The sequence below is a fragment of the Prevotella melaninogenica genome (genome assembly GCF_003609775.1).
Taxonomy (GTDB): Bacteria; Bacteroidota; Bacteroidia; order Bacteroidales; family Bacteroidaceae; genus Prevotella; species Prevotella melaninogenica_A.
The window spans coordinates 519,043-576,713 of record NZ_AP018049.1; the positions used below are offsets into that span (position 1 = coordinate 519,043).

54 protein-coding genes and 1 tRNA gene (2 of these 55 only partly in view) are annotated in these 57,671 nt (G+C 40.7%); 36 read left to right on the plus strand and 19 right to left on the minus strand.

Annotated elements, in window-relative coordinates; genetic code table 11:
* Window positions 1-1,399, minus strand: partial view of an NAD(P)H-hydrate dehydratase gene (locus PMEL_RS02065; RefSeq protein WP_120173739.1) — the 5' portion only. Its footprint begins 119 nt before the window's first position; the window shows 1,399 of its 1,518 coding nt (coding positions 1-1,399); it begins with the start codon at window positions 1,397-1,399; its stop codon lies off the left edge, out of view.
* Between the two features lie 81 nt (window positions 1,400-1,480).
* Between PMEL_RS02065 and hpt the strand changes: the two genes are divergently transcribed.
* From hpt to pgeF, 4 genes are all read left to right on the plus strand, one after another.
* Window positions 1,481-2,020 (plus strand): hypoxanthine phosphoribosyltransferase, encoded by a 540-nt coding sequence (hpt, locus tag PMEL_RS02070; RefSeq protein WP_120173740.1) that lies wholly within the window; start codon window positions 1,481-1,483, stop codon window positions 2,018-2,020.
* The gene (locus tag PMEL_RS02075; RefSeq protein WP_120173741.1) at window positions 2,020-2,592 is read left to right on the plus strand and encodes an adenylate kinase; all 573 of its coding nucleotides are present in this window, start codon (window positions 2,020-2,022) and stop codon (window positions 2,590-2,592) included. The genes hpt and PMEL_RS02075 overlap by 1 nt, the downstream gene beginning before the upstream one ends.
* 160 nt (window positions 2,593-2,752) lie before the next feature.
* Window positions 2,753-3,925, plus strand: a complete 1,173-nt coding sequence (gene obgE / locus PMEL_RS02080; protein WP_120173742.1) for a GTPase ObgE — start codon at window positions 2,753-2,755, stop codon at window positions 3,923-3,925.
* Complete coding sequence (gene pgeF / locus PMEL_RS02085; RefSeq protein ID WP_120173743.1) at window positions 3,918-4,697, plus strand: peptidoglycan editing factor PgeF; 780 nt, start codon at window positions 3,918-3,920, stop codon at window positions 4,695-4,697. Before obgE ends, pgeF begins: the two co-directional genes overlap by 8 nt.
* A gap of 291 nt (window positions 4,698-4,988) precedes the next feature.
* On the opposite strand, the gene PMEL_RS02090 is transcribed toward pgeF, so the two are convergent.
* Window positions 4,989-5,174 (minus strand): hypothetical protein, encoded by a 186-nt coding sequence (locus PMEL_RS02090; RefSeq protein WP_120173744.1) that lies wholly within the window; start codon window positions 5,172-5,174, stop codon window positions 4,989-4,991.
* A gap of 11 nt (window positions 5,175-5,185) precedes the next feature.
* Window positions 5,186-6,376 (minus strand): phosphoribosylaminoimidazolecarboxamide formyltransferase, encoded by a 1,191-nt coding sequence (locus PMEL_RS02095; RefSeq protein ID WP_262697063.1) that lies wholly within the window; start codon window positions 6,374-6,376, stop codon window positions 5,186-5,188.
* Window positions 6,377-6,594: 218 nt separating this feature from the next.
* Here PMEL_RS02095 and PMEL_RS02100 point away from each other — a divergent pair, with 218 nt between their 5' ends.
* Together PMEL_RS02100 and PMEL_RS02105 are read left to right on the plus strand one after the other, a co-directional pair.
* On the plus strand, window positions 6,595-6,969 hold the full coding sequence (locus PMEL_RS02100; protein ID WP_120173746.1) for a RidA family protein: 375 nt from the start codon (window positions 6,595-6,597) through the stop codon (window positions 6,967-6,969).
* A 602-nt stretch (window positions 6,970-7,571) separates the two neighbouring features.
* Window positions 7,572-7,856 (plus strand): hypothetical protein, encoded by a 285-nt coding sequence (locus PMEL_RS02105; protein ID WP_120173747.1) that lies wholly within the window; start codon window positions 7,572-7,574, stop codon window positions 7,854-7,856.
* Between the two features lie 354 nt (window positions 7,857-8,210).
* Here the strand turns inward: PMEL_RS02105 and rplS are convergent, their stop codons facing one another.
* Window positions 8,211-8,573: a 50S ribosomal protein L19 gene (gene rplS / locus PMEL_RS02110; protein WP_120174612.1), complete on the minus strand. Its 363-nt coding sequence runs from the start codon at window positions 8,571-8,573 to the stop codon at window positions 8,211-8,213.
* A 414-nt stretch (window positions 8,574-8,987) separates the two neighbouring features.
* Window positions 8,988-11,123 (minus strand): TonB-dependent receptor, encoded by a 2,136-nt coding sequence (locus PMEL_RS02115; protein ID WP_120173748.1) that lies wholly within the window; start codon window positions 11,121-11,123, stop codon window positions 8,988-8,990.
* Window positions 11,124-11,439: 316 nt separating this feature from the next.
* Between PMEL_RS02115 and PMEL_RS02120 the strand changes: the two genes are divergently transcribed.
* Both PMEL_RS02120 and PMEL_RS02125 read left to right on the plus strand, forming a co-directional pair.
* On the plus strand, window positions 11,440-12,204 hold the full coding sequence (locus PMEL_RS02120; RefSeq protein WP_120173749.1) for a 5'-nucleotidase C-terminal domain-containing protein: 765 nt from the start codon (window positions 11,440-11,442) through the stop codon (window positions 12,202-12,204).
* Between the two features lie 20 nt (window positions 12,205-12,224).
* A complete protein-coding gene (locus tag PMEL_RS02125) occupies window positions 12,225-13,064 on the plus strand; it encodes a bifunctional metallophosphatase/5'-nucleotidase (RefSeq protein WP_120173750.1) in 840 nt (279 codons plus the stop codon).
* Between the two features lie 816 nt (window positions 13,065-13,880).
* On the opposite strand, the gene PMEL_RS02130 is transcribed toward PMEL_RS02125, so the two are convergent.
* Together PMEL_RS02130 and PMEL_RS02135 are read right to left on the minus strand one after the other, a co-directional pair.
* Complete coding sequence (locus PMEL_RS02130; protein ID WP_120173751.1) at window positions 13,881-14,213, minus strand: hypothetical protein; 333 nt, start codon at window positions 14,211-14,213, stop codon at window positions 13,881-13,883.
* Window positions 14,214-14,471: 258 nt separating this feature from the next.
* Window positions 14,472-15,218 (minus strand): porin family protein, encoded by a 747-nt coding sequence (locus PMEL_RS02135; protein ID WP_120173752.1) that lies wholly within the window; start codon window positions 15,216-15,218, stop codon window positions 14,472-14,474.
* 355 nt (window positions 15,219-15,573) lie between these two features.
* Here PMEL_RS02135 and PMEL_RS02140 point away from each other — a divergent pair, with 355 nt between their 5' ends.
* Complete coding sequence (locus PMEL_RS02140) at window positions 15,574-15,741, plus strand: DUF362 domain-containing protein (protein ID WP_004360420.1); 168 nt, start codon at window positions 15,574-15,576, stop codon at window positions 15,739-15,741.
* A gap of 462 nt (window positions 15,742-16,203) precedes the next feature.
* Here PMEL_RS02140 and PMEL_RS02145 read toward each other — a convergent pair.
* Window positions 16,204-16,277 (minus strand) — tRNA-Met (locus PMEL_RS02145).
* Between the two features lie 450 nt (window positions 16,278-16,727).
* Here PMEL_RS02145 and PMEL_RS02150 point away from each other — a divergent pair.
* The 12 genes from PMEL_RS02150 to PMEL_RS12460 all read left to right on the plus strand — a co-directional run bounded on the left by PMEL_RS02150 (window position 16,728) and on the right by PMEL_RS12460 (window position 31,034).
* The gene (locus PMEL_RS02150; protein WP_120173753.1) at window positions 16,728-17,120 is read left to right on the plus strand and encodes an START-like domain-containing protein; all 393 of its coding nucleotides are present in this window, start codon (window positions 16,728-16,730) and stop codon (window positions 17,118-17,120) included.
* 400 nt (window positions 17,121-17,520) lie between these two features.
* On the plus strand, window positions 17,521-19,443 hold the full coding sequence (locus PMEL_RS02155) for an LptF/LptG family permease (protein WP_120173754.1): 1,923 nt from the start codon (window positions 17,521-17,523) through the stop codon (window positions 19,441-19,443).
* Window positions 19,444-19,470: 27 nt separating this feature from the next.
* The gene (locus PMEL_RS02160) at window positions 19,471-20,676 is read left to right on the plus strand and encodes a bifunctional 3,4-dihydroxy-2-butanone-4-phosphate synthase/GTP cyclohydrolase II (RefSeq protein ID WP_120173755.1); all 1,206 of its coding nucleotides are present in this window, start codon (window positions 19,471-19,473) and stop codon (window positions 20,674-20,676) included.
* A 523-nt stretch (window positions 20,677-21,199) separates the two neighbouring features.
* Window positions 21,200-22,393, plus strand: coding sequence for a pyridoxal phosphate-dependent aminotransferase (locus PMEL_RS02165; protein ID WP_120173756.1), 1,194 nt, complete (start codon window positions 21,200-21,202; stop codon window positions 22,391-22,393).
* Window positions 22,394-22,621: 228 nt separating this feature from the next.
* Window positions 22,622-23,461, plus strand: coding sequence for a MotA/TolQ/ExbB proton channel family protein (locus tag PMEL_RS02170; RefSeq protein ID WP_120173757.1), 840 nt, complete (start codon window positions 22,622-22,624; stop codon window positions 23,459-23,461).
* Between the two features lie 30 nt (window positions 23,462-23,491).
* Entirely contained in the window at window positions 23,492-24,142 is a 651-nt protein-coding gene (locus PMEL_RS02175) for an ExbD/TolR family protein (protein WP_120173758.1), read from the plus strand.
* Between the two features lie 12 nt (window positions 24,143-24,154).
* Window positions 24,155-24,841: an ExbD/TolR family protein gene (locus PMEL_RS02180; protein ID WP_120173759.1), complete on the plus strand. Its 687-nt coding sequence runs from the start codon at window positions 24,155-24,157 to the stop codon at window positions 24,839-24,841.
* A 34-nt stretch (window positions 24,842-24,875) separates the two neighbouring features.
* Window positions 24,876-25,757, plus strand: a complete 882-nt coding sequence (locus PMEL_RS02185; protein WP_120173760.1) for an energy transducer TonB — start codon at window positions 24,876-24,878, stop codon at window positions 25,755-25,757.
* Window positions 25,758-25,770: 13 nt separating this feature from the next.
* Window positions 25,771-26,736 carry a PstS family phosphate ABC transporter substrate-binding protein gene (locus tag PMEL_RS02190; protein ID WP_120173761.1) on the plus strand — a complete coding sequence of 322 codons (966 nt, stop codon included), beginning with the start codon at window positions 25,771-25,773 and terminating at the stop codon, window positions 26,734-26,736.
* 197 nt (window positions 26,737-26,933) lie between these two features.
* A complete protein-coding gene (locus tag PMEL_RS02195) occupies window positions 26,934-28,349 on the plus strand; it encodes a tetratricopeptide repeat protein (protein ID WP_120173762.1) in 1,416 nt (471 codons plus the stop codon).
* Window positions 28,350-29,656: 1,307 nt separating this feature from the next.
* Window positions 29,657-30,925, plus strand: coding sequence for an MFS transporter (locus PMEL_RS02205; protein WP_120173764.1), 1,269 nt, complete (start codon window positions 29,657-29,659; stop codon window positions 30,923-30,925).
* The gene (locus PMEL_RS12460) at window positions 30,912-31,034 is read left to right on the plus strand and encodes a hypothetical protein (RefSeq protein WP_262697059.1); all 123 of its coding nucleotides are present in this window, start codon (window positions 30,912-30,914) and stop codon (window positions 31,032-31,034) included. Before PMEL_RS02205 ends, PMEL_RS12460 begins: the two co-directional genes overlap by 14 nt.
* Here PMEL_RS12460 and mutY read toward each other — a convergent pair.
* A complete protein-coding gene (mutY, locus tag PMEL_RS02210) occupies window positions 31,031-32,035 on the minus strand; it encodes an A/G-specific adenine glycosylase (protein WP_120173765.1) in 1,005 nt (334 codons plus the stop codon). The two genes, PMEL_RS12460 and mutY, sit on opposite strands and share 4 nt — an antisense overlap.
* Window positions 32,036-32,232: 197 nt before the next feature.
* Between mutY and PMEL_RS02215 the strand changes: the two genes are divergently transcribed.
* From PMEL_RS02215 to rodA, 7 genes are all read left to right on the plus strand, one after another.
* Entirely contained in the window at window positions 32,233-32,604 is a 372-nt protein-coding gene (locus tag PMEL_RS02215; RefSeq protein WP_120173766.1) for a hypothetical protein, read from the plus strand.
* 207 nt (window positions 32,605-32,811) lie between these two features.
* The gene (locus tag PMEL_RS02220; protein WP_120173767.1) at window positions 32,812-33,408 is read left to right on the plus strand and encodes an IMP cyclohydrolase; all 597 of its coding nucleotides are present in this window, start codon (window positions 32,812-32,814) and stop codon (window positions 33,406-33,408) included.
* Between the two features lie 46 nt (window positions 33,409-33,454).
* Entirely contained in the window at window positions 33,455-34,477 is a 1,023-nt protein-coding gene (locus PMEL_RS02225; protein WP_004360435.1) for a rod shape-determining protein, read from the plus strand.
* 12 nt (window positions 34,478-34,489) lie between these two features.
* Window positions 34,490-35,374 carry a rod shape-determining protein MreC gene (gene mreC, locus PMEL_RS02230; protein WP_120173768.1) on the plus strand — a complete coding sequence of 295 codons (885 nt, stop codon included), beginning with the start codon at window positions 34,490-34,492 and terminating at the stop codon, window positions 35,372-35,374.
* A gap of 116 nt (window positions 35,375-35,490) precedes the next feature.
* Window positions 35,491-35,991 (plus strand): rod shape-determining protein MreD, encoded by a 501-nt coding sequence (mreD, locus tag PMEL_RS02235; protein ID WP_120173769.1) that lies wholly within the window; start codon window positions 35,491-35,493, stop codon window positions 35,989-35,991.
* Between the two features lie 3 nt (window positions 35,992-35,994).
* Entirely contained in the window at window positions 35,995-38,361 is a 2,367-nt protein-coding gene (gene mrdA, locus PMEL_RS02240; RefSeq protein ID WP_120173770.1) for a penicillin-binding protein 2, read from the plus strand.
* Window positions 38,351-39,826 carry a rod shape-determining protein RodA gene (rodA, locus tag PMEL_RS02245; protein ID WP_120173771.1) on the plus strand — a complete coding sequence of 492 codons (1,476 nt, stop codon included), beginning with the start codon at window positions 38,351-38,353 and terminating at the stop codon, window positions 39,824-39,826. Before mrdA ends, rodA begins: the two co-directional genes overlap by 11 nt.
* Window positions 39,827-40,275: 449 nt before the next feature.
* On the opposite strand, the gene PMEL_RS02250 is transcribed toward rodA, so the two are convergent.
* The 4 genes from PMEL_RS02250 to PMEL_RS02265 all read right to left on the minus strand — a co-directional run bounded on the left by PMEL_RS02250 (window position 40,276) and on the right by PMEL_RS02265 (window position 44,444).
* Window positions 40,276-40,770 (minus strand): gliding motility lipoprotein GldH, encoded by a 495-nt coding sequence (locus PMEL_RS02250; RefSeq protein WP_120173772.1) that lies wholly within the window; start codon window positions 40,768-40,770, stop codon window positions 40,276-40,278.
* Entirely contained in the window at window positions 40,767-42,119 is a 1,353-nt protein-coding gene (gene ricT / locus PMEL_RS02255) for a stage 0 sporulation family protein (protein ID WP_120173773.1), read from the minus strand. The genes PMEL_RS02250 and ricT overlap by 4 nt, the downstream gene beginning before the upstream one ends.
* 165 nt (window positions 42,120-42,284) lie before the next feature.
* Entirely contained in the window at window positions 42,285-43,424 is a 1,140-nt protein-coding gene (locus tag PMEL_RS02260) for an ATP-binding protein (protein ID WP_120173774.1), read from the minus strand.
* A 21-nt stretch (window positions 43,425-43,445) separates the two neighbouring features.
* Entirely contained in the window at window positions 43,446-44,444 is a 999-nt protein-coding gene (locus PMEL_RS02265; RefSeq protein ID WP_120173775.1) for a methylenetetrahydrofolate reductase, read from the minus strand.
* Between the two features lie 813 nt (window positions 44,445-45,257).
* Between PMEL_RS02265 and PMEL_RS02270 the strand changes: the two genes are divergently transcribed.
* Window positions 45,258-46,535 (plus strand): glycoside hydrolase 5 family protein, encoded by a 1,278-nt coding sequence (locus tag PMEL_RS02270; protein ID WP_172586733.1) that lies wholly within the window; start codon window positions 45,258-45,260, stop codon window positions 46,533-46,535.
* Window positions 46,536-46,891: 356 nt separating this feature from the next.
* Window positions 46,892-47,854, plus strand: a complete 963-nt coding sequence (locus PMEL_RS02275; protein WP_120174613.1) for a type I phosphomannose isomerase catalytic subunit — start codon at window positions 46,892-46,894, stop codon at window positions 47,852-47,854.
* A gap of 380 nt (window positions 47,855-48,234) precedes the next feature.
* Here the strand turns inward: PMEL_RS02275 and PMEL_RS02280 are convergent, their stop codons facing one another.
* Together PMEL_RS02280 and PMEL_RS02285 are read right to left on the minus strand one after the other, a co-directional pair.
* A complete protein-coding gene (locus PMEL_RS02280) occupies window positions 48,235-49,359 on the minus strand; it encodes an AI-2E family transporter (RefSeq protein ID WP_120173777.1) in 1,125 nt (374 codons plus the stop codon).
* Between the two features lie 8 nt (window positions 49,360-49,367).
* Window positions 49,368-49,967 (minus strand): thymidine kinase, encoded by a 600-nt coding sequence (locus PMEL_RS02285; RefSeq protein WP_120173778.1) that lies wholly within the window; start codon window positions 49,965-49,967, stop codon window positions 49,368-49,370.
* A gap of 283 nt (window positions 49,968-50,250) precedes the next feature.
* Here PMEL_RS02285 and rsmI point away from each other — a divergent pair, with 283 nt between their 5' ends.
* A complete protein-coding gene (gene rsmI, locus PMEL_RS02290; protein WP_120173779.1) occupies window positions 50,251-50,967 on the plus strand; it encodes a 16S rRNA (cytidine(1402)-2'-O)-methyltransferase in 717 nt (238 codons plus the stop codon).
* A 3-nt stretch (window positions 50,968-50,970) separates the two neighbouring features.
* The gene (locus PMEL_RS02295; RefSeq protein WP_120173780.1) at window positions 50,971-51,885 is read left to right on the plus strand and encodes a hypothetical protein; all 915 of its coding nucleotides are present in this window, start codon (window positions 50,971-50,973) and stop codon (window positions 51,883-51,885) included.
* Window positions 51,886-52,117: 232 nt separating this feature from the next.
* On the opposite strand, the gene PMEL_RS02300 is transcribed toward PMEL_RS02295, so the two are convergent.
* The 4 genes from PMEL_RS02300 to PMEL_RS02315 all read right to left on the minus strand — a co-directional run bounded on the left by PMEL_RS02300 (window position 52,118) and on the right by PMEL_RS02315 (window position 54,319).
* Window positions 52,118-52,507: a YlbF family regulator gene (locus PMEL_RS02300; protein WP_120173781.1), complete on the minus strand. Its 390-nt coding sequence runs from the start codon at window positions 52,505-52,507 to the stop codon at window positions 52,118-52,120.
* Window positions 52,504-52,986: an RNA polymerase sigma factor gene (locus tag PMEL_RS02305; protein WP_120173782.1), complete on the minus strand. Its 483-nt coding sequence runs from the start codon at window positions 52,984-52,986 to the stop codon at window positions 52,504-52,506. Before PMEL_RS02305 ends, PMEL_RS02300 begins: the two co-directional genes overlap by 4 nt.
* A gap of 6 nt (window positions 52,987-52,992) precedes the next feature.
* Entirely contained in the window at window positions 52,993-53,448 is a 456-nt protein-coding gene (locus PMEL_RS02310; protein ID WP_120173783.1) for a hypothetical protein, read from the minus strand.
* A 418-nt stretch (window positions 53,449-53,866) separates the two neighbouring features.
* Complete coding sequence (locus PMEL_RS02315; protein ID WP_120173784.1) at window positions 53,867-54,319, minus strand: nucleoside deaminase; 453 nt, start codon at window positions 54,317-54,319, stop codon at window positions 53,867-53,869.
* A gap of 232 nt (window positions 54,320-54,551) precedes the next feature.
* Between PMEL_RS02315 and PMEL_RS02320 the strand changes: the two genes are divergently transcribed.
* The 4 genes from PMEL_RS02320 to PMEL_RS02335 form a co-directional block, all read left to right on the plus strand.
* Window positions 54,552-54,917, plus strand: coding sequence for a YraN family protein (locus PMEL_RS02320; protein WP_120173785.1), 366 nt, complete (start codon window positions 54,552-54,554; stop codon window positions 54,915-54,917).
* Between the two features lie 14 nt (window positions 54,918-54,931).
* On the plus strand, window positions 54,932-55,723 hold the full coding sequence (locus PMEL_RS02325) for a biotin--[acetyl-CoA-carboxylase] ligase (protein WP_120173786.1): 792 nt from the start codon (window positions 54,932-54,934) through the stop codon (window positions 55,721-55,723).
* 54 nt (window positions 55,724-55,777) lie between these two features.
* On the plus strand, window positions 55,778-56,488 hold the full coding sequence (gene pyrH, locus PMEL_RS02330) for a UMP kinase (protein WP_025837978.1): 711 nt from the start codon (window positions 55,778-55,780) through the stop codon (window positions 56,486-56,488).
* Window positions 56,489-56,715: 227 nt separating this feature from the next.
* Window positions 56,716-57,671 carry the beginning of a protein-disulfide reductase DsbD family protein gene (locus PMEL_RS02335; RefSeq protein WP_120173787.1) on the plus strand. 1,144 nt of this gene lie beyond the right edge of the window, so 956 of the gene's 2,100 nt are visible here — the first part of the coding sequence; the start codon lies at window positions 56,716-56,718; its stop codon lies off the right edge, out of view.

The following is a 57,671-nucleotide window of genomic DNA, read 5'->3' on the forward strand; positions in this document are numbered from 1 at the left end:
CTACCATACAAGCGTTCTGTTGGTTGTAGCCACGAGCAAGAAGAGCTGTGATGATACCAGTGAGTACATCACCACTACCAGCTGTTGCCATGCCACTGTTACCTGTTGAGTTAAAGATAACGTTGCCATTAGGTAGGCAGAGTGCGCTGTTGTGTCCTTTGAGTATAATGTATGCTTGTAAAGACTTTGCTAACTCACGTGTACGATGGAGGCGCTCATAGTCTGCATTAGCAGGAGAACCTGTAAGGCGGTCGAGTTCTTTTGCGTGAGGGGTCATAATAATACCCTTTGGCAGTTGTTGCATCCATGCACGATGGCTTGCAAGAATATTAAGAGCATCAGCATCCGCAACGATAGGACATTGTGCACGTCTTATCTGTGCTATCATTGCAATCGCTGTAGGCTCCTGTCTGCCTAAGCCAGGGCCAATTGCAAGTGTATCGAAATCATCCGTATCAACGGCTTCGGTAAAAGCTGTTTCCTCGTGGTCCATTTGTAGGATAGCTTCAGGAACGGATATCTGCATGATATCGTAGTTCTTCTTAGGAGTATGCACTGTTACCTTGCCCACACCGCTACGCAAACAAGCACGTGTTGCAAGTATAGCTGCCCCCGACATACCATAACTACCTGCGATGATAAGGGCGTTACCCATGTCTCCTTTGTGTGAAAAGTCATCACGATGGAGTAAACGTGAGCGAATGTCGTTTTCCTCTAAGATGTAATATTGCGCCTCAGTCTTCTGAATAAACTCCTGACTTAGACGAATATCGAGTACTTTCAGTCTGCCAATGAACTGCTGTGCATCAGCAAAAAGGAAGGACAACTTACGTTCGTGGAGAGTTAGTGTGAGTGTTGCGTGGATGATATTAGCACGTACGTTATACGTGTTGTCCTCCGCCATCAAGCCAGATGGAACATCAATACTCACAATCTTTGCAGGACTTTGATTGATATACTTCACTAAAGAGGCAAAACCACCAGCCAAAGGCTTGTTGAGCCCAGAGCCAAATAAACCATCAATAACCAATGTGTCTGCGGTCAATTCAGGTGGATCAAACTTTGCAGTGATTTCTGTAAAATCCTTTGCATGTTTGCTGTCGAGCAAACGTTGACGGTTTGTTACACAATCTTCCGATAGATGATTGGTGATATTAAAGAGGTAAGTAGTCACCTTATACCCTTCATTTAGCAGCAAACGTGCCACAGCAAGGGCATCACCACCATTGTTACCAGGTCCTGCAAAAACAACAATTGGCGTATGTATAGACCATTCCTCCATGATAGCACGGGTAATGGCTTTTGCTGCACGTTCCATTAGGTCAATCGACTTGATAGGCTCGTGTTCTATAGTGTATCTGTCCAGTTCATGAATCTGGGCACTTGTAAATATCTTCATATCGATGGCAAATTTACAAAATAAATGCGGATAGTTTGGTATTATTTTCGTAATTTTGCGCTAAATTATAAATAAAGAAGCATGAGTCGAGTAACAATTAAGGACAAAACGTTTGAGACTTCTATTCCTGAAGCCGAGATTCTGGAAAGAGTAAAGCAGGTAGCTGATCGTATAAACATGGATTTTGAAGGTAAGACTCCGCTCTTTCTTGCGGTGTTGAACGGTTCGTTTATGTATGCTTCTGACTTGATGAAGCATATCACTATTCCATGTGAGATTTCCTTTGTTAAGTTAGCTTCTTATCAAGGTGTTACCTCAACGGGAACTATCAAAGAGATTATCGGTTTGAATGAGGATATCCGTGGTAGAGAGGTTATTATTGTTGAGGATATTGTTGATACAGGTGCAACTATGAAGCGTATGCTCGAAACACTTGGTACACGTGAACCAGCAGGCTTGCATATTACAACTTTATTGTTGAAACCAGGTAAGCTGACAGTGCCTTTGGATATTGAATATGCAGCAATTGAGATTCCAAACGATTTTATTGTTGGTTATGGACTTGACTATGACCAGCAGGGTCGTAACTTGAGAGATATTTATACTTTAGTACAAGAATAATGAAGAATATTGTAATTTTCGGTGCGCCAGGTGCTGGTAAAGGTACTCAGAGCGACAAGATGATTGAGAAGTATGGCTTCGGTCATATCTCTACCGGTGATGTACTTCGTAATGAAATTAAGAATGGTACGGAACTTGGTAAGACTGCAAAAGGATACATTGACAATGGTCAGCTCATTCCAGATGAGTTGATGATTGATATTCTTGCAAGCGTATATGATAGCTTTGGCAAGGAGCACAAGGGTGTTATCTTTGATGGTTTCCCACGTACTATCCCACAAGCAGAGGCTTTGAAGAATATGTTGGCCGAGCGTGGTCACAGCGTTGCAGCTATGGTTGAACTCTTTGTCCCAGAGGATGAGTTGATGAAGCGTCTGCTTCTCCGTGGTCAGCAGAGCGGTCGTTCTGATGATAACGAGGAAACAATCAAGAAGCGCCTCAATGTTTACAACAACCAGACTTCTCCATTAATTGATTGGTATAAGGGTGAGAATATTCATCATCATGTAGAAGGTCTCGGTACTGTAGACGAAATCTTTGCACGTATAGAGTCTGTTATTGACAGTCTTTAATATATTTGTCTGATAGGTGTTGGGTGTTAAGGGATACATAGTGTATCTACTTCTTCCCATCTCCTATCAGTTTTTTGTAATTTAGACCTTGAAGAGGAAAAGGTCTATTGTTTTATATAAACTATTATTCATTCCATTCCCCTAACACCCATCACTTGCTATGGCTGATTCGAATTTTGTTGATTACGTAAAGATATATTGCCGCTCTGGTAAGGGTGGTAGAGGTTCTATGCACCTTCGTCATGTAAAGTATAACCCTAATGGTGGACCAGATGGTGGCGATGGTGGTAAAGGTGGAAGCGTTTATCTCCGTGGTAACCACAATTATTGGACACTATTGCATCTGAAGTTTCAGCGTCATATCTATGCTGAGCATGGGGGTAATGGTGGCCGTGATAAGTGTCATGGTACAGATGGTAAGGATATTTATATTGATGTTCCTTGTGGTACTGTTGCCTATGATGCCGAAACTGGTAAGTATGTCTGTGATGTTATGCATGACGGACAGACGGTTTTGCTGCTGAAAGGTGGACGTGGTGGATTGGGCAACTTCCAGTTCCGTACAGCTACGAATCAGGCTCCACGCTATGCACAACCAGGTGAGCCGATGCAGGAGATGACTGTTATTCTTGAGTTGAAGCTGTTAGCGGATGTTGGTCTTGTGGGCTTCCCAAATGCGGGTAAGTCTACTTTACTGTCTTCTCTCTCAAGTGCAAAGCCAAAGATTGCCAACTATCCTTTCACAACGATGGAACCATCGTTAGGTATTGTCAGCTATCGTGATAACCAAAGTTTCGTTATGGCTGATATTCCTGGTATTATCGAAGGAGCCAGTGAGGGTAAGGGACTCGGCTTACGTTTCCTCCGTCATATCGAGCGAAACTCTCTTCTACTTTTTATGGTACCAGGAGACACCGACGATATCAAGCGCGAATACGAGGTGTTACTAAACGAGTTGCAGCAGTTTAATCCAGAGATGCTTGACAAACATCGTGTCTTAGCAGTAACGAAAAGCGACCTTCTTGATGATGAACTCATTGAGATGCTGCGTGAAACGTTGCCAACCGATCTTCCTGTTGTCTTCATCTCAGCTGTCACCAGACAAGGACTTGATGAATTGAAGGATATCCTTTGGAAAGAACTTAATGCAGAGAGCAATGAGTTGCAAAGCATTCTTTCAGAAGATACCCTTGTCCATCGCGACAAGGATATGTCACGTTTTGCAGCTGAGTTAGCGGCTGAGGACGCTGATATTGATGATGTTGAAGAGGTGGGTATAGACGAATTGGATGAGGTAGAAGACCTCGAAGATTTTGAATATACGAATGATTAAGCCTGTTCTATATTACTTTAATCTTGCCGACGAGGTAGTCAGCTTTAGCACTACCCGTTATGGCGGAGTTAGCAAGGGAAAGCTTGCCACACTCAACATTAACCCTCATCGGGGTGATGAACCTTCTGCTGTAGCCGAGAATCTGCAGGCTGTGGCTACTGAGATAGGTGTTGAGGCTGATAAAATTATCCGTCTACATCAGATACACGAGACACATTGTCTGACCGTGACGGATGCTTTTTTTCATCTTTCAGCCGCTGAGCAGTATGAGATGGAAGAAGGGAAAGATGCTGTCGTTACCGATTGTCGTAACGTCTGTATCGGTGTTCATACGGCTGATTGTGTTCCTATTCTTTTTTATGACCCAGTTCATCATGCCATTGGTGCAGCCCATGCTGGTTGGCGTGGTACGGTGCAGCGTATCACACAGCACACACTTCGCAAGATGACAGAACTATATGGTACCGACCCAAAGGAACTCAAGGCGGTTGTAGGACCTTGTATTTCACAGAAGAACTTTGAGGTTGGTCAGGAGGTTTATGATGCTTTTTCGGCTGCAGGCTTCCCTATGGAACGCATTGCACGTATGTATGAAAAATGGCATATCGACCTTCCGCTCTGTAATCAACTTCAATTAGAAGAACTTGGTGTGCCTGCAGCTAATATCTTTCAATCAGGTATCTGCACCTATGATAATGCTTCCGACTTCTTCTCTGCACGTATTCTCAAAGAAGGATTCGGTACTATTTACACTGGTATTGCACTGAAGTAAGTTCCTAATTTGTGGTTGTTATCGAATTATTTTCACGTAAATAAATATTTCTTGTCGTGAAAATAAATATTTTCTTTCATGAAGATAAATCTTTATTTTCATGAAAATAATTCGCAGAGGACTGTGATTTCGATCGTATTTGTGTTAATAGATTTATCAAATAGGATAATTTTTCCTTTGCATTTAACCCTTCATTATTCTTGAAAAAGAAAAATAAATCAATAACAAATGCCCTCATTTGTCCGTCCCTATCAAAGTGAACTGGAGAAATGAGGGCATTCGTTGTTTTCTTTACTTGTGTCGGTTAGCACGTTGCTGACGGTATTTAGCCTTCTGCTTTGCACTGCCAGAACCGTGTGCACCAGTAATATACTTCTTTTTCTTGGCTTTGGTTTTCACCTTGCCGTCGTCGACTTTGGGCTTCGAGGCACCTCGAAACACCATGCCGCTTTCGATAATATCATCTATTTCACTCATATACAATTTTTTTAATGATGGAATAAACGCACACCGGTAAATGCCATTGCGATGTTGTATTTGTCACAAGTGTCAATAACATGGTCGTCACGAATACTTCCACCAGCCTGTGCTATATATTCTACACCACTCTTATGCGCACGCTCAATATTGTCGCCAAATGGGAAGAATGCGTCAGAACCGAGTGCAACACCCGTATTCTTGGCAATCCACTCTTTGCGTTCCTCACGTGTCAGAGGCTCTGGGCATTCTGTGAAGAACTGCTGCCATACACCATCCTGCAGTACATCTTCATACTCATCAGAGATGTAGATATTGATAGTGTTATCTCTATCAGCACGGCGAATATCCTTCTTAAATGGGAGGTTCATAACCTTTGGACACTGGCGCAACCACCATTCGTCAGCCTTACTACCTGCTAAGCGGGTGCAGTGGATGCGACTCTGCTGTCCAGCACCAATACCAATAGCCTGTCCGTCCTTGACATAACAAACAGAATTACTCTGTGTGTACTTCAAGGTAATCAACGAAATGATGAGATCACGCTTAGCATCCTCGGTGAATGTCTTGTTCTTTGTAGGCATATTCTCGAAGAGTGCTGGGTCATCAAGCTTCACCTCGTTGCGGCCCTGTTCAAATGTAATACCGAACACCTGCTTCTTCTCGATAGGAGTTGGTACATAGTTAGGGTCAATTTTAATGACATTGTATGCACCCTTACGCTTATCCTTCAGAATTTCTAAAGCCTCTGGAGTATAGTCAGGTGCGATAACACCATCACTAACTTCACGCTTAATCAGCAATGCAGTCTCCTTGTCACAGGTGTCACTGAGCGCACAGAAGTCGCCGTATGAACACATACGGTCGGCTCCACGAGCACGTGCGTATGCACTGGCAAGCGGTGTAAGCTCGAAGTCAACATCATCGACAAAGTAAATCTTCTTGAGTGTATCACTCAAAGGAAGACCTACTGCAGCACCAGCTGGGCTGACATGCTTGAACGATGCAGCTGCAGGAAGCCCCGTAGCGGCCTTCAACTCTTTAACGAGTTGCCAGCTGTTGAGTGCATCAAGAAAGTTAATGTAGCCGGGACGACCACTAAGAACTGTGATTGGGAGTTCGCCTTCCTCCATATAGATACGTGAAGGCTTTTGGTTTGGATTACATCCGTACTTAAGAGCTAATTCTTTCATATAACTTATGTGGTATATGTAACTTGGTAGTGCAAAGATAAGGAAAAATAATGGAATACGTCGTTATGCTTGTTGTTTTTAAGTAAATTAGCCGTAGAGGTTTGTTTCTTTTGAAGAAAATCTGTACTTTTACACTCGAAAAGAAAACAATCTTTGGAGCGTGAGGGCTATCCAGCGCAGGCTGAATTCCCTCTGACTCCTTTAATCCCTTTAAATTACTTAAAGATATGCAAGCATTACACACAGACAAGGCACCTGCTGCAGTAGGTCCTTACAGTCAGGCTATCGAAGCCAATGGTTTTATTTTCGCATCTGGTTCACTTCCTATTGACCCAGCTACCAATGCTTTTGTTGAGGGTGGTGTGAAGGAACAGACTCGCCAGTCACTCACTAACGCGCGCAATGTGTTGGCTTCTGCAGGTGTAGACCTGTCTCATGTTGTTAAGACAACAGTATTTCTTTCTGATATGGAGAACTTCGCTGCGATGAATGAAGTTTATGCCGAGTTCTTCAAGGAGCCTTATCCTGCTCGTTCTGCATTCGCTGTAAAGGCTTTGCCAAAGGGTGCGCTTGTTGAGATTGAGTGCATTGCAGTGAAATAAGTCGATTTGATTAGCCTAATTGCATACTCTTTCTGATGATGCTATTCGGTTGAAATGACGGAATATAAGAGTTCTTTTGTAATGGATAATGTTCTATTTCTATCCTTATAAAAGGACTCTTTTTTTATCTTGTTATTGTTTTCTCATACTTAAACAAAATGTTTAAATGTTGTTCTGTCACTGTAGGTAATAGTTCATTAGGTTTAAGAATTGGGTTGCTTCGTCTCTTCTCTATTGTTGTGCGTATGTCCCGCACGTGAGGTGTTGATGCTTAGCACGTGTCGTGCTAACGCTCCGCACATGATGTGCTAAGTACTAAACGTCACTTGATAAGCCGTTTGGATGAGGTTAGGGAGAGGTAAAGAAAATGCCATTCTATCCTCAGTAATACTTGTTTAATTCTGGGTTTGTTTATCCCAAAATGATAGAATGTTTTTTATTTCAAAGAGATTCCGCACCGCAAAGTAAGTAATTTAATCTTACACTCTTTGTTTACAAGTTTAATTAACATATTTAACGTTAAGAAAAGTCGTTGAATATTACTTAATTAGACAATCTTTTATTACTTTTGCAACACGTTAGTATATGTTGAAAAATGAGGTATGAAAAAGAAGCTTAGAACCATTATCGAGGAGCTTGGTCAAAAGGCGCATATCCGCAAAGAACTGGCTTCTGATTTGGAGAGATTGTCAAGCAGGTTAGCATTTCATCACATTCACTTGGAATCGTCATCTTTGAAGAAAGTTGTTGACTATTTCAAGGGGAAGGAAAAACCTTCTAAAAAAACATTAGATAGGCTGGCTCTGTTTGCAGGTTTCCAAAACTGGAAGGATTTAAGTGCAGCTTTGCATGGTGAAAACGATGCTGGGTTGAATTATGAAGATTAATTACTCTGTAGAGATATAGAGTAGATGGTAATCATGGAGGGGATGCTCTGAAGGGTTATCTGTGAAAGATTGTAGGGACATACGGTATGTTTATCCGCAGGAGATACCTGTCATGAGATAAGCAAAGCGTATGTCCCTACATTATTTATATGGTTCCTTGTGGTGAGAACTCTTTTTCTTAATGCGTAAGGAAACTAATAAGAAGGAGTTTTGTATAGCTCAATATTAAAAGTCTTTTCCTTCTTCTTTTATTGGCTTTACCAACAAAGAAACTCTAATGAGCCTATTAATCGGTAAATAAAAAAGCCCGAAACCAAAAGTTTCGGACTTTTATTTTCTTGGATTTCCAAGGGCTTACTTCTCAGCAGCAACGGTTCTTTTCTCCTTGATACGTGCAGCCTTACCTGTAAGATTACGGAGGTAGTAGAGTTTCGCACGACGAACCTTACCACGCTTGTTCACCTCGATAGAATCGATGTTTGGTGACTCGATTGGGAAGATACGCTCAACACCGATGGTGCCTGACATCTTACGAACAGTGAAACGCTTCTTCTCACCATGACCAGAAATCTTGATAACTACGCCACGGTAGAGCTGAATACGCTGCTTGTTACCCTCGACGATTTTGTAAGCGACAGTGATAGTGTCACCAGCCTTGAACTCTGGGAACTGTTTGCCGGTTGCAAATGCTTCTTCAGCAACTTTAATTAAATCCATTTTTCTATTAATTAAATATTGTTTGTCGTTCCAACGTAACGTAATCCATGACTCTTCCATGTTCAGCGGTTACGCCGAAAAGCGGTGCAAAGTTACTGCTTTTTTCTGAACCGACAAAGTAATTCTGTGCTTTTTATTTTGATGTGTACTATGTGTGATAATTAGATATTTGTGTGCATAAGCTTTTTATTTCTTTCGGTTTACCGCAATAAACAATTCTATATAGTGGGTAAGAGCATGGCAAAAGGAATAGGTAAGGGGAATTTATAGTTGACACTCTCAATAACAGTAAACTGCTAACATCTGGCTTATGAGAAAAGGAATAATAGGGTTGCTATAAAAACATCAGACCAGCAAGGCTCAAAGAGTCTGGCTGGTCTGTTATATGAATGTTAGTACTCGGGTGGATAAATCTTAATACTTAAAGACCGCTGTCAGGGTTATCTTGCGTCCGTCTGCATGAGCATACTCTGCATTACGTGCCATCATCATAGACGCTGGTGTATAATAGGTGTAGTTTAATAAGTTGGATACTGCTAAACTTAAGTCGCAAACCTTCATCTTTACGCCTGCAGTAAGGTTTAGTAAGTTGATGCGATTTACGATTCCTTCACCCTCGTTATATACTCCTGATGCGTTAGGGGTAAATCTGTCACGCTTACCTGTGTGCATGTATTGTAACTGAACATAGGTGTTCTTTACAGGAGCATAGTTGACATACATTCCCAACTTAGCGGCTGGAATGGAGATATTCGACATGTATGTGTCCCAATCTCCAGATGCTGATTTGAGCTTACCTTCGAACCATGAGAGATTAGCACCAGCCTTTAAGTTACTGAGGATTTGTGCATCTGCACTTAATTCAACGCCATATACCTTCTGTGGAGTACGGTTTACTATCCAGAAACCATTCTCAATCTTGAGGTCACTTCCAAGCTTAGAATAGGTGTAGAAAACAGATCCATTCAACTGCAACCAATGGTTAATGTCAGAGTAAACACCAATCTCGTAGTTGTTTGTTTTTACAGGTTCTGTTGATATCTTAGAGAGTACATCAGCCTTGGCAGCACGTAATGTACGTCCTAAATCAAAGATAGAAAAACCTTGAGAGTAGGCTACGAAGGGTTGAAAAGCAGGATATTTGTTATAAGAAATACCCACATTAAAAGACATATTATTATACTTTAGCTTTCCTCCCTTGACCTGAACCTGTGGGTCAGAAAGCTTATTGCGTAATACATCGTAGTCTGGTACGTTTACATTAATGAAGTCGTAACGTCCTCCTAATTTGAGGCTTAGGTGTTGCCAAAGTGTGGTCTTCACTTGGATAAAGGGTGCATGATTGTTACTTGTTAACCATGGTACCCAATATCTACCATCTACCAATGGTTGAGATGTCTTGTTGTAGAGATAGTCATAACCGTATGCTAAATGTGCAAAAGCATTCTCTGAGAATATAAGTCGAGTGTTAAACTGAGTGCGGAAACCAAACTTACGGTCTTTAACAGCCGACTGTCCGCTTGTTTCTTCCCATCTTGGCTTTGCTGGGTCAGCCTTACGGAAGTCAAAGATAGTATATATTCCCGAACCATAAACAGATGCTTCTAAGTCGGTATGTTTGAATATATCCTTTGATGTAAACTTGAGGTAGGCATTGTGATTGTATCTTGTTCCCTCGTCAACAGCCTGTGGGTCCTTATTACCAATTATACCAATAGAAGGACTTTGTAGGTACTTTCCACCGAAAGGAATCAATTTCGTATCTTGCAAACTACGATAGTAATTATACATCAATTCGATTCTGTTCTTTGGAGATAGGGAATAACCGAGATTAACAAGTACGTTTGTTGTATAGGTATCACCGAGTCCGTAGCGTGGAGAGATAAACTTTCCATCACCATCAATAGCACTACCTGTACGTCCGAAAGCCCCATTTACGAGATAATCAAACTGTCCCACACGACCATAAACTTGCTGGTTGATGCGATAACCTTGCCCTTTCCCGTGACGGAAGAAATTGTAAGTTGAACCTGAGATAGTCGTCTCTCCAGCTACAGACTTGTTTGTGTTATTCTTCTTAGTTATGATGTTTATCAATCCACCGATAGCTCCATTACCATAGAGAGCGGTAGAACCTTTTACTACTTCTATATGGTCGATAGCAGCGATATCGATGGTTCGGATATCACGGTCTGTTGAACGTAAAGGAGTTGATTGAGGTATACCATCAATCAGGATGAGTGCACTTCTTCCACGAAGTGATTGTGCGCGAGAGCTTGTGGTATTACTTGATAGAGCCATACCAGGCGTGAGCATGCCCAAGAGATGGGTGATGTCGGGAGCTGCCTTGCTCATTTCTGCTATTTGCTTTTGGTCAATAATCGTAACTGTTGCAGCCGCATTTTGCTTTATTTCAGGCATACGTGTGGTACTGATAGTTACTTCTTCGAGATGTAATGTGGAGTCTTTTATCTCTTCTGATTGTGCATTACAAGGTATTGTTGCCATTGTAAGCATTGCGAGAGATAGATAAATTGTTTCTTTCTTCATATAAATACAATCCTATGAGTGTTAATAAACTTCTGCAAAAGTATTTATATTCTATAGAACGTGCAATACCTAAAATGAGGTATATGTAGTTCTATGCGCTTTATTTTGAACGTATTTTTCCATGTGACAATATATCTTTAATAATGCGACAAGCATTTGATTCGTTTTTTTTTCTTACTTTTGCATTATCTTTTTGAATATTATCGACTTCCGATGTTACCTAAGCATAGTAGGGTGGTTGACGTTGGAAGTTAATCAAAGTAGGGCTATTTCCTACTCTGATAAATATTTATGAGAACTATAAAAGTCATTATATATGTATAAAAAAACGGTTTATCTGTCTGGATTAACAGCATTATTAGCGTTGACAGGATGTTCTTCTCATTATGAGTTGGCAGGCATTCAGCGTACACGTGTGCTGGTTGATAATCGATATGATGCTACTCCTGATGCAGGGGCTGCAAAGTTTATGGAACCATTTAAGCACAAGGTTGACTCGGTGATGGGACCTGTTGTGGGAGAGGTTGACCACGATATGGTGGCACACCGCCCAGAGAGCGATCTCTCTAATCTGTTGGCAGACATCATGGTGTGGGCTGCACGCGATTATAATGAGAAGGTTGACTTTGGTGTTTATAATATGGGTGGTATTCGTGCAGCACTCTCTAAGGGTAAGGTTACCTATGGGGATGTGTTAGATATTGCTCCTTTTGAAAATAAAATATGCTTTGTAACACTTTCTGGTGAGAAGGTTTTGGAACTGTTCTCACAGATGGCGCATACTGGTGGTGAGGCTGTTAGTCATGGTGTAGAACTTGTTTTTACACGTGACCATAAGTTAAAATCAGCTCGTTTGCATGGTAAGGAAATTGACCCAAAGGCAAGTTATCGTATCGCAACGCTCGATTATTTGGCACAAGGAAATGATAAAATGGAAGCTTTCAAGTCGGCAACAAGTGTTGTGTCACCACAGGAAAGCAGTAACAATACACGCTTTATCATCATGAACTATTTTAAAGAGCAGACAGCTCAAGGTAAGGTGGTTAATGCTCACACAGAAGGACGTATCCGCGTGGAATAAACAATTAAGGAGTTAGGAAAATGAAAAGAAACATATTATTGATTACTTTCTGTCTCATGGCGGTTGTCGTTTTTGGACAGAATAAGAAACTGACAATCCTCCATACTAACGATACGCATAGTCAGATTTATCCGCTCAGTCCTAATCTTGCTGATACGATGAAGGCTGATCGTGGTGGTTTTGTACGTCGTATTGCGATGCTTAAAGAGGAACGTGCGAAGAACCCTGACTTGCTGCTTTTTGATAGTGGCGACTTCTCGCAAGGCTCACCTTATTACACAATGTTTAAGGGTGATGTTGAAGTTGGGCTGATGAATCAGATGCATTATGATGCTGTTACGATTGGTAATCATGAGTTTGACTTCGGGTTGGAGAATATGGTACGCCTCTTCAAGAAGGCAAACTTCCCAATCGTTTGTGCAAATTATGACTTCAAGGGTACAGAGTTAGAGAAGTTGGTTAAGCCCTATATCATCTTGAAACGCAACGGACTGAAGATTGGTGTCTTCGGACTTGCTCCAAAATTGGATGGTTTGGTAGTGAAAGCTAACTATGGCCCAATTGTTTATAACGATCCTGTCGCTTGCGCACAGAAGATTGTAAACGAATTGAAGGCTAAGAAGTGCGACCTTATTATCTGTATCTCTCACCTTGGATGGAATATAGAAGGTGTCAGCGATGAGGAAGTTATCGCAGGAACTCGCGGCATAGACCTTGTACTCGGTGGTCACTCACATACTTACCTTAATAAATTGGAATATGTAAAAGATCTCGATGACAAAATGATTGGTGTCGATCAGAATGGCAAGCATGCTATTTATGTGGGTAAGTTAGTGCTTGATATGAAGAAGAAAAAGTAAGTCTTTTAATCGATAAGACCTATATAAATAATGTGGGCTGTATCAGTATGATTGTCAATGGCAATCTTATTGATACAGCCCATAGGTTTTTATGCTCTTTAATAGCGTACTTATAGCATACGAATATATGCTTTATATAACTACTTCTTCATACCTTTTTAAGGTTCTTCTGTTAAATGGATAGTTAGAAATAGAATAAAGGTTTTATACTTATATAGTATGATTATCCAAAAACAAATGGTCTTATAAGGGGGCAAGTTACAAGATAAAATATAGGAAAGGCAAATCAAGACAATCTCTATCTATTACCATGTCTTTTCGCTTCTTCAAACAACTTGTTCTTATTCTAATTGATATTTGTAAACTATTTTCGTGTGACTCGAAACTAAGACATGCTCTTTTGGCTTTGAAAAGAGGCCTAATTGACTTGCAATAGATGCCCTTTTGGAGTCTAAGTAACGCCCTTTTGAAGTCCAATTAAGCACCTTTTCTTGTGCGACTTCATAACTAATTGATTTACTGTTGATTGCAACCTTGCTTTTTATACGTATTTTTCTGCTTTATTTTAGGTGTTTTATACGAATTTATGTAATGATTTTTCAATGTCTTGTCTGCAATTTTTTGACCTGTTTAAATAAAAAGGTTCTCAGTGCTGGAGGATAAACAAAAAGACAACCAAGGCTGTCTTGATTGTCTTTTTGTTTAATGTATATCTTTGGCTCTTCTATTAAAGCTATACGAAGAATATCTATGTACTTGATAGAAGACCCTTTTATAGCGTCTCTTGGAAATTGTTAAATTTAGGTATAACAAACTTTATCTTATGTAAATCTGCCCAGGCTTCTTGTCACTCTTTGCTTTCTTCATATTTTCCTGATGCTTTTGAATAAGAGGCTTCAGATACTTTTTTGATTTTGTTGTAATGCTAATGATACCGCCAGTGCGTGGATAAAAGATTCTTGTCAGCGCACTATTCTTGATGACATCTACACTGATAATATCTTTTTGGTCAAGGTTATCAATACTCTGCACTTCAACTCCATCTATAAGATATACTGGTATGTTTAGACTATCTTGCTTTTCTTTTGTTTGCGCATTCATATTCAAACTTGCTATGAGTGCGATGGTTAGGATAATAAACTTCCTCATAATTTCTTTAGTTTTTGAACTTTGGTTTGTTATTCAGTAAATGTGTAAGTTTATAAGTCTAATCGAAGCGATTTTGAACTTACGCTCCAAAGTTATATAAATAAAGACATTCGGACAAGTAAAATTGATATTTTAATAAAAAACCTACGCAATTTTGAAGTTCGACTTCAAAGTTGCATAGGTTCTGTTTGTTTTCAGTAAGTTTTTTTTCGATATTTAACTTTTATGCCCAATCTGTTTATTTGGCAAATAAGGGATCTACTCGAAGTAGAAAGTAAGGGCTATCATCTTTGCTCGTGTTTCGTTAACAGAGTTTGTGTACATGAGCATATTCTTGTCTTGGAGGTTCTTTGCATGACTCTTGTCAAGACTGTTCATAAGACTGTACATGAACTTTAACTCTGGGCGTAGCTTGAAATAAGGGAGATAGAAATCGCAGCCGAGTCCCACTTCTAAGAATACTTCGCTACGTTTGAGCTTGATATAATCATTGTCTTTACCTGAGAGATTGAGCATAGGATTCAATCCTAACATCACGTATGGGCGATGATTATTAAAGCGAGGAGCGGCTGCAATGAGGTCGAAAGCGCAAGAAACGTATGCTGTTTTGAGTTCTTGCACCTGCTCGGTAGGCTCTCCTTGTGCATTAAGGTCTGTTATATTACGGAAAGTTAGATGTCGTGTGCCAAAGTACATGGCAGGAGCCATACGCAACTGAAAGGTAGAATTGAGTCGTAACTCACCCAATACACCCACAGTGAATCCAGCATCCCAACGGTCTTGGTCGGCTGAAACAATCTTCTGAACCAATCCATTGCCATCGTCAAGGTCGACCATCTGTAGTCCAACATTATTGAGCTCAAGGTCTTGTAGATGTGTACCAACGAGCACACCGAAATGGAATTCGCGCAGATCCGTGTAAGGTCGGTTCTGCACTCTTCGTTCCTGTGCTTGGCTTGTAAGTACGGAAGCCAATAGGGTGAGGGCTATTAATATTCTTTTCATAATTAATCTTCAAACGTATTTCTTCTTGTTTTATTGTCTATATGATTGAAGTTGTTGTCTATCTTTTAGGTTGTGTCATCCTTTTTAGGTAGGCGTTAATTAGAATGTTTTTATTTAGAAAGAGACAGAATGGCTTTCTGATAGTAAAGGTTTAGTTTATTTAATTATCATGTTATCAGTGTTTTATATTTGTTTTTGACCTATACTTTTTATTTTTATGTCGTCTAAATATTTGTAATTTTTACTATTATGCTTAGGAATTCAAGAAATTATTTCTACCTTTGCATCATCAAATTTAGGTATTAAGCCTATTTGTAATACAAGAACATTATTAACATTATAAATTATTTATATTATGGCTTACGTAATTGGTAATGATTGTATCGCTTGTGGTACATGTATCGACGAATGTCCAGTAGAGGCTATCTCTGAGGGTGATATCTATAAAATTGATGCAGATGCTTGTACTGAGTGTGGTACTTGTGCATCAGTTTGTCCAAGTGAGGCTATCAGCCTTCCATAAGGTTTTATAACCTGTTACTGATTAAATTCACAAGGCGAGTCGAAAGGCTCGCCTTGTAAGTTTTATGATAGTTTGTAATGGGAATTATTGGTAGGAGCTATTGCGAACGCTATGAATAGTTGCTACTTCCTGATAAGTTTTCGTAGAACAGTAGATTTTTAGTGTGGATACACATTTAGTTTGTGGAGCTGCTTGATTAATTGTTGAAATTTAATTTGCTGTCACTGCTGTCATTTGTTGTATGTGCTTAACTTGTTAGTTTACAGAGAAATAAACGAAGTGTTAAAAGTGACAGGAAAATGAAACAAAAATATTCTTGTAAGATATGTGTATGTACAATGAAGTTAAGAATAGCTATATAATAAAATCTTTTTCTGTCTACTTAAACTCATGTTGAGACGTGCATTGGGGTGTATAGAAAACAAAAAAGGTTGGTAATCATAATGATTATCAACCTTTTTGTAGCGGGACGGGGCTACGATCCCCGGACCTCCGGATTATGAATCCGACGCTCTAACCAACTGAGCTATCCCGCCGTCCATTTAACTTTCGTTCTTGAAAGCGGGTGCAAAGGTATGAAGAAAATGTCATACTCGCAAATATTAAGTCATTTTTTTAACGGATATTCAAGAAAAAGTTTTATATTTGCATTTGATAATAGGAAGGAATAGCTATATAACATGTTGTTAGCTTGTATGATAACTACATTTCATGTCTTGTGATAATGTTTGCTAATTTATCTGTCGGTTATGCTCGAAGGCAATAAAATAGGGGCTTAACTCGTTGAAAGAAGGTCTATCTGTTTGGTACAAGAAAAGAAGAATGTAGTTTTAACATGATATCAACAATGTTATTTCTAACGACTATTTGTACAACTGCTAAAAATGAACTTATATGAAAATGTCATTAAGTGAAAAGTCTTTGGAAAGTAGATAGCAGAGAAAAGAGAGTTATAAATTGAATAATATTAAACGTAATAATTGAAGATGAGTAAGAGAGTCGAACTGGAATACGAATTGAAGACACGGTCGGGTAGTGCTGTGTGGGCACTGATTAGTACGCCAATTGGTTTGATGAAATGGATGGCAGATGACGTTACAATAGAGGGTGAAGTGGCAACCTTTATTTGGGGCGACCCACTTCGTGAGCACGATACGCATACTGCAACAGTGGTAGATATGGTGAAAAACAATTACATTCGTTTTCATTGGGATTCGTCTGATAGTGATTCTTATTGGGAGATAAAGATGTTTCACAGTGAGATTGCTGGCAACTATCATCTGCTTGTAACTGATTTTGCAGAGGACGATGATGTGGAAGGGTTGGAACAACTCTGGAATCAGAATATTGATCGCCTACATCGTATAACAGGAATGTAGTTGTTTACAAATATATTGTAGTGAGAGTAGGGTGTATGATGCTATCTTAATTTAGTCGTTCATATACTCTATTTTGTTTTTCTGAGGCTTTGTAAGGTTCTTTCCATTATCATAGTAGAAGATGAAAAAACCTCTTCGTCTTTTGTTGTAATGAAGTATTGTTTCTTGATAAAATAAAAGTATGAAATCAGGAGATAATAACATAGGATTGTTGGTGTTGTTATAGGAAAGACACAGGTCAAAGAATAAAAATGCTAAAAAAGACCATTACTCTGATATTTTTATGTAATTTTGCAAAAGGTAAGTCGTAGTCTACAGATTAAAAACAATAATTCTTTGTTTTTGTTTGTAATAGCTTCGCACATAAAATAAGGGAGGATAAGATTCTCGTTATTATATTATGTTTCAAATCAAGAAGTTAGATATATTCATTGCCAAGCAGTTTGGTATGCTTTTCGCAGGAACATTTTTCATCAGCTTATTTGTGTTGATGATGCAGTTCTTGTGGCGATATGTTGATGACTTGATTGGAAAAGGATTGTCAATGGATGTTCTTGGACAATTCTTTTGGTATATGAGCTTGATGATGGTGCCACAAGCGCTTCCTTTGGCGATTCTTCTTTCATCACTTATTTCTTATGGTAACCTTGGCGAGAGTTCAGAGTTGACAGCTATTAAGGCTGCTGGTATCTCGTTGATTCAGTCGTTCAGAGGACTGATCGTTATTAGTATTTTTATTGCTTTTGGTTCTTTTTATTTCCAGAATAACGTAGGACCAATAGCGCATAAACACATAGCCCAGCTGCTTATCTCTATGAAACAGAAGAGTCCTGAACTGGAAATCCCAGAAGGAATCTTCTATGATGGTATTCCACAAACAAACCTTTATGTAGAAAAGAAAGACCTGAAGACAGGACACCTATATAATATTATGGTGTATCGAATGACGGATAGCTATGAAGATCAAGCTATTATCCTTGCTGACTCAGGTATGTTGCAGTCTACAGCGGATAAGAAGCATCTCGTTCTGAACCTATGGAGTGGGGAGTGGTTTGAGAATATGCGCTCACAAGAAATGGGTAGTAGTGCCAGTGTTCCTTATCGTCGAGAGACATTTGCACACAAGCATATTGTTCTTGACTTTGATGGTGACTTCAACCTTACGGATATGGCTGGTATCTCAAATGATGCCCGTACGAAAAGTATTCAGAAGATACAGCGTGACAAGGACTCTTTGATACATGTTTATGATAGTGTGGGCAATGCTTTTTATAAGGATGCACAGACTGTTTACTATCGAGAACCTAACCTTAAAGCTGCTGAGAAGAAGCAGGCTATAAAACTATCGAAAGAAAAGACTTTTAATGTAGATTCGGTATTCAAAAAGCTACCTGCCGATCAGCGTCGTTATGTTGTTGATCAAGCTTTGTCAACCGTTCAGCAAGAGGTTAGCGACCTTGATTTCAAGAGTATGATAACCAAAGATGGCGACAGATTAATCCGTTTACATGATATTGAGACGATTAATAAGTTCACATTGTCGCTGATATGTATTATCTTCTTCTTTATTGGAGCGCCACTTGGTGCTATTATCCGTAAGGGAGGATTGGGTATTCCAATTATTATCAGCGTTATCGTGTTTATTATATTTTACATCCTCGATAATACGGGCTATCGAATGTCACGTCAGGGAGACTGGGCTATATGGTTTGGTAAGGGACTATCTATGGCTGTTCTCATCCCGATGGCAATCTTCTTTACCTACAAGGCAAACAATGACTCAACAGTGTTCAATGCTGATATGTACAAGAACTTGTTGATGAAGATGCTTGGAATACGTGTGAAACGTAGTATAGCAAGTAAGGAGGTTATCTTACATGACCCTGATTATAGTAAGGCCGCAGAGCAACTTAGCGACTTGAACGTAAGGATTGCAGAATATGCTAAGACACGTAGGCTGAAGTCTGCACCTAATGTAATAAAGGTGTTCTTCCGCTATCATACAGATCATGTGATTGAGAAGATTAACGATGAACTTGAGAATGTCATAGAAGACTTGGGTAACACACGCAACAAAGTCATCATGACAGAACTGAATAAATACCCAATATTAGCAGTAAAGGCACATACAAGACCATTCGATCATAAGTGGTCGAATATTCTTGCGGCAATTATAGTACCTGCTAGTATTTTCTTCTACTTCCGAATGTGGCGTTTCCGCTTGCGTCTTTATCGTGATCTTCGTACTATTATTAGTTGTAATGATACGATTATTGCAGAGATACAACGTATAATGGGAAAAGAAGAATCAAAGGGCTATTGATAAGAAATAATATAAATCAGTAACTATATGGAAGATTTTAAACTCGATAGCATCGAAGATGCACTGAAAGACTTTCGGGAAGGAAAGTTCGTTATCGTAGTAGATGATGAAGACCGAGAGAATGAGGGTGACCTTATTATGGCGGCTGAGATGATCACGCCAGAGAAGGTTAACTTTATGTTGAAGAATGCACGAGGAGTTCTATGCGTACCTATTACGCTCTCACGTGCAGAAGAATTGGATTTACCTCATCAGGTTTCTGATAATACGTCAGTATTGGGAACTCCATTTACTGTTACGGTTGATAAGTTAGAAGGTTGTTCAACAGGTGTGTCTACACATGATCGTGCAGAAACAATTAAGGCGTTGGCTGATCCTAACTCTACTCCTCAGACTTTTGGACGTCCAGGTCATGTCAATCCTCTTTATGCTCAGGATAACGGTGTTTTGCGTCGTTCGGGTCATACAGAGGCTGCAGTCGATTTGTGTAAACTTGCAGGCTGTTTCCCTGCTGGCGTGTTAATGGAGATTATGAATGAAGATGGTACGATGGCTCGTATGCCTGATTTGCAGAAGCGTGCAAAGGAGTGGGATATGAAGATTATTAGTATCAAAGACATTATCGCCTATCGCCTGAAGAATGAAACAAGTATTGTTGTTGGTGAGGAGGTAGAACTCCCTACTGAATATGGTATGTTTCATCTGATTCCATTCCGTCAAGCAAATGGCTTGGAACACATGGCACTTATCAAGGGTACATGGAAAGAAAACGAACCAGTACTTGTACGCGTACACTCATCATGTGCAACGGGTGATATTCTCGGTAGCCAGCGTTGTGATTGTGGGGAACAGCTTCACAAGGCAATGGAGATGATTGAGAAAGAAGGCAAGGGTGTTATCATTTATATGCAGCAGGAAGGTCGTGGTATCGGTTTGATGAATAAGATAGCAGCCTATAAGTTGCAGGATCAGGGATTTGATACTGTTGAGGCTAACCTTCATCTTGGTTTCCGTCCAGACGAACGCGATTATGGTTGTGGAGCACAGATGTTGCGTCATCTTGGGGTTCATAAGATGCGTTTGATAACAAATAATCCTACAAAGCGAGTAGGCCTTGAGGCTTATGGCTTAGAGATTGAGGAGAATGTTCCTATTGAGATTACTCCAAACAAGTTTGACTATCGCTATCTGAAAACTAAGCGTGACCGTATGGGACATGACTTGCATCTGTAAGCAAAATAGTAATAGGAAGACTTGCTAATAAGTCTTATAATGAATCCCACTATAGAGAAATGACTTGTTTCTCTGTGGTGGGATTCTTTGTATGTAGACTTCAAAAGCATCCTTATTGTACCCTTTTACATTATAGAATATGCTTTCTATGATTGGATATATTGGTTTGCTACAATTTTGAAATAGCTAAACACGGATGGTGCGAAGGCTTAGCACTATTTGTGCGGAGGCTTAGCACACATTGTGCGGACGATATGTACTAAACAAAAGGATTGTTGACAGAGGGTTATTTTTAGTCTTTCGTGAATATTATACGATATGTATATAAATGAAGGAGTATAATTACAGCTCGTATAGTTTCGTTTATAAAGACTGCATTTATTATATAATTCTTTGATTTAAACTGTCAAATCGGCAGTAAAAATGTTATTTAGATAAAATAAGGAAAGAAAAGTTGCGTTATCAAAATGAATTTGCGTACTTTTGTACTTGATATTATTTAAAAAGAAAGATAAAGTTCGAAATGGCACAACTATCAGATCGTTTAAATCGATTGGCACCTTCTGAGACATTAGCAATGTCGCAGAAGAGTAGTGAAATGAAAGCGCAGGGAATTGATGTTATCAACATGAGTGTGGGAGAACCAGACTTCATGACTCCTGATCATGTTAAGGAGGCAGGAAAAAAGGCCATTGATGATAACTTCTCAAAGTATTCTCCTGTTCCTGGTTATCCTGCTTTGAGAGATGCTATCTCAAAGAAGCTGAAAAAGGAAAACAATCTTGATTATGCCGCGTCGGAGATTATTGTCGGAACAGGTGGTAAGCAGGGTGTTTGCAATGCTGTTTTGGCTTTGGTGAATCCGGGCGATGAGGTGATTATTCCTGCACCTTATTGGGTAAGCTATCCACAGATGGTAAAACTTGCTGGTGGTGTGCCTGTTGTTGTTTCTGCTGGAATTGAGCAGGACTTCAAGATTACTGCTGAGCAGTTGGAAGAGGCGATTACGCCAAAGACAAAGATGATAATTCTTTGCTCTCCAAGTAACCCTACTGGTAGTGTCTATTCTGCAGAAGAGTTGGATGCTTTGGCAAAGGTTGTATTGGCACATGAGGACTTGTTTGTTATTTCAGATGAGATTTATGAACACATTAATTATATAGGCGGTCATTGCAGTATTGCGTCTTGTCCAGGTATGAAGGAGCGTACGATTCTTTGTAATGGAGTGAGTAAGGCTTATGCTATGACAGGATGGCGAATAGGCTGGGTAGCTGCTCCAGAGTGGATTGTGAAGGGACTCAACAAGCTGCAGGGGCAATATACATCAGGTACATGCAGCGTTAGTCAAATGGCTTCTGTTGCAGCGTACGTGGAGGATCAAACTTGTGTAGCAGAGTTTCGTGAGACATTCCGCCGTCGTCGTGATCTGATAGTTAGTTTGGCAAAGGAAATCCCTGGTCTTGAGGTGAATGTGCCACAAGGTGCGTTCTATCTGTTCCCAAAATGCTCCAGCTTCTTTGGAAAAACTGATGGTAAGCATGTAATTAATAGTTCGTCAGATCTTGCTATGTATATTCTCGAAGAAGGATGTGTAGCGACAGTGGGAGGTGATGCCTTTGGTGCTCCAGACTGCTTCCGAATGAGTTACGCAACAAGTGACGAAAATATAAAGGAAGCGCTTCGCCGCATCAAAGATGTACTTTCAAAACTAAAATAGAGTCCGTAAGAGTAGATAGTAATAAAAATGAGGTGGAAACAGTACATTTTTAACTGTTAAATGTTATTAATCGTGTTTGTAGTTTTCTTTTAATTACTATCTTTGCGGAGATAAGAAGCCATGGCGAACTCTCATTTACGATGGGAATCACATACAAAGGCTTATAAATCAGAAAGATATTAACAAATTAATTCATTAATAACCTAAAAATTAAAATTTTATCAAATTATGGCAACTACACAACAAAAACCAGCCCCACAGAAAAAGGCTGAGGGCTTCACAGGAGTTAGAGGTGCATTCTGGATTATCGTCGTTTGCGCTGTCGTTGCGTTCACATTGTTCTACACATGGTTCGGTAATGAAATGCACTTCCAGGATGGAGCTGCACGTGAGAACCCAGCTGACGTTTGGGGTACCATCTTTAAGGGTGGCGTAGTCGTTCCAGTTATTCACACTCTCTTGTTGACTGTACTCGCTATGTCTATCGAGCGTTGGATGGCTTTGAAGACTGCTTTCGGTAAGGGTGCCCTTCCAAAGTTCGTTGCAAACATCAAGAGTGCTCTTAATTCAAATGACCTTGCTAAGGCTAACCAGCTCTGCGATCAGCAGAAGGGTTCTGTAGCAAACGTTGTTAAGGCTTCTTTGAACGCTTACAAGGATATGGAGACTGGTGCTAATGCAAGCCTTAAGAAGGCTCAGAAGGTAGCTAAGATTCAGCAGGCTCACGAGGAGGCTACTCAGCTTGAGATGCCAACTCTGACAATGAACCTCCCTATCATTGCTACTCTCGTAACACTTGGTACTCTTACTGGTCTTCTCGGTACTGTAACCGGTATGATCAAGTCGTTCTCTGCTCTTGCTGCAGGTGGTGGTGCTGACTCAGCTGCACTTTCTGCTGGTATTTCTGAGGCGTTGATCAACACTGCATTCGGTATTGCAACATCTTGGTTTGCGGTAGTATCTTATAGCTACTATTCAAACAAGGTTGACAAGTTGACTTTCGCCCTCGACGAGGTTGGTTATTCTATCGCTCAGACATACGAAGTAAACCACACAGACGAGGCTTAATTTTTGCTGACCCTTTAAAAATTTATCGCTATGGGTAAAGTAAAAGTTAAGAAGAGTGACACCTTTATCGACATGACGCCTATGTCAGACGTTATGACCCTGTTGCTTACCTTCTTCATGCTGACATCTACGTTCGTAAAGAACGAGCCAGTGAAGGTAAATACTCCGGGTTCTGTGTCTGAAACTAAGGTGCCTGAGAATGGTGTCCTGACAATTCTCGTTAGTCCTCAAAAAGGACCTAATGGAACGCCTACTGGTGAAGGCCAGGTTTTCATGAGCTATGATAATACCAATGAGTTGGGTCAGATCGTAGATCAGATGGGCGTAACATTGACTCCTGCACAGAAGAAAACTTTTGTTGCTGAGTCTACATTTGGTACTCCGCTCGATAAATTGGCTGCTTATTTGTCAAAGCCAGCAGCAGAGCGTGGTAATGAACTCCCTAAGATGGGTATTCCTCTCGATAGTATCCAAGGACAGGAGATGACTGAGTTCCAGCAGTGGGTTAACGCAGCCCGCCAGGTGAACCCTAAGGTTAGACTTGCTATCAAGTCAGACGCTGATTCTCCTTATGGTACCGTTAAGAAGGTAATGAGCGAACTCCAGGATATGGATGAGAGCCATTACTATATGATCACACAGTTGGACGCTAAAAAGGCTGCTCAGGCAGCTAATAAGTAAGGAGATCAAAGTATGGAAATGATGGATACAGGAAAAGAAGGCGGCAAGCAGAAGAAGTTAACCGTACGCGTAGACTTTACGCCGATGGTGGATATGCTTATGTTGCTGATTACCTTCTTCATGCTTTGTACTTCACTTAGCAAGCCTTCAACTATGGAGTTGACGATGCCAAGTAATGATAAAACTCAGAAAGAAGATCAGAAGAATGAGGCCAAGGAGTCACACTCTATTACGATTTACATTGCTGACGGAGATAAAATCTTCTACGGTAACGGTAAACCAGAGTATGATAACGCTAATTGGCTGAAGCCAGCTGATTGGAGTAACACTCCAAGTGGTATTCGCTACGTTCTTCAGCATAAGCAGGTGGGTGACCCTTCAACAGGTGATCCAGTTTCTATCCCATATCAGGATATGGATATTGCGGTGAAGGAACTGAATCGTAAGAAGCAGGCTAATCCAGCTTCTTATCCTGATAGCATTTATCAGGCTGAGTTGTCTGCGATCAAAACTGGTATGATTAATGGCAAAAAGGTTTCAACCATGACTGTCATTATTAAGCCAACGGACCAGGCGTCATATCGTCATTTGGTAGACATCCTCGATGAAATGCAGATTTCATATATTGGAACTTACGTCATTGACAAGCTGACAGACCAAGACAAGGCTCTCTTAGCCAAGAAAGGTATCAAAGCTTAATCACTGATTCGTAAACAATTAAAGAAAGAAAACAATGGCAAAAATAGATTTATGCGATCCTAAATGGGTCGACATGGTGTTCGCCGACAAGAACAAGGAGTACGGTGCATACAAGCTTCGTAAAACTGTTTCTCAGCGTAACATCAAGGCTTTAGCTATTCTGCTTTGTGCTGCATTCCTCGGTGGTGGTTACTTAGCTTATCAGATCAAGAAGCATAACGACGACTTGGCTGCGCAAGCTGAATATGCAGCAAAGATGGAGTTAGCAGCTCTTGAGCAGGCTAAGAAGGAACAGGCTGAGCGTAAGAAGCAGCAGAAGAAGGAAGAGCCTAAGAAGGTTGAACCTGAAAAGGTTGTTCCTGAAACTCGTGCAACTGTTAAGTTTACAGCCCCTGTCATCAAGGATGATAAGGACGTTAAGGAAGAGATGCCACCAATGGTCAAGATGAATAAGGAGAACAAGGCAGTCGGTATTGAGAACAAGGAAGGTACGGAAGATCGTACTGATGTTGCTGCTCGTAGCACTGTTGCTACTCCAGAACAGATTGTACCAAAGATTGAGAAGCCTGTTGTTGAAGCTCCAAAACCAGAGCCAAAGCAGGAGGTTGAAAACAAGGTCTTCACAGTGGCAGAGGTTATGCCTTCATTCCCTAATGTAAATGCTTGGTTGGCTTCTCATATCCAATACCCAGCAGTTGCAGCAGAGAATGGTGTGCAGGGACGTGTTATCGTTAAGTTCGTTGTAGGACGTGACGGTAGCGTTAGTCAGGCACAGATTGTTCGTGGTGTTGACCAGGCACTCGACCGTGAGGCACTTCGCGTTGTTAACAGCATGCCGAAGTGGTCTCCAGGTATGAACAATGGTCAGCCAGCAAACGTTTGGTTTACCCTTCCAATTACCTTCAAACTGCAGTAAAAGCAAATTTTATATGAAAAGATCCAGATTCTACATAACAGTAGGATTGATACTATCCCTTGGTTTTCTTCTGTCTGCTTGCGGACAGAAGAAACGCAAGGACGGTAGAACAGATACACCGACGTCAGGGACGATTAAGTTCGCCTCTGACGAAAGTTTTAGTCCTATTATAGAGGAACTGTTACAGACTTATCAGTTCCGCTACCCAGAAACTCACTTGTTGCCAATCTACACAGATGACAACAAAGGTATGCAACTGCTCCTCGACCAGAAAGTTAATCTTTTCTTTACTTCTCATGCATTGACGAAGGGAGAAGATGCGATGTTACGAGGGAAAGGTCCTATCCCAGCGGTATTCCCGATAGGATATGATGGAATTGCTTTCATTGTTAACAAAGCTAATGCAGACTCGTGTATTACCGTTACCGATGTTAAGAAGATTCTCAGCGGTCAGATTGCAAAATGGAATCAATTGAACCCTAAGAATGATAAGGGTGATATTGAAGTTGTTTTTGATAACAAAGCTTCAGCAACATTGCATTATGTAGTCGACTCAATTTTAGGTGGAAAGAATATCAAGAGTGCGAACATTGTTGCTGCAAGTAACAGTAAGTCGGTTATCGACTATGTTCATAACACTCCTAATGCTATAGGTGTTATCGGGTCAAACTGGTTGAATGACCATCGTGACTCTACAAACACTACATTCAAGAAAGATATTAGAGTGGTTGGTCTTTCAAAGACTACCGTTGCACAGCCAGAGAATAGTTGGCAGCCTTATCAGGCTTATCTGTTAGATGGTAGATATCCTTTCGTAAGAACTATTTATGCTATTGTGGCAGACCCACATAAAGCATTGCCTTGGGCATTTGCAAACTTCGTAACCAATCCAATTGGTCAGAAGATTATTTTTAAGGCTGGTCTCTTGCCTTATCGTGGTGAAATTAACATTCGTGAAGTTGAAGTTAAGACCCAGTAGTCAGTAAAGCATAGTGTGTTATTTATTGGCAAATGATAATCTGTTATGATTAATTATAATGTGGTCGTTATAACATTAGAGAAGATTTATTTTGCTTATCAACATTAGTTACAACTCTCATAGAATTAAACTAAATGCCGTGGTAGGCGTCTTAATGAATAAAGTTCACTTGAATTAAAATTTAAAGAGAAAGAATTATGAAGACAAAGAAATATTTAATAGCTGGAGCCTTGATGTTGGCAATGTCAACTCCAGCAATGGCACAGGATGTTGATTACGCAGTAGCTCTTAAGCCTATTGTAGCTGCTATCGAAGCTGCACCAAATGATCCAAAGGCAGCAAAGGATCTTATTAAGGAGTATCAGAAGAACTTCAAGAAGAGTGAAGAGGCTATTGTTGCCTTGGGTAATGTATATCTTTTGCAGCGTAATTATGATGCAGCAACAGAGATTGCAAACAATGTTATCAATAATAAGAAATACAAGGGTAGTTTAGCTTATGTCCTCTTGGGCGATATTGCTGCTCTTAAGGATTCTATTGGTAATGCAGGTGCGGCTGCTACACAGTATCAGAATGCAATTACTGTTGATCCACAGAACGTAACAGCTTACGAGCGTTATGCAAAGGTTTTCCGTCATGTTAACTCTAAGGTTGCTGTTCAGAAACTTGAGGAACTTCGTAAAGTTAAGCCAGATTATCCAGTAGAGGCAACTGCCGCTGAAATTATGCTTGGTGATGGCAAGTACAAGGAGGCATTAGAGTGGTATGCAAAGGCTAATCCAGCTAATATGTCTGAGGACAACTTCTATAACTATGGTTTTGCTGCTTACATTACAAAGGACTATCAGAGAGCTTTGGATGTTGTAAAGCAGGGCTTGCAGAAGTTCCCTAACAGTGAGTACTTGAGCCGTATTGCAATGATGGCATCTGTAGAGTTGAAGGATTATGCTTCTGCTATCAACTATGGTAAGGTAGTATTTGCCGGTTCTGGTAAGAAGGTAGCTAACGACTACGATGTATATGCAAAGGCGCTTTGCGGTGCTCAGCAGTATGACGAAGCTATCAACACTGTTAACAAGGCACTCGAGGTTGATAAGAACAATATTGAGCCTTTGAAGACTTTGGCTGCTATCTATGCTGCACAGGGTAATGATGACAAGGCACTCGAGGTTCAGCAGGAGTATCTTTCTAAGAGTAAGAAGGCTACTAACAATGACTGGGCAACACTTGCTAACACATACGTTACTAAGGCTGAGGGCTTGACAGATCGTGCTGCTAAGAATGCTGTTCTTGCAAAGGCATTTGATGTTTACGAGCAGATGGTTGCTAAGTTCCCAACAATCTCTGACTGGGTATGGTTGAATCAGGCTAATGTGGCTCAGTTGATGAATGATCCTGATAAGGTAGCTGAGATTTATCAGAAGGTGGCTGCTTATGAAGAAGCTAAACCAACTCTTGATGAGGATAGCAAGAGCTACTTGGAGAACGTTTACTATGGTCTTGGTTACTATTACTCAAAGAAGGGTAATAAGCCACTTGCTGACGAGTACTTCAACAAGGTGCTGAAGGTTAATCCTAACAATGAAGGCGCTAAGAAGGCTTTGGGTATGTAATTATCTGAAACAATCATTAGATATAAGGGCGATGGTCGTAATGACTGTCGCCCTTTCTTTTTATGTTCTTTTGATAATGATTTGCTTCGTTTGTTGATTATTATTTAGAGCTTCTGCTTATTGCTTTCGAAAAATGGTTCTTTCGTTATGTGTATTGACATTTTTCGTATAGCTTTAAATGAATAATTGAAGTTATTTATTGAACAAGAACATAACAAAGACTGTCTTGTCAGTCTACTTTATTTATCCTTCGACACAGAAATCCTTTTCATTTTAATTCTTCTAAAAGTCTGGAAGTGATACTTTGAAAAATAATTACATAATGCTGGGTAAAGTGTCTTTAAATAAAGAAAAAACACTTGTAAAAAGCAAGTTCGTAACCAGTAGTAAATCAGTTAGTTATATAGTTGTGTTGAAAAGATGCTTAGTTAGACTTCAAAAGGGCGTTAGTTAGACTTCAAAAGGGCACCTTTTGTAAGTCAATTGAGCGTCTTTTCAAAGCCAAAAGAGCATGTGTTATTTTTGAGTTGCATAAAAATAGTTTACAATTATCAATTGGTTTAGGGATAAGTTGTTTGTTGAAGGTGGAGAGAAATGGTAATTGATAACCATAGTATCTTTTGTCGTTTCTGAGTTTTAACTTGTAGTTTATCTCCCTTTGTAAATCCATCTAATTGTGGATAGTCATTCGGTGCAAATATATAAGCCTTTATTCTATTTTCAATCTGGAAGAATTTGTAATTGACAAGATTGCATATTACTTTTAATGTATAAAAATATACTTCTCGTGAATATAAATAGAAGCATATCACTTTGATTGTAGTTCAACTTTCGTCAGTGTTATGCTTCTTTATTGTGTTACTCTATGGTTCTCTATGTTCAATAGAGAGGGTAGAGTGTATTAGAGTCTTTCAATCATTATTTGTTATGCTTATTCTTAGTGTTTATGGGCGTAAATGATAATATAATGAATTAAACCCTCATGTTCACAAAGATAAGCTAAAAATCTTAATGGCGCTTTCAAAAAAAGTGAAAATCATTGGTTTATAATGTATAATTTTTATTTTTATTCTTTTTAGTGAGTGTATTCGCATCTTTTTCTCGTTAAATTTATGTATCTTTGTCATCGTTTGAAAAGACACAAAAGGATAGTCTGCACTGATGTTCGACTTGTCTATCTAATCCTATCTGTTCCTTTTGGTTACACGATTGGTGTATCTTTTATAAGTTTGTTGATAGTAGGCTGTGGAAAACGGACATCTTGTGAGCAAGACAGATAATAACAGAATTCAAAAACGCAATAAGCATTGAAAACAGAAAGAAAGATAACCCCATGGGCATGGATTCCTTCACTTTATTTTGCTGAAGGTCTGCCTTACATTGCCGTAACCGTATTATCTCTGCAGGTCTATATGCAAATGGGCTTGTCAGATGCTGAAGTAACCTTTTATACTTCATGGCTTTACCTCCCTTGGGTTATCAAACCTCTGTGGAGTCCATTTCTCGATTTGATTAAAACAAAGCGATGGTGGATCGTCATTATGCAGTTGCTTGTGGGTGCAGCTTTTGCAGGTGTAGCCTTTACGGTCAATACTTCGTTATGGCTTCAAGGAACAATCTGTTTCTTTTGGTTGCTGGCATTCAGTAGTGCGACACATGATGTTGGGGCTGATGGATTCTATATGATGGGACTTAATCAGCATGATCAAGCATTCTTTGTAGGTATTCGTTCAACCTTTTATCGTATATCAATGGTTGTTGGTAAGGGTGGACTGATTGCACTCGCTGGTTTTTTACATAAGAACTTCGATATTCAGTGGGCTTGGTCGCTTGTGTTTTATGGTTTGATGGCTCTTTTTATGGGTCTCTCCCTTTATCATCGCTTTATTCTACCTCGCCCGTCCGAAGACTCAGAGAGGAAACAGGTGTCAGCCAGTCAATTGCTTCGTAGTTTTGGAGAGACATTCATCTCTTTCTTCAAAAAGGAGCAGGCTTTAACAACGATTTGTTTCTTACTTCTCTTCCGTCTGCCAGAGGCTTTGATTATACCTATTTCTCAACTTTTCCTTCAAGCACCGAAAGGAAAGGGAGGATTGGCACTTTCAGAGATAGAATATGGTACGGTGAATGGTGTGATAGGTGTTGCAGGCCTCTTGATAGGTGGAATTATAGGAGGAATGATGATTAGTCGTGATGGCTTAAAACGCTGGATATGGCCAATGACAGCAGCTATTACATTGCCTAATTTAGCATACGTCTATTTGGCTTATATGCTTCCTGATAACGTGATAGCGATTAGTGCAGCTGTATTTATCGAGAATTTCGGTTATGGATTTGGTTTTAGTGCCTATATGCTCTTTATGATTTATTTTAGTCAGGGCGAACACAAGACCAGTCATTATGCCCTTTGTACGGGCTTTATGGCGTTATCAATGATGATTCCAGGATTGTTTGCTGGTGCATTGGCGCAGGCTGTGGGTTATAAATGGTTCTTTGTTATCGTGATGATAGTTTGTATCTTCCCATTCTTAGTTGCCCATCGGCTTCGTATTGATGAAGACTTTGGGAAGAAGTAGTCGATGGGTGCGCCTTGAAGAGAGAAGAAGGAAGAGAAGGGATGGCTACGAGGCAGTGCCTCGTAGAAGCGGACCGTGGGATAGATGGCTGAAGGATGGCGGAATTTAGACTGGAACAGCGTTCAGTAAAACCTCAATTAGCCGTGGTAAAGCATAGTTATCGAGATCTTGCTTTTCTATCCAGATGAAATCTGAGGGCAGTTGTGGGCGGTGCTTAGGCTGCCAAAGGTAAATGTCTGCAAGGAGAATTTGATGGGTAAGAATGTGTTTTATTCCTTTTCGTAATAGTTGCGCTTCTGTTTTCCAGATAGAGTTTTTAGACGAAACAAGCTGTTCTGCTTGTGGAAATTCCCATAATCCTTGCCAAATATCACCTGCACCACGTTGATGGATAGCTATTTCTCCTTCATATTCAATATACAGATAGGTGAAATGACGTTCTCGTTGTTTCACTTTCTTGCTTTTTACAGGCAGTTCATTAATACGTTGTTCGCGGAAAGCAACGCAGGTTTCGCACAGTGGACAAGTTGTACAAGATGGAGAAGATGGTGTACATTGAATGGCACCAAAGTCCATTATGGCTTCGTTGTAATCAGCTGGTTCGCTTGTTGGTAAAAGAGATTGAGCAAGTGTTTGAAACTCCTTTTTCCCTTCGGTACTATCAATAGGAGTGTCGATGCCGTAATAGCGAGAGAGAACACGATAGACATTGCCGTCTACAACAGCTACAGGTTCGCCAAAAGCAATAGATGCAACGGCTGCAGCCGTATAATCGCCTACACCCTTTAGTGTCTTTAATTCCTTGAAGGTTTGTGGAAATGCCCCTAATTCAACTATCTGTTGTGCAGCCGTATGGAGGTTTCTTGCACGAGAGTAATAGCCCAAGCCCTGCCAAGCCTTCAGCACCTCGTCTTCCGTGGCAGCAGCAAGGTCATTTATCGTAGGCCATTGCGTCATGAAACGTTCCCAATAACTCATGCCCTGTGCGATACGTGTCTGTTGTAGAATGACCTCACTAAGCCAAATAGCGTATGCGTCATTCGTCTCTCGCCAAGGTAGAGAACGTCCATTGTTTTTGAACCATTGAAGGAGTGTTGCTGCGAAATTCATGGAACAAAGGTAGTTAAAAAGTAGAAAAAGAATGAAAAGTAAACTGATGTTTTGTTGGTAAAGTCATTATTATTTCCTATTTTTGCGACGACTATTACCCTTAAAAGGCGGAATTTGACATTACTTTTATATAGTAAGATATTATAATTACAAGCCAAGAAAAGGGAGATTTATTGTAAAATTAGAAGTTATAAAAGATGAGAAACAAGGTTAAGAAAATGCTTATGGGTTTTGCCCTCATTGTGGCAATGCTTTCGGTTAGCTCATGTGCAACACGTGAGTCAGCTATTAACGACTTAGAGAAATTTTCATACGAACTGCGTGATAACAGCCAGTACTATACTGCTAAGAAGTGGCGTAAAGCCGTTGATAAGTTCGGTAAGATACGTCGTGAAATTTCACGCCATGACTATACTATTGCAGAACGCCAACATATCGGTAGACTCGAAGGCGATTGCGCACGTTATATGGTACGAGGTGCGAAGGAGGGCGTGATGAATAGCGTCTTTGGTCTTGGTAGTGAGATACAAGGCATCTTAGATGCTTTTGGTGTTAAGCGTAAGGATTAAGCTAAATAATGCCTTTGATAGGCACAATGGAAACAACCTTCAGTTCTAAGAAAGCAGAACTTGAAGCAGACATAATAAAACAAAAGGTTGCAGCTTATTAGACTTTAAGCAAATAGTTGGCAACCTTTTGTTTTTTTTTGATTTAAAATATTGTTTAGTCGCTTATAATTAGTAACTTTGCAAATCAAATCCATAAAATGTTTTACAATGGCTGGTAAAAAACAAATTAAGACTGCTCTTATTTCGGTCTTTCACAAAGATGGACTTGAGGATTTGCTCAAGAAGTTAGACGAAGAAGGTGTGAAATTCCTCAGCACAGGTGGTACACAGGAATTCATTGAATCATTAGGTTATGAATGTCAAAAGGTAGAGGATGTTACATCTTACCCTTCAATTCTCGGTGGTCGTGTGAAGACACTTCATCCAAAGGTTTTTGGAGGTATTCTTTCTCGTCGTGAGAACGAAGGTGATCAGGCACAGATGAAAGAATATGAGATTCCATTTATCGACCTTGTTATCGTCGACCTATATCCTTTCGAGCAGACCGTTGCAAGTGGTGCCAGCGCAGAAGATATTATTGAGAAGATTGATATAGGCGGTATCTCACTGATACGTGCAGGAGCAAAGAATTTCAAGGACGTTGTCATCGTACCAAGTAAGGCAGAGTATCCAGTGTTGCTCCAGATTCTCAATACCAATGGCGCACAGACAGATATTGAAGATCGTAAGATGTTCGCAGAACGTGCTTTCGGTGTTAGTAGCCACTACGACACAGCTATCCATAGTTGGTTCACAACTGAATAAGCACACTTAAGTTAAGAATATACATTTATAAAATACACATATATTAATGGGATTATTTTCATTTATCCAGGAAATTGCTATGGACCTGGGAACGGCAAATACAATTATTATCAGCGATGATAAAATTGTTGTCGATGAGCCATCAGTAGTAGCACTGGATCGTCGCACAGATAAGATGATTGCTGTAGGTGGTGATGCAAAGATGATGTACGAGAAGGAACATCCCAATATTCGTACAATCCGCCCTTTGCGTGATGGTGTTATTGCCGACTTTACAGCTTGTGAGCAGATGATGCGTGGACTTATCAAGATGGTTCACAGCGGTAATCGTTTCTTCTCACCTTCATTGCGTATGGTAATTGGTGTTCCATCAGGTTCTACTGAGGTTGAGCTTCGTGCCGTTCGTGACTCAGCAGAACACGCTGATGGTCGTGATGTTTACCTTATCTTTGAACCAATGGCAGCAGCTCTTGGTATGGGTCTTGATGTAGAGGCTCCAGAAGGTAATATGATTGTTGATATTGGTGGTGGTAGCACTGAGATTGCAGTTATTTCTTTGGGTGGTATCGTATGTAATAACTCTATCCGTGTAGCAGGTGATGACCTCACTGCGGACATTCAGGAGTATATGAGCCGTCAGCATAATGTAAAGGTCAGTGAGCGTATGGCAGAGCGTATCAAGCTTCACGTAGGTTCAGCTTTGACAGACCTTGGTGATGAAGCACCAGAGGACTATATTGTACACGGCCCTAACCGTATCACAGCTCTTCCTATGGAGGTGCCTGTATGCTATCAGGAGATTGCTCATTGTCTTGATAAAACAGTCGCAAAGATTGAGAATGCCGTGCTGTCTGCATTAGAGAATACCCCACCTGAGCTTTATGCAGATATCGTAAAGAATGGTATTTACCTCAGTGGTGGTGGTGCTTTGCTTCGTGGTATCGACAAACGTCTGACTGATAAGATTAATATTCCATTCCATATTGCTGAAGACCCATTGCACAGTGTGGCTAAGGGTGCAGGCATTGCATTGAAGAACGTAGACCGTTTCTCGTTCTTGATGAGATAACAATTAACGTTCATGCACAATCTGACTGAGTTCCTTGCTAAGTACAAGCATTGGTTCTTGTTCGTTGCCCTGGAAGTCTTGAGTATGGTTCTTTTGTTCCGATTCAATGACTATCAGGGCAGTGTGTGGTTCACGTCAGCGAATTACGTGGCAGGTTTGGTCTATGAAGGAAGCTCAAAGATTACCTCTTATCTAACGATGGGTGAGGTGAATGAGGCTTTGACCAAACGCAATCTTGAACTGGAGCGTCAGGTGAAGGAGTTATCAGCTCAGCTGTATGATAAGACAAAGGATTCAACTTTCCTACATAAGGGACAGTATCGTTTCCTTTCAAAGTTCCGATTGATACAAGCTAAGGTTGTAGCCAATTCGTTAGATAAACCTAATAACTTTATCACCATAAACAAGGGAACATGGGATGGTGTACATAAAGATATGGGTGTTGCCTGTGGTAATGGTGTTGTGGGTATTGTCTATATGGCGGGTATTCATTATGCTGTTGTAATCCCAGTACTAAATTCAAAGTCGAATATTAGTTGTTCTATTCAGGGACGCGACTACTTCGGATATCTTCATTGGAATGGTGGTGCGCGTGATGTAGCTTACTTGGATGACGTTCCTCGTCATGCTAAGTTTAAGTTAGGGGATCGTGTCGTAACGAGTGGATATTCTTCTGTATTTCCAGCTGGTGTGTTGGTAGGTAAGATTAAGCATGTCTATAATTCGGAAGATGGACTCTCTTATCGCCTTCAGATTCAGCTGTCAACTGATTTTGGCAATCTTCGTGATGTCTGTGTGATTGATGATGCCTCTATACGAGATCAACGTCAAGTTATTAAGGCAGCACAAGATTCTATCAAACCTCTTGAGAGTCAGATAGGGAATAGGGTACAGTAAGTAAACTGTTTACCTGTATAATTAAGTTTGATGGGAGGTAGGATAACCGCACCTTGTAGTTTAATTCTTACTTTGGTGTGAACCACTTATCCCCCTTTGATTTACGAATAGAAAGAATGAATATAGATTTCCTAAAACGTTTGCTTTGGTTTGCTGTATTGACAGTGACTCAGGTGTTTGTACTTAATCACATTCATCTGTTTGCTGTTGCCACGCCATTGCTTTATATCTATTTTATTCTTCTGTTTCCTCGTAATTATCCTCAGTGGGCTATTCTCTTATGGGCGTTTTTAATGGGTCTAACGATTGATACCTTCTCAAATACGCCAGGTGTAGCTGCTGGTTCATTGACTTTAATAGCCGCCTTACAGCCTTATGTATTGCAGCTATTCATTCCTCGTGATAGTAGTGAGAATTTCCAAGCAGGTATGGATACGCTTGGCATACCGCAATATACGTGGTATGTGGCTATTCTTACCTTGATATACAGTGTGGCCTTCTTCTCTTTAGAGATGTTCAGTTTCTTTAATGTGATTGAATGGTTGCAGTGTATTGGAGGTAGTTCATTGCTCACGCTTATTCTTATTCTTGTTGTTGAGAACGTAAGGAGGCGATAAGAAATGAAGAATTACGATTTAGAGAAACGTCGCCTCGTGCTTAGTGCAGTTGCAATAGGCATCGTGGTGATATATATTATACGACTTTTTGCTCTTCAGATAGCCAGTGACGACTATCGGAAGAGTGCTGACTCTAATGCTTTTTTAAAGAAGATAGAGTTCCCTTCACGTGGTTCTATCACTGATAGGAATGGTAAGCTGCTGGTTTATAATCAGCCAGCTTATGACATCATGGTAGTAACCAACGAGATGAGAGGGCATCTTGATACGCTTGAGTTTTGTAAGGCACTGAACATAACTAAGGCTGATTTTAACAACCGAATGGCTAATCTCAAGGATAGGAGTAAGAACCCGGGTTACTCTCGATTCACACAACAATTGTTCTTGAGTCAGTTGAGCGATAAAGACTTTAGTGCTTTTCAGGAGAAACTCTATCGTTTTCCAGGCTTTTATATTCAGAAACGTAGTGTTCGTCAGTATCAGCGAGCTATCGCTGCACATGTCCTTGGTGATGTTGCCGAGGTAAGTCAGGGGGATATTGAAGAAGATGAATACTATCAGCCAGGCGATTATATCGGTAAGATGGGTGTTGAGCGTGAGTATGAAAAAGACTTACGTGGAGTAAAGGGGGTACAGATTCTTTTACGTGATGCCCACGGACAGATACAAGGTCGTTATCAGGATGGTAAGTATGACCAACGTCCACATCCTGGACGTGATATCCAACTTGGTCTTGATGCAGAACTTCAGGCACTTGGTGAACGCCTAATGGAAGGTAAATTAGGTGCTGTTGTGGCAATCGAACCAAAGACTGGACAAATCTTAGCAATGGTTTCCGCACCGACTTTCGACCCTCGTTCGATGATAGGTAAACTGCGTGGTAAGCATCAGCATGAGATGACACTCGATCCTGCAAAGCCTTTGCTCAATCGTGCTATTATGGGACAGTATCCTCCTGGTTCAACGTTTAAGACAGGACAGGCTGTTACCTATTATTCAGAAGGAATTGTAAACGATTCTACTCGTTATCCATGCCATCATGGATTTAACTTTAAGGGTCTTCATGTCGGTTGTCATGCACATGCATCTCCTATCTCATTAGTACCTTCAATTAGTACCTCTTGTAATAGTTATTACTGTTGGGGACTATATCAGATGCTCTCTAATCGTAAAAAGTATAAGTCTTTAGAGGATGCTATGAATGTGTGGCGCGATTACATGGTATCAATGGGATTCGGTTACAAGTTAGGTATTGATCTACCTGGAGAGAAGCGAGGCATGATTCCAAATGCTAAGTTCTACGACAATGCTTTTAAGACGTGGAATCCGCTTTCAGTCATTTCAATTTCTATTGGACAGGGTGAGGTCAACCTTACTCCATTGCAGATTGCCAACCTTGGTGCAACGATTGCCAATCGTGGTTACTACATTACACCGCATGTTGTACGTAGTATTCAAGGAAAGAAGCTTGATAAGAAGTATTTGGAGAAGCACCATACAAAGGGTAGTCTGAGGTCTTATCAGGAAGTAATTGCGGGTATGGTTTCATCAGTACGTGGCGGAACTTGCGCGCGTGCAGTCCATCCAGGTTACTCATTAGCTGGTAAGACGGGTACAGCTCAGAACCGTGGTAAGGACCACTCTGTGTTCATGGGCTTTGCACCTGTTGATACGCCAAAGATTGCTATTGCTGTTTATGTCGAGAATGGTGGCTTTGGTGCTGACTTTGGTGTGCCAATCGGTTCGCTGATGATAGAGCAATATATCAATGGTAAGCTTACGCCTGGCGATGAAGCTCGTGCAACTGCGCTGCAGAATCGCCATATCTCATATTCTTTCAAGCGTCCTTTGTCACGTGCTGACTCTCTTCGTCTCGACTCTATTAAGCGTGTAAATACTATTAGAGATTCGCTGAAGAAGGTAAAGGAAAAGCAAGACTTAGCAGAAGCCGTAAGGATAAAAGAGGCACAGGCAAGGAAGGATGCTGAAGAAAAGGAAAAGAAGAAGCAACCACAGAACGAACCTGCTATTCGTGTAGAGCCAGAAACAAAGGTTAAGACGGAGAAAAAAGACAAGGACAAGGGAGGCGATAAGAAGGAAAAAGAGAAAGAAAAGAATAAAGATACACGAAAGGAAAATAAAGATAAGCCTAAGGTTAGTGATAAACCAAAGGAGCAACCCAAAGATAAACCGAAAGAACAACCTAAGGTAAAGCCTAAAGAACAGGTAAAAGAAAAGCCCAAGGAGCAGCCTAAGGCTAAACCGAAGGAGCAAGTAAAAAATAAACCAAAGGAACAACCAAAAGCGAATTCTAAGGTTCAATCCAAAGATAAACAAAAAAGCAAGGAGAACGTAAACCGTGCCAAGTAATTATACAGCAGACAGACAACCAGGTGTACTTCGTTCATTAGATTGGTGGACGATAGGTATCTATATTGCATTGCTCACCTTTGGATGGGTAAGTGTCTGTGGTGCGAGTTATACTTATGGCGATACAGAAATATTCTCACTTTCAACTCGTTCGGGTATGCAGATTGTGTGGATAGGTACTTCTATTTGCTTGGGTTTTGTGCTTCTCATGATGGACGACCGCTTCTATGACACCTTTGCTTATGTCATCTATGGTTTGTTAGTGCTTCTTCTCTTTGCTACAATCTTTAATCCCCATAGTATTAAAGGTTCACGTTCGTGGCTTGTTATGGGTCCACTACGATTGCAGCCTGCCGAGTTTGCCAAGTTTGCAACGGCATTAGCAATAGCCAAATTTATGTCGGCTTATGGCTTTACGATTAAGAATTGGAAGCATTTTGCTGGTGCGTGTGGAATTATCTTTCTGCCTATGCTATGTATTGTCGGCCAGCGTGAGACAGGTTCTGCCTTGGTTTATTTCTCTTTCTTCCTTATGCTTTATCGTGAGGGAATGTCTGGTGCGTTCCTCTTTACTGGACTGGCAATGGTCATTTATTTTGTTGTCGGCATAAAGTATGAGGAAGTTTTGCTGTGGGATACGCCCACGTCCTTAGGAAAGTTTGTTGTCCTTTTACTTGTTCAAATATTCTCCTCAGTTATGGTGTGGGTCTATGTGGGTGATAAAGGACGTACGCGCTTGTTACTAACTTATGTCTTTGGAATTACGGGGCTTGCCTTACTCTTTTCAGAGTTTGTTATTCCGTTTGACGTTGTTTGGGTACAGTTGGTTTTATCGGCATGTGTTATTGGCTATTTAGTCTATAATGCTATGAATACTCGCTTTGCCAACTACTTCTATATAGCATTGTTTGCTTTGGGTTCAATTGCCTTTTTCTATTCAGCAGATTATGTGTTGAATGAAGTCATGCAGCCACACCAGCGAGTGCGTATCAACGTACTTTTAGGCTTAGATGAGGACTTAGCAGGAGCAGGATATAATGTACATCAGAGTGAGATTGCTATCGGATCGGGTGGTTTGCAGGGCAAAGGTTTTTTGAATGGTACGCAGACTAAGTTGAAGTTTGTTCCAGAGCAAGATACTGACTTTATCTTCTGTACTGTAGGTGAGGAGGAAGGCTTCCTCGGTTCAGCTTCAGTTCTTGTGCTGTTCCTCTTCCTTATACTCCGACTAATGTATCTTGCCGACCGACAACCTTTCAAGTTTGGACGAGTCTACGGCTATTGTGTCGCTGGAATCTTCTTATTCCACGTCTTTATTAACGTCGGAATGGTATTGGGTCTAACACCAGTTATTGGTATTCCGTTACCTTTCTTCAGTTATGGAGGTTCTTCTCTTTGGGGCTTTACGTTGCTTCTATTTATTTTCCTCCGTATAGATGCTGGGCGTAATCTTATCCGTCAGTAGGGGATAGGATTACGCTTGGATAGTTTTAAGAAAAGGAATACAATTTATCTTTTTGATAGATACTTCTCTTTTTGTTTAGGAGAATAAGTCTATACATCAAAAAGCGTTTTTTATTATAGAGTGGTATAGCTTTCTACTAATAATAAGTTGGTTTTGTTTGCACTATTTTCTGCACGGTGTTTTGTGCTCCGCACCATTGGGGTTAAGCCTCCGCACCACACGTGCTAAGCATCAACACCCCTTGTGTTAAGCATTATCACCATTTTAGAATATGGGAAGTTGAGCAACTTATTATCATGAGATGAAGGAGAGTACGATACTAATACTTGCTAAATATGATATTATAGCTTAGACTGGTGCTACTTAGGCTTATTCCTGTATAGAAAATGGCTACTTCATGACTCTAATGTATGGAGGATGAAGCAGCCTTTATAGTTTGTCTCTAATGTTTACTTCTTGAGAAGTCTAATACCTACATCGCTGATACCAGGAAGTGACTCACGGTTCATGATATGATGTATCGTGACGTGCATGGAGTCATTTCGGTTGAGGCGGAAGGAGGTAATTGCTTGGCGTATCTCGGTACTTGTGATACCTTTCTGTCCTGCTAATATTCCCTTGTCGTTAACAATCTCACAATTAATGGTATCATTGTAAGTCTTTTCACGCTTCTTACGTTGTCTGTAGTAGATTACTGTCCGCTCAATAATCATACTTATATTGCGGTATGGATAGGTCTGTGCAGCACGTAAGCAGAGGTCTAACTGATATTTGCCCTCCCATTGTCGTGGAATATCAAAAGTAAGCGTATCTTTGCGTGACCAGCCTTGTAGTGACACACTTTTATATCGGTTGTATGTGCGTGGATCACTGCATGAAGCAACACCCATGGTGATAACCATGAGTGCTATGATATATAATAAGGTGGAAACCTTATGTTTCATTCTTGCGTTCTTTCCGTTTGCTGAGGCTGTCTGCCTTCATTTCTATTGTTTTGTGAAGTACCTTCATTCTGCTGATATGCAGGACGAGGACCGTTATAAGGACGGCGATTACCATTCTGTGGACGACGGTTATCGTTTTGTGAACGTCTGTTGTCGTTTTGCTGACGGTAGTTGTCCTGTCCATCACGCTGATTACGACGGTTGTCGCGTTGTGGTCTACCACCTTGCTGTCCGTTGTTGTTGCGTGGTTGGTTGTTCTTTTTGCGCTTCTTAGCCTTATCAAATCGACTGAGGTCAGCACCAGCAAGGAGGTCAACAGGCTTCTTGGCTGGTTTTGCCTTACCATCTTCAAGGAGTGAAAGTGGCTTCTCACCACGTCGGTTCAGTTCGATAATTTCCTTTGCACGCTCAGCACTGATTGTCTCGAGATTGGCTGCAAGGTTCTTATCGGTAGAGTAGGTGCATTGACCATTAAGAATATCCGTCTTGAAGAGGTGGTATTCACCATCCATTGTCTCCAAGACAACCTCCCTACTTGGAAGTTTTCTGCCAGCCTCCATATAGTCATCAACCTCATAGTTCAGACAACACTTCAGTTTAGCACACATACCAGCCAGTTTGGTTGGGTTGAGTGAGATGTCTTGAATACGGGCAGCTGTGGTCGAAACACTGGAGAAATTCTTCATCCATGTAGCACAACAAAGTTCACGACCACATGGACCTGTACCACCAATACGTCCTGCTTCCTGTCGTGCACCAATCTGTTTCATTTCGATTCGTACGTGGAAGGCTGCAGCAAGGTCCTTAATAAGCTGACGGAAGTCGACACGTTCGTCGGCAATATAGTAGAATATAGCTTTGTTTCCATCGCCCTGATACTCTACGTCACCAATCTTCATCTTCAGACCTAAGCCTTTTGCAATCTGTCGACTTTCAATCATTGTTGCGTGTTCACGTGCTTTTGCTTCGTGATATTTCTGCATATCAACTTCTTTGGCAAGACGATAGACACGCTTGATATCGTCTGGTGACTTTACGCTTGACGACTTCTTAATTTGTAATTTAACGAGACGTCCAGTCAGCGTAACAACTCCAATGTCATGTCCTGGGTTAGCCTCAACTGCCACAATATCACCTTTCTTCAAGTCAAGGTCATTGACATTGTGATAGTATCCCTTACGTGTATTCTTGAATTGAACCTCAACAAGGTCAGTTGTTTGATTGTTTCCAGGCACGTCAGCTAACCAGTCGAATGTGTTCAACTGGTTGTTTTGTCTGCCACAACCTTTATGGCATAAGCCTCGGTCACAACCATGCCAGACCTTGAATTTCATATCTTTGTAATCCATTGATTATTTTCTATTTGTTTTTATATATATTGGAAGCCTCCATGCTTCTCTTTGATAGAGGAGTTTGGAAGGCTGTGATAAGCAATTATAAATTATATTGTACAGGTTTCAAGCATATAAGTTGTCAACTTATCCACCTGTTTACTCGTCCACTTGTCTACCTGTCTACTTCTTCAAAAGTAGTACAATGAGCTTCAATGCCATGTCGTAGAAGACAATCTTGGCATTTGCATTCTGCCCAATATCACGATTGGCACGCTGGAAGAGTTCGTTGATTTCAATGACGTTTGCCTCGTTGATGAATCGTGCAAAGTTCTTTGCGAAGTTCTCCTCTTCCAAAGTCATGTAGTTGAGTTCGGGATTTTGGAAGTTAAACATAAAGTTCTCGCGCACCTGCTGTTGGAAGTAAGTAAGCATACGACGCTCTTTTTCACGTCCATATCCAGCAACAACCTCGCTCCAACGCTTGAGATCTTTTACGTTACGGAGGTAACACAGACGCATAAGCATTTGGAACATGTTATGGAACTCACGGTTTTCATTGCCTGAGTCTAACGATTCCAATGCTTTCAACCAACTACCATTTGCGATACGAGCAATGCGGTGTGCCGCATCAGTATCAATCCCCCTTTTGTTGATGAGTGCTTGTTTAATCGCCTCATCGTTGATGCGTTTCACATCAATACGCTGTGTACGGCTAATGATGGTTTCGAGAAGTTTCTCTGGTTCCTCGCATACCATGAGGAAGATAGTACCCTGTGGTGGCTCCTCTAATAGCTTTAACAACTTGTTGGCAGAGGTGAGATTCATTCGTTCTGGCAGCCAGATGATAGACACCTTATAGCCTCCCTGACTTGATTTCAAAGCCAAAACGCGTGACAACTCGTCGCTTTCTGCACCAGTAATGATAGCCTGCTGCGTGGTAGCTCCCATCTGGTTCATCCATTGGTTCATGGTGAAGTAAGCCCCTTGCATGATAAGTCCGTGCCATTCCTTTGCAAAGTCTGTGCTTACAGGTTGGTGGTCACTACTCATACTTGGTAGCTTGATGGTCGGATAAGAGAAGTGAAGGTCGGGATGTTCCCAGTTTCGAAGCATGGCACGAGCATTTGATACGCTTGGCGATGTTGCTTCCTCAGCTTCATCACCAGCAAGTAAATAGCTGGCAAAAGCCATTGCAAGCGCCATCTTACCCGTTCCATGAGGTCCGCAGAAGAGCAAAGCATGAGGCAGACGGTCTTCTTTAACCATCTGAATAAGCCGTTCCTTCACTGCTTCTTGTCCTATAACTTCTGAAAAGTTCATCTTCTCTTGTTTTCTTTTTTATTAGCTGTTCTTTTGCAGAAGACCAGACTCTTCTAATCGCTTCATCACCTCGTGTACACTGCTTACAGCTGAAACAGTGTAGAAGTGTACGTTATTGAAACCATGTACATAGAGGTCTTTCACCTGTTTAACAGCCCATTCGATACCTAATAGGCGTGCTTCTTCATCCGAATTACATTTTAGTGCCAATCCTGCAAGCTCTTCTGGGATGTCACAATGGAATGTCTTTGGAACGACGTTCAACTGAGATAACTTTGCGAAAGGCTTTATACCCGGTATGATAGGAATGGTAACGCCAATCTTTCGAGCCTGATCAACGAAGTTATAAAACTTCTCATTGTCGTAGAAAAGCTGTGTAACAGCAAATGTTGCACCCAAATCCTGCTTCATTTTGAGGTAACGTAAGTCTTGTTCAAGGTTAGGTGCCTCCTCATGTTTCTCAGGATAGCACGCCACACCATATACGAAAGGCTTACCAGGGTGCTTCATTGTAGACCCATCAGTGAATACACCTTCGTTGAAACTGTTTACCTGTTCAATCAGTTCTGTTGTATGACTATGTCCGCCCTTTGTCGGTTTGAACATACGATCTTCACGTGCTTTATCGCCACGCAGAAGCATCAGATTTTCTATACCAAGGAACTGCAAATCGAGCAATTCGTACTCAATATCTTCTTTCGTTGCACCTGAACATATTACATGAGGGATGACAGGGATGCCGTAGGTCTGCTGAATTGCAGCAGCAATGGCTATTGTTCCTGGGCGACGACGTATGCTCTGGCGTTCCAGTAGACCATCTTCGCGCTCGTGATAGACGAACTCACTGTGGTGAGTGGTGATATTTATGAAGCTCGGATTAAACTCCTTGAGCTGATCAATATTGCGGAAAAGAGACGCTGTTCCATTACCTTTCAAAGGGGGAAGAACCTCAAACGAAAAATGTTTCTCGCCAGTCTCATCGTTCAGCAGTTGCTTTATATCTGTTATGTTGTTGCTCATTTGGCTACAAAGTTAGTAAATAAATGTGAGAAAAGGGGTAGGTTTGGACAAGTAAAACGGTAAAAGAATAAAAAGTAAAAGTGTTTTTATTCGGTTCTTCCGTTAAATGTGTAGATTGTTAATAGAATGAGACTAATCCACATACATGGTATGGTTAGCCCCCAATTAAATGGTTATATAAAGTAGAATAAATAACATGATAAATGTAATTGGGTGCGATGACTATTTGTCTTCTACAAACAACTTATTCCTTTGTTACTTGAACTTTGTAAATTATTTTCGTCCAGCTCAAAACCAATACATGCTCTTTTGGCTTTTAAAAGACGCCCAATTGACTTGCAATAGGTGCTCTTTTGAACTCTAACTAACGCCCTTTTGAAGTCCAATTAAGCACCTTTTACTCTGCTACTTTGTAACTAATTGATTTCCTTGTGGTTATAAACCTACTTCTTGTATGTACTTTTGCCGTTATTTATAGAGTTTTTATTTGAAAATATGTAATGATTTTTCAATCCTTTGCCTGCGATTTTTTGAAGTCTTAAAGTGAAAAGTTTTTCAATGAGAGAGGATGTTAATAAGATAGGTAGTTGACAGTCTTAGCCTTGTTTTTGTTTAATGAGTAACTTCGGTTCTTCCGTTAAAGCAATACGAAAAGTGTCCGCGCATTTATGCGGAAAAATCATTTATTCTTCTAAAAGTAGTAATGTGTGTAAGGGAAAAACTTGCTTTAGGTGTATTAATAAGTAGATGCATCTTCCCTGAAAGGGAAACAATGCTCGTAAAGTTGGTAATATTTCGACTTACTACTAATATATGAAAAGAATTTTTATGGCAATTATTGCCTTGACAATGGCTGTAAATATGATGGCCGGTGACTTTGTGAAAGTAAAGAACGGACGCTTTGTTCGTGGTGGAAAACCCTACTATTACGTGGGAGCAAACTTCTGGTATGGACCTATACTTGGTTCTGAAGGACCAGGTGGAAACCGTGCGCGCCTTCGTCGAGAACTCGATGAGATGCAACGTTTGGGTATTGATAACCTTCGCATCTTGGTTGGTGCAGATGGTTTGCCCGGTGTTGAGGATAAGATAGAACCTGTTTTACAACCTCGTCCGGGTGTCTATAACGATTCTATTCTTGCAGGATTAGACTATCTTTTAACTGAGATGAGTAAGCGAAAGATGGTTGCTGTACTCTATCTCACCAACTCTTGGGAATGGAGTGGTGGCTATGGTGCCTATTTGGAGTGGGCTGATGAAGGTCCAGCTTTGATACCACGTAGAGATGGTTATGGTGCTTACACAAAGTTTGCCAGCAAGTTTGCAGCTAATCAAAAGGCACATTTAATGTTCTATGAACATATACGTTTCATTCTTAGTCGTACCAATCGATATTCTGGTGTGAAGTATGTTGACGACCCAACTATCATGTCTTGGCAGATTTGTAATGAGCCTCGCGCTTTCTCAAAAGAAGCTTTGCCAGAGTTTGAGAAGTGGCTTTCAGAAGCTACTGCTATCGTGCGCAGCCTTGATCAGAATCATCTTATCAGCCTTGGAAGCGAAGGAGCCTTCGGCTGTGAGCGTGATTATAGCAGCTTTGAACGCATCTGTGCTGACAAGAATGTGGACTACTGTAATATTCACATTTGGCCATACAACTGGCAGTGGGCAAGAAAGACGCATCTAAAGGAGGACCTCAAGGCAAGTTTTAAGCATACTCAAGATTATATCGATAGTCATCTTGAAATCTGCAAGCGTATTAATAAGCCGCTTGTACTTGAAGAGTTCGGTTATCCTCGTGATGGTTTCTCGTTCTCGTTGAAGAGTACAACAAAGGCGCGCGATGCTTATTACAAGTATGTTATGGATGCTGTGGCACAGAATGCAATGAATGGTGGACTTCTTGTTGGTTGTAACTTCTGGGGTTGGGGTGGTTACGGAAAGCCTCGTCATGAGCGTTGGCAGGCAGGAGATGACTTTACCTGCGACCCAGCGCATGAGCCACAAGGATTCTACAGTGTGTATGCAACAGACAAATCAACATTGAAGATTATTCAGAAGCAGACAAAACGAATGTCTGAGATTAAGTAAAATGATATCTTAAAGCTGTTGTTTGAGCTTTGTAAAGTATAGGTTTCATAATTCTAAACCTATCCTTTACTGATCTCAAACAACATTTTTTTTATGATAGAAACTCTGATGTTCAAGTTGATGGATATATTTGTTGTTATCTATTAGCTGGAATGTTGTTAAAGGAAAGTTGAAGGGCAACATCTTAATGGGATAATATTATTCTTTTTTCCCATTCTTTTAATGAGGGATTAAAGAATGGCTTTCTATCAGTTTTCTTGGTAATCTACTGATTAAAGTGTAACTTTGCAGTACAAATGAGACCACAGGTTGGTTTCAGTATTAGGAAGTTTGAAACATCAAAAAAAGCAATAAAAATGGAAATGTTTAAGTTTAATCCTCTTTTAAAGTCTATCCTTTGGGGTGGAGAAAAGATAGTTCCTTTCAAGCATTTGACTTCTGATCAGAAGCAGGTGGGCGAAAGTTGGGAAATTTCAGGTGTTAAGGATAATGAAAGTGTTGTGTCTAATGGCGAGTACAAAGGCTGGACACTGAATAAATTAGTTGACACATTGAAGGATAAGTTAGTGGGTAAGGAGAACTATGCACGTTTTGGCAATGAGTTCCCTCTGCTTGTTAAATTTATCGATGCACGTGAGCAGCTTTCTATTCAGGTTCATCCAACAGACGAGCAGGCACAAGCACAGGGTTTGGGTCGTGGTAAGACAGAGATGTGGTATGTAATGGAAAGTAATGCTGATGCTTCTCTTCGCAGCGGTTTGAAGCAGCAGATTACACCAGAACAATACAAGGAAATGGTTGAAAATGATACTATTACTGAGGCTTTGTGTGAATATCCTGTAAAGGAAGGTGATGTGTTCTTCTTGCCAGCAGGTCGCATTCACTCTATCGGTGCAGGCTGTTTCTTGGCAGAGATTCAGGAGACAAGCGACGTAACCTACCGTATCTATGACTTCAAACGTCAGGATGCAGAGGGCAATTATCGTCAGTTACATACCAAGGAGGCGGCTGAGTGCATCGATTATACCGTCTATCCAGACTATCGCACACAGTATGAAGCACGTCAGAATGAGCCTGTAGAACTCGTTAGCTGTCCTTACTTCACCACTTCTGTCTATGACCTTACAGAGCCAATGACGCTCGATTATAGCGATTTGGACTCTTTTGTCATCTTCGTTGGACTCAAGGGTGAGGGTGAGATTACTGATGCTGAGGGCAATACTATCTCATTCCGTGCAGGCGAGAGTGTACTCCTTCCAGCTACAGCAACCACTGTTAAGGTTTCGGGAACAGTTAAGTTCTTAGAGTCTTACGTATAAATAAGCATATTAAAGACCACTTTAGTCGAGTTTTCATGCTGTTGATAAACTGCGAATAGTGGTGTAGATTGCATAAAAATAGCTCTCTTTTTCGTGTGAAAATGAGAGCTATTTTTATTTTATCGCATTGCTGTTTGGTGATTTTATTCCTTCTGTTAGTTAGTTATTAGTGTCATACTATCTTCATTATAGCGACCTTAATACCCCTATTTTTCTATCTTCAGTCGATGTGGTAAGGTACCGCACACATGGTGCTAAGGCTTAACACACATGGTGTTCATGGTAAACACCATTGGTGTTAGTAGTAGATAGCATTAAAAAGAAGCCCCCTTTCCATATGAAAAGGAGGCTCGTTATAGTTCTATAGATACTATCTTTGTTTATTCTTTTTCCTCTTTCTTATCCTCCGCAACAGCAGGTACATTTTCTGTTTCTACCGCATCACCCTCCTTCGTTACATATCTTTGCCAGTAAGCAATGATAAGTGTTGTGAGTGGTAGGGCAATGATAAGTCCGATAAAACCTAAGAGTGCGCCCCATATAGAGAGGGAGAGGAGTAGGATGGCAGGGTTGAGCCCCATTGCTTTACCCATAATCTTCGGAGTTATTACCATATCCGTAAGCAACTGTACGACGGCAAAAACAATCAGTGCAGAGGCAAAGATAATCCAGAAGTTCTGTCCTGTATCAGCAGCTTTGAGCAATGCAAGAAAGGCTGTTGGTACAAGGGCAAAGGTGTGAAGATAAGGAACAAGGTTAAGAATACCAATAAGAATACCCATGCCGATAGCTATTGGGAAATCAATAATGGTAAAGCCAATGCAGAAGAGTATACCCATACAGAGTGAAACCAATCCTTGTCCACGAATATAATTATTTAATTCTCGCTCAGCATCTTCTGCTAATCCAGCCCAGAAAGGACGTACGTTCTTTGGGAATATCTTAATCCAATTGTTAGTCAATACCTCATAATCAAGCAGGATAAAGAAGGTATAGAGTAGGGTGATACATGATGCAATGATAGAAATCACGATACTTGCCGTCTGACCTATTACAGAGAATAACTTCGGCATAGCGGTCTTAATCGTGTTTGTGAAGTCTGAACTTTTTAAGAATCTTTCTATTTCTGTCTGATTCTCCTTAATCCACTTCTGCACCATTGTTGCTATATCATTGGTGTGTGTAGTCTCATGTAGATAATGATTGACAATCGTCATAAACTTATCAACCTGATTGATCATTGGTGGAACGATGAACATGAAGATGGCAGTAAAGAGTGCTGCAACCAATATAAAGGTGATGATTATGCTCAAAGCTCTGCCTGGAATGTGGAGTTTATATTGTACAAACTTCACGATAGGATAGAGGAGGTAGGCAATTAGCCATGCTATAAAGAATGGTAAAAGTACCTCAGAAAGAGCATTGATAATAAATCCTACTGCTAAAACAGCAAGAGCAATTAATGCCCAACGTATGAATTTATCAAAGGTAATTATTTGTCGCATAAGAATATTTAGACTTTAGTATTAACTTCTTCTTGTGTAGCCTTCTTGTAGCACTCACGGCATAAAGGTTCATATTCCTGCTGCTCACCGAGCATAACACGGCGGTCGTCATCTATAAGACGATGGCTCACGTATGCCAAAGCACCGCACTTCACACAGATAGCGTGTACCTTTGTTACCTCGTCTGCAATGGCACAAAGAGCTGGGATTGGACCGAAAGGAACACCCTTAAAGTCCATGTCGAGGCCCGCAACGATGACACGTACACCGTTGTTTGCCAATTTGTTGCAGATATCAGTGAGTCCTTCATCCAAGAACTGTGCCTCATCAATGCCCACAACGTCAATGTCTGAGGCAAGAAGAAGAATGTTACCAGATGAGTCAATTGGTGTGGAATGAATCACGTTCTTGTCATGACTGACAACATCCTCGTCCGAATAGCGTGTGTCAAGAGAAGGTTTGAAAATCTCAACCTTCTGTTTTGCAAACTTTGCACGTTTCATACGACGGATGAGTTCTTCGGTCTTACCAGAGAACATACTTCCACAAATCACTTCAATGCGTCCTTGACGACGTCTTTCACCGTTATGGTTGTCTATCTTTGTCATAATCAATGCAAAGATATATAATAAAAAAAGAATAGATAAACGTTAAGCGTTAAAAGTTATTGAGGAAATGTGTTCTCTGTCTTGTTTATGGAAAAGTAAGGAGGATTTCATATTTATTTATTGTTGAAGGGTGCATTTTTTTCGTAGGAGGTAGTGTTTATTTTTTTTAATTATAACATGATTGTTACTATGTCTTTTTCCTTACAAACGGACATAATTGTTATATAAAAAAAGCTAATTTATTTTGTCCTTCTGTTCATTTACTCTACATTTGCAACCAACAATGGGAACATTATATCTCGTACCGACACCGGTTGGAAATATGGAGGATATGACCCTCCGTGCTATCAGAATCCTAAAGGAGGCTGATGTAGTTTTGTGTGAGGATACTCGTACATCGGGTATTTTGTTGAAACACTTTGAGATTAAGAATCGTCTTATGTCTCATCATAAATTCAATGAACATGCAAGTTCTGCTGGTATAGTCAATAGATTAAAGGCTGGTGAGACGGTTGCACTGATCTCAGATGCGGGAACTCCGGGTATCAGTGACCCCGGCTTCTTCCTCGCTCGTGAGGCTGCAGCCAATGGAATAACTGTTCAGACGCTTCCGGGAGCTACCGCTTTCGTACCAGCATTGGTGTCAAGTGGTTTACCATGCGACCGCTTCTGCTTTGAAGGATTCCTCCCTCAGAAGAAGGGACGTAAGACTCATTTAGAGAGTTTGGCAGAAGAAACGCGTACAATGATATTCTATGAGTCACCTTATAGAGTTGTGAAAACCTTGGAACAGTTTGCTGAGGTGTTTGGAGCTGAGCGACAAGTCAGTTGTTGTCGTGAGATTTCAAAGCTGCATGAAGAGAGCGTTCGAGGAACATTGGATGAAGTAATAGCCCACTTCAAAGAGACAGAACCACGTGGTGAGTTTGTCATTGTAGTGGCAGGAAAAGAAAAAGTAAAGTCTTCTGAAAGGAAGAAACAAACGGATAAAAAATTATAATGTATGAATAAACTATTAGTTCTCGCAGTATGTGGAGTACTTGCACTGGCATCCTGCAATCAAGGAAAGAAGTCGGCTTTGAATCCATCCGAAATACAGAATGATTCATTGCGTAATATTATCGACGCACGTGATCACGAGATTAACGATATGATGGGAACGCTGAATGATATTCAGCAGGGTTTTGCTGCTATCAACGAAGCAGAGAATCGTGTGACAATAGCTAAGAATGGTGAGGCTGCTAACAAGACAGAACAGATGAAGGAGAATATCCAGTTCATCGCTCAGCGTATGCAGGAAAACCGTGAACTCATTAAGAAGTTGCAGCAGCAGTTACGCGAGACAGGCTTTAAGGGTGATGCAATGAAGGAAACCCTCAGCCGTCTGACAAGTCAATTGAGCGCGAAGGAGACTGAGTTGAAGCAGTTGCGTGCTGAACTTGAGTCAAAGAACATCCATATTAAGGAACTTGATGAGACAATCACTGGTCTGAATACAGATGTTACTAATCTCAAGACTGATAAGGAGAACCTTACAGCAGAGAAGGAAAACCTCACCAAGGAGAAAGAGAATCTCCAGACAGAGAGCAACCAGAAGACTGAGACAATCAATACTCAGGACAAGCAGTTGAACACTGGTTGGTATGTATTCGGTACTAAGAGCGAGTTGAAGGCACAGCGCATCCTCGATGGTGGTAAGGTTCTTCAGGGTTCTTTCAACAAGGGTTACTTCACAAAGATTGATATCCGTGTTAACAAGGAAATCAAACTTTACAGCAAGAGTGCACATCTGTTGACTGCTCACCCAAGCAGCAGCTACACCCTGACAACTGATACAAACGGACAGTATGTACTCCGTATCACTGACCCACAGACATTCTGGAGCACAAGCAAATACTTGGTTATTCAGGTTAGATAATCATAAAATACAAAATAAGAAAGAGGAGATGTGTTATAACAGCACATCTCCTTTTTTATTTCTCCAAACTTACTCCAGTCTCACAATTGGATATATTCAGAAGAGGGTAACTATTTCTTCAAAAAGGTTGACGGTTTCTTCAAAAAAGGTAGACCTTTTTGGGCAAAAAGGTCTACCTTTTTTGCAATCGTGCTATCTGTTATGTCAACTTCTACAAAACCCTAAGAAGCCCCTATTGATGTGGTGTTTCGTCTTTTAGATTTACTAATTTCGTGGTAAATAATAGGCTGAGTGTGACGAAGGCTGCGCCTATTGCCAGTCCAATATACTGAACGTTGTGAAGCAAGGTAAGGATGAATTCCGATTTTGTTCCATTGATATATCTATCGAAGATAGTAGGCAGTGTGAAACTTGCAAGCGTGACAAGACAACCCAAAACAACACCAATGACAAGCATCTTAATCGACATCAGTTTGTTTTTTCGGCTCTCCGCACGTTGATATGCCTTAACTTCTTCGATGAGTTCCATCTGTCGTTGCAGTCTTTGTATAAAGGCATTGTCATCCGATAGCTGTGGATGATAGTCCGCCAGTAAGTCTTTTAAGAATTTATCTTCGTTCATCTTTCCAATAAGTGTTTAAGTTGTTCTCGTCCTCGTGAGAGTTGTTTCTTAATCGCATCCTCACTGTTTTCGGTTATCTCTGCAATCTCTTTTATCTGATAGCCCTGCATATAATAGAGCAGAATACTTGTGCGCATTGTTTCCGAGAGCGTTGCCAACGCAGTGTGTAGTTCCTGATAGCGGAAGGCTTCATCACTCTTACTGTTCCCTTGGAGCGTGATAGCCTTCTCAAGGGGTAGTTCCTGCTGGTGTTTCTGTTTGCGGCGCGAGTCGATGAAGACACGATAAGCTATTTTCATCAGCCAAGCCGAGAACTGTCCCCGTTCGTCATATTGGCTGCTGCGAAGGTAGGCTTTGATGAGAGCCTCTTGAGCAATATCGTCAGCTTCAGCACTATTGCCGCAGCATAGAGCCGTCAGGAACCAGCGTAATGTTGCCTGTTCCCGACCGACCTGTTCGACGAATTGTTCTCTTGTCATAATAACCTAATCGTTGTCTTTCAAGTTTTCCAAAGTCTTTTTGGCATTGTTGTAGGCGATTAACAACCCGCATCCTACAGCTAATGGGGCAATGCCGAATACAGAGCCTATAGGGATATATCCTTTGTCAAAACTTTGCAAAATGCTCAAAACTATAATAACCAATATGGTTGCCGCCCCTCCGATAAGGCAAATTGTTCCCCAAAGTAGTTCTTGGTGCATTTTTGTCATCAGTTGCTCTTTGTATGGTTTCTTTGGAGGGTTCAGCTTGTCGAGAAACTCCTGCACGTCAATGTCAGGATTCTTTTCAATAATAGCCGTAACAATCTCGCTTCTTTTGTCTGTTTCGTGTTGTTTGTTACGGTAAGAGAGCCAAGCCATTATGATAGGAAGAACTACTGCAATTGCTATTGGAACGAGACTTTTAATGATTGATTCTAATATTACATAATTCATAATCATTTGTTTTTAATATGTTATACATTTGGTTTTCTTTCTGAACCGATTCACTTGTATAACGTTATTGGTTTGTAAAAGGTGACATCAAAGGCGTAAATTTATTTGTTTTATGGTATTAATTGTGTTCTTGATAATGGTTCTTTTTATGCTTACAATAGCCTTTGAGCGAATTATTTTCATGAAAATAAATATTTATTGTCGTGTAAATAATTATTTTTCTTCATGAAAAGAAATATTTATTTTCATGTAAATAATTCGTTAGCGTGTAGCTATAAGAGGTTAAAAGGGCATTTATCAGGAGTTTATCTCTTACCTCTAATATTCGTAGAGAGCATCGGTAAAATCCTTCCTCCTTTCTTTCTATCTCTTTATTAACATCAGCAACAGAGGTGATGTTTTAACTTCTTTCACTCCTTAATCCCTATCTTCTCTCTTGGAAGAATCGTTGCATCAAGGTGCGACATTCTTCTTCCATAACGCCATAGGTGACGTTAGCTTTTGGGTGAAAGGCTTTGGGTGCATACTCATGATAACCTCGTTTTTCATCAGAACAACCATAGACAATGCGTCGGAGCTGTGCCCAGCCTATAGCACCAGCACACATGATGCAAGGTTCAACAGTCACATATAGCGTGCAATCTTGCAGATATTTACCTCCCAACTCATTGGCTGCCATGGTTATTGCTTGCATTTCTGCATGTGCAGTAACGTCGTTGAGCGTCTCTGTTAGGTTATGGGCACGAGCGATGATACGGTCGCGGCATACCACAACAGCACCAACAGGGATTTCACCTTCTTTATAAGCAGCTTCGGCTTCAGCCAATGCACGTTGCATATAGTATATGTCTTTCTTGCTTTGTTCTTCTGTACTCATACTGCAAAAATACGAGTTTTATTTTGATTTTACGAAAGATTATTCTAACTTTGTGCGTGAATATTAATGTACACAATTCTTGACGGGAGTGATAAAGTTTAAGGATTTTAGAAGAAGTAGGCTATACCTTTGTTTCATCCGTAAATCGATTTGATACGTATAAAGAATTATCTTATCTCCTTCTAATATTCTGAACCTCTACAACTTCTGCAAGTTGAGGAAAGAAAGACGCATGGCATACCATAACGAATTAGGCAAATGGGGAGAGGATGTGGCGGTAAGCTATCTCCAACAGCTGGGTTATGTCATTCTTCATCGTGATTGGGATTATCATCATCGAGACTTAGATATTGTCGCAATAGACAACGGAGAGTTGGTTATTGTTGAGGTAAAGACACGAAAGAATGAACAGTTTGCTGATGCCGATGAGGCTGTTACGGTACAGAAAGTGCGTTCGCTCTCGATAGCTGCTAATGCATACGTCAAGCGATATAATATCAATTTGGATATTCGCTTTGATATTATTACTGTCGTAGGGCAACCAACAGGAACCAATGAAGTGCGCCATGTGAAGGATGCCTTTCTTCCATTCGTATAAAGAATAGATTGTAAATGAAGATAATAGATGCCGTATTAGGCTTTTTCAAGCCAACAGTAGTAGAGAAAGAAAGAGAGGTGAAGGTCGTAAGACTGGATTCTGTCGATAGTACAAATGCCTACCTTCGCACTTACACACCTGCTGAAGATGAGCCAATGACAGTCGTTGTTGCCGATTATCAGACAGCAGGAAAAGGGCAGGGGACGAACACTTGGGAGAGTGAAGCTGGTAAGAACCTGCTGTTTTCAGTACTTGTTCATCCAACGATGCTGCCTGTTCGTAGTCAGTTCCTACTCTCGGAAGCTGGTGCTTTGGCACTGAAAGAAGCTTTAACAGACTATGTGAAAGACGATATCCGTCTGAAATGGCCAAATGACATCTATTGGAAAGATAATAAACTGAGCGGAACACTGATTGAAACAAAGCTCGCTGCGGGACGTATAAAAGACTGTGTCTTCGGTGTGGGACTGAATGTAAATCAGGAAACGTTCCAGAGTGATGCTCCTAATCCCGTTTCTCTCTGCCAGATTTTAGGGCATGAGGTTGACAAAGAAGAACTGCTGAATAAGATTATTAAGAAGTTCTCAGAACTCTATCAGCTGTTAGAGATGGGCGGATATAATGATATCAGTGCAATGTATCACGAAGCCTTGTATCGTCGTGGAGGTTTTCATAAGTTCTGTGATGCTGATGGTGAGTTTGAAGGCGCTATCGTTGAAGTAGAAGACGATGGGCATCTCATCCTCCGTGACAGCAAGGGTATGGTTCGTGAATATCAATTTAAAGAAGTAGAATTTATTATATAATAAGGTCTATGGGGAGGTCAAGGACCCCCCTCAATTCCTTTAATACCAAAAATAATGGCAAGATTTAAAAGAATTCTCTTGAAACTTTCGGGTGAGAGTTTGATGGGAAAGCAGGGCTTCGGTATCGACCCTGAGCGTCTTAGCGATTATGCTAAGCAGATTAAGGAAGTACATGAAATGGGTGTACAGATTGGTATTGTAATCGGTGGCGGTAACATCTTCCGTGGTTTGAGCGGTAGCCAAAAAGGCTTCGATCGTGTAAAAGGCGACCAGATGGGTATGTGTGCAACCGTTATCAACTCTCTTGCGCTTAGTTCAGCACTTGAGGCAATCGGTGTGAAAGCTAAGGTCTTGACTGCTATTCGTATGGAACCTATCGGCGAGTTCTATAGCAAGTGGAAGGCTATCGAGGCTATGGAAGCAGGTTATGTTTGTATCTTCTCAGCTGGTACTGGTAGTCCTTACTTTACAACTGACACTGGTTCAAGCTTGCGTGGTATTGAGATTGAGGCGGACGTAATGCTTAAGGGTACACGTGTAGATGGTATATATACAGCCGATCCAGAGAAAGACCCAACGGCAACAAAGTTCTCTGATATTACATACGATGAGATTTATACAAAGGGTCTTAAGGTAATGGACCTCACGGCAACGACTATGTGTAAGGAGAATGACCTACCTATTTATGTCTTCAATATGGACGTTGTCGGTAATCTGAAGAAGGTTATGGACGGTGAAGATATTGGTACATTGGTGCACAATTAAGCCTGATAGTATTTAAACTAATATTTGTTGCAGCAGGTAGGTGACTATCTGTCTGCAACAACAAACACAAGAAAATAATCGACGAGAGAATAGTTCTTAATCCTTAAAACCTTTTGAACATAGATTGATAAGAAATTAATGGATATAAATATTAAATATATACATTATGCAATGTTATAAAAATAATTTTCTTATCTTTGCAATTCAAATTCTAATAGTATAAAACGATGAATAGAAGAAATACACTACTTTTCCTCTTTACGCTGGTATTTAGCCTCGTGGCTATGGCACAGCAGAATCCTGTTCATTTTTCTGTACAACAGAAGCAGGTTTCCCCAACAGAGGTAGAGGTTGTCTTCACAGCGAAGATCGACCAGGGATGGCACGTATATTCAACTAATCTTCCAGCTGATGGTCCTACATCTGCTTCTTTGCATGTAGACAAAGTGGAGGGGTTAACACCAGTTGGTAAACTCACAACACGTGGTAAAGAGTTGAATGTTTACGATAAGACTTTTGAGATGAAACTACGTTATTTCGAGAATAGCGTTGGTTTCGTTCAGCGTTACAAGATAACTGCCAAGACTTATAGTATAAAGGGTTATTTGGAATATGGTGCTTGTAACGATGAAATGTGTTTGCCACCAACACAGGTAGAATTCAATTTCAAAGGTAATGGACCTGCTTCCGCTCCCGCAGCAACACCAACAGCTGCCAATGCAGAAACGGAAAAAACAACGACAGCTGCTACTGATGTAGCAGCTGATGGTTTATCTGCACTTACCGCAATGACTGCAGATACAGCAAAGAAGGCTGATGTGTTGCCTGTCGATACAGCAGGACCATTAAAGCAAGAAAATGCACAAGTAAATGCAGATGTTAACTTGTGGCAACCTGTTATCAAAGAGTTGTCAGCCTTCAATAGCACCAAGGATAGCACTAATAGCTCTCTTTGGAGTATTTTCTTTATGGGTGTTCTTGGTGGTTTCATTGCTTTGCTCACCCCTTGTGTGTGGCCTATTATCCCAATGACGGTAAGTTTCTTCCTCAAAAGAGCAAAGGATGACCGTAAGAAGGGTATACGTGATGCGGTGTCATACGGCTTGTCAATCATCGTTATCTATATGGCTTTGGCAACGCTTGTCACATGGGCATTCGGTCCGCAGAAGTTGAATGAGCTGGC

What these genes read in the sequence shown, in the direction of transcription:
- PMEL_RS02105 (WP_120173747.1), top strand. Translation starts at nt 7,572, where the DNA reads ATGAAAAAGAAGCTTAGAACCATTATCGAGGAGCTTGGTCAAAAGGCG.
- PMEL_RS02300 (WP_120173781.1), bottom strand. Translation starts at nt 52,507, where the DNA reads ATGAACGAAGATAAATTCTTAAAAGACTTACTGGCGGACTATCATCCA.
- PMEL_RS02180 (WP_120173759.1), top strand. Translation starts at nt 24,155, where the DNA reads ATGGAAATGATGGATACAGGAAAAGAAGGCGGCAAGCAGAAGAAGTTA.
- PMEL_RS02170 (WP_120173757.1), top strand. Translation starts at nt 22,622, where the DNA reads ATGGCAACTACACAACAAAAACCAGCCCCACAGAAAAAGGCTGAGGGC.
- PMEL_RS02275 (WP_120174613.1), top strand. Translation starts at nt 46,892, where the DNA reads ATGGAAATGTTTAAGTTTAATCCTCTTTTAAAGTCTATCCTTTGGGGT.
- mreD (WP_120173769.1), top strand. Translation starts at nt 35,491, where the DNA reads ATGAATATAGATTTCCTAAAACGTTTGCTTTGGTTTGCTGTATTGACA.
- rplS (WP_120174612.1), bottom strand. Translation starts at nt 8,573, where the DNA reads ATGGATTTAATTAAAGTTGCTGAAGAAGCATTTGCAACCGGCAAACAG.
- PMEL_RS02140 (WP_004360420.1), top strand. Translation starts at nt 15,574, where the DNA reads ATGGCTTACGTAATTGGTAATGATTGTATCGCTTGTGGTACATGTATC.
- mutY (WP_120173765.1), bottom strand. Translation starts at nt 32,035, where the DNA reads ATGAATTTCGCAGCAACACTCCTTCAATGGTTCAAAAACAATGGACGT.
- PMEL_RS02260 (WP_120173774.1), bottom strand. Translation starts at nt 43,424, where the DNA reads ATGAACTTTTCAGAAGTTATAGGACAAGAAGCAGTGAAGGAACGGCTT.
- PMEL_RS02185 (WP_120173760.1), top strand. Translation starts at nt 24,876, where the DNA reads ATGGCAAAAATAGATTTATGCGATCCTAAATGGGTCGACATGGTGTTC.
- PMEL_RS02310 (WP_120173783.1), bottom strand. Translation starts at nt 53,448, where the DNA reads ATGATTATGAATTATGTAATATTAGAATCAATCATTAAAAGTCTCGTT.
- pgeF (WP_120173743.1), top strand. Translation starts at nt 3,918, where the DNA reads ATGATTAAGCCTGTTCTATATTACTTTAATCTTGCCGACGAGGTAGTC.
- PMEL_RS02315 (WP_120173784.1), bottom strand. Translation starts at nt 54,319, where the DNA reads ATGAGTACAGAAGAACAAAGCAAGAAAGACATATACTATATGCAACGT.
- PMEL_RS02135 (WP_120173752.1), bottom strand. Translation starts at nt 15,218, where the DNA reads ATGAAAAGAATATTAATAGCCCTCACCCTATTGGCTTCCGTACTTACA.
- PMEL_RS02215 (WP_120173766.1), top strand. Translation starts at nt 32,233, where the DNA reads ATGAGAAACAAGGTTAAGAAAATGCTTATGGGTTTTGCCCTCATTGTG.
- PMEL_RS02115 (WP_120173748.1), bottom strand. Translation starts at nt 11,123, where the DNA reads ATGAAGAAAGAAACAATTTATCTATCTCTCGCAATGCTTACAATGGCA.
- PMEL_RS02150 (WP_120173753.1), top strand. Translation starts at nt 16,728, where the DNA reads ATGAGTAAGAGAGTCGAACTGGAATACGAATTGAAGACACGGTCGGGT.
- PMEL_RS02165 (WP_120173756.1), top strand. Translation starts at nt 21,200, where the DNA reads ATGGCACAACTATCAGATCGTTTAAATCGATTGGCACCTTCTGAGACA.
- PMEL_RS02220 (WP_120173767.1), top strand. Translation starts at nt 32,812, where the DNA reads ATGGCTGGTAAAAAACAAATTAAGACTGCTCTTATTTCGGTCTTTCAC.
- ricT (WP_120173773.1), bottom strand. Translation starts at nt 42,119, where the DNA reads ATGGATTACAAAGATATGAAATTCAAGGTCTGGCATGGTTGTGACCGA.
- mrdA (WP_120173770.1), top strand. Translation starts at nt 35,995, where the DNA reads ATGAAGAATTACGATTTAGAGAAACGTCGCCTCGTGCTTAGTGCAGTT.
- PMEL_RS02270 (WP_172586733.1), top strand. Translation starts at nt 45,258, where the DNA reads ATGAAAAGAATTTTTATGGCAATTATTGCCTTGACAATGGCTGTAAAT.
- PMEL_RS02285 (WP_120173778.1), bottom strand. Translation starts at nt 49,967, where the DNA reads ATGACAAAGATAGACAACCATAACGGTGAAAGACGTCGTCAAGGACGC.
- PMEL_RS02325 (WP_120173786.1), top strand. Translation starts at nt 54,932, where the DNA reads ATGAAGATAATAGATGCCGTATTAGGCTTTTTCAAGCCAACAGTAGTA.
- PMEL_RS02160 (WP_120173755.1), top strand. Translation starts at nt 19,471, where the DNA reads ATGGAAGATTTTAAACTCGATAGCATCGAAGATGCACTGAAAGACTTT.
- mreC (WP_120173768.1), top strand. Translation starts at nt 34,490, where the DNA reads ATGCACAATCTGACTGAGTTCCTTGCTAAGTACAAGCATTGGTTCTTG.
- PMEL_RS02320 (WP_120173785.1), top strand. Translation starts at nt 54,552, where the DNA reads ATGGCATACCATAACGAATTAGGCAAATGGGGAGAGGATGTGGCGGTA.
- PMEL_RS02130 (WP_120173751.1), bottom strand. Translation starts at nt 14,213, where the DNA reads ATGAGGAAGTTTATTATCCTAACCATCGCACTCATAGCAAGTTTGAAT.
- PMEL_RS02190 (WP_120173761.1), top strand. Translation starts at nt 25,771, where the DNA reads ATGAAAAGATCCAGATTCTACATAACAGTAGGATTGATACTATCCCTT.
- PMEL_RS02295 (WP_120173780.1), top strand. Translation starts at nt 50,971, where the DNA reads ATGAATAAACTATTAGTTCTCGCAGTATGTGGAGTACTTGCACTGGCA.
- PMEL_RS02175 (WP_120173758.1), top strand. Translation starts at nt 23,492, where the DNA reads ATGGGTAAAGTAAAAGTTAAGAAGAGTGACACCTTTATCGACATGACG.
- pyrH (WP_025837978.1), top strand. Translation starts at nt 55,778, where the DNA reads ATGGCAAGATTTAAAAGAATTCTCTTGAAACTTTCGGGTGAGAGTTTG.
- obgE (WP_120173742.1), top strand. Translation starts at nt 2,753, where the DNA reads ATGGCTGATTCGAATTTTGTTGATTACGTAAAGATATATTGCCGCTCT.
- PMEL_RS02280 (WP_120173777.1), bottom strand. Translation starts at nt 49,359, where the DNA reads ATGCGACAAATAATTACCTTTGATAAATTCATACGTTGGGCATTAATT.
- PMEL_RS02195 (WP_120173762.1), top strand. Translation starts at nt 26,934, where the DNA reads ATGAAGACAAAGAAATATTTAATAGCTGGAGCCTTGATGTTGGCAATG.
- PMEL_RS02075 (WP_120173741.1), top strand. Translation starts at nt 2,020, where the DNA reads ATGAAGAATATTGTAATTTTCGGTGCGCCAGGTGCTGGTAAAGGTACT.
- PMEL_RS02225 (WP_004360435.1), top strand. Translation starts at nt 33,455, where the DNA reads ATGGGATTATTTTCATTTATCCAGGAAATTGCTATGGACCTGGGAACG.
- rsmI (WP_120173779.1), top strand. Translation starts at nt 50,251, where the DNA reads ATGGGAACATTATATCTCGTACCGACACCGGTTGGAAATATGGAGGAT.
- hpt (WP_120173740.1), top strand. Translation starts at nt 1,481, where the DNA reads ATGAGTCGAGTAACAATTAAGGACAAAACGTTTGAGACTTCTATTCCT.
- PMEL_RS02265 (WP_120173775.1), bottom strand. Translation starts at nt 44,444, where the DNA reads ATGAGCAACAACATAACAGATATAAAGCAACTGCTGAACGATGAGACT.
- PMEL_RS02155 (WP_120173754.1), top strand. Translation starts at nt 17,521, where the DNA reads ATGTTTCAAATCAAGAAGTTAGATATATTCATTGCCAAGCAGTTTGGT.
- PMEL_RS02125 (WP_120173750.1), top strand. Translation starts at nt 12,225, where the DNA reads ATGAAAAGAAACATATTATTGATTACTTTCTGTCTCATGGCGGTTGTC.
- PMEL_RS02120 (WP_120173749.1), top strand. Translation starts at nt 11,440, where the DNA reads ATGTATAAAAAAACGGTTTATCTGTCTGGATTAACAGCATTATTAGCG.
- PMEL_RS02305 (WP_120173782.1), bottom strand. Translation starts at nt 52,986, where the DNA reads ATGACAAGAGAACAATTCGTCGAACAGGTCGGTCGGGAACAGGCAACA.
- PMEL_RS02100 (WP_120173746.1), top strand. Translation starts at nt 6,595, where the DNA reads ATGCAAGCATTACACACAGACAAGGCACCTGCTGCAGTAGGTCCTTAC.
- PMEL_RS02250 (WP_120173772.1), bottom strand. Translation starts at nt 40,770, where the DNA reads ATGAAACATAAGGTTTCCACCTTATTATATATCATAGCACTCATGGTT.
- PMEL_RS02090 (WP_120173744.1), bottom strand. Translation starts at nt 5,174, where the DNA reads ATGAGTGAAATAGATGATATTATCGAAAGCGGCATGGTGTTTCGAGGT.